This is a genomic window from Actinotignum timonense (assembly GCF_900155575.1).
Lineage (GTDB): Bacteria > Actinomycetota > Actinomycetes > Actinomycetales > Actinomycetaceae > Actinotignum > Actinotignum timonense.
Genome location: NZ_LT706966.1, coordinates 1051492 through 1109162, shown reverse-complemented (window position 1 = coordinate 1109162; position 57671 = coordinate 1051492). Strand labels below are relative to the sequence as shown.

General features: G+C 60.0%; 56 protein-coding genes and 2 tRNA genes (1 of these 58 running past the window's edge). 24 read left to right on the top strand and 34 right to left on the bottom strand.

From position 1 onward, the window contains the following. The 7 genes from CZ322_RS04625 to CZ322_RS04595 all read right to left on the bottom strand — a co-directional run. On the bottom strand, positions 1-825 hold the 5' portion of the coding sequence (locus CZ322_RS04625; RefSeq protein WP_087070411.1) for a prealbumin-like fold domain-containing protein. It extends 1452 nt beyond the left edge of the window; only the first 825 of its 2277 coding nucleotides appear in the window; the start codon lies at positions 823-825; the stop codon falls past the left edge of the window. Positions 826-982: 157 nt separating this feature from the next. Next, positions 983-1267: a DNA cytosine methyltransferase gene (locus CZ322_RS10420; RefSeq protein ID WP_200807172.1), complete on the bottom strand. Its 285-nt coding sequence runs from the start codon at positions 1265-1267 to the stop codon at positions 983-985. A 104-nt stretch (positions 1268-1371) separates the two neighbouring features. Then, positions 1372-1584 carry a hypothetical protein gene (locus CZ322_RS10110; RefSeq protein ID WP_200807171.1) on the bottom strand — a complete coding sequence of 71 codons (213 nt, stop codon included), beginning with the start codon at positions 1582-1584 and terminating at the stop codon, positions 1372-1374. A gap of 14 nt (positions 1585-1598) precedes the next feature. Next, entirely contained in the window at positions 1599-1874 is a 276-nt protein-coding gene (locus tag CZ322_RS10105; protein WP_200807170.1) for a DNA cytosine methyltransferase, read from the bottom strand. Between the two features lie 782 nt (positions 1875-2656). Continuing rightward, positions 2657-2732, bottom strand: a tRNA-Ala gene (locus CZ322_RS04605). 147 nt (positions 2733-2879) lie between these two features. Beyond that, on the bottom strand, positions 2880-4361 hold the full coding sequence (locus tag CZ322_RS04600; protein WP_234984463.1) for a DUF6667 domain-containing protein: 1482 nt from the start codon (positions 4359-4361) through the stop codon (positions 2880-2882). 128 nt (positions 4362-4489) lie between these two features. Next, positions 4490-5716: a molybdopterin molybdotransferase MoeA gene (locus CZ322_RS04595; RefSeq protein ID WP_087070407.1), complete on the bottom strand. Its 1227-nt coding sequence runs from the start codon at positions 5714-5716 to the stop codon at positions 4490-4492. Between the two features lie 161 nt (positions 5717-5877). Between CZ322_RS04595 and CZ322_RS04590 the strand changes: the two genes are divergently transcribed. From CZ322_RS04590 to mscL, 4 genes are all read left to right on the top strand, one after another. Beyond that, positions 5878-6513: a 5-formyltetrahydrofolate cyclo-ligase gene (locus CZ322_RS04590; protein WP_087070406.1), complete on the top strand. Its 636-nt coding sequence runs from the start codon at positions 5878-5880 to the stop codon at positions 6511-6513. Positions 6514-6620: 107 nt separating this feature from the next. Then, positions 6621-6830: an FmdB family zinc ribbon protein gene (locus CZ322_RS10330; protein WP_081689984.1), complete on the top strand. Its 210-nt coding sequence runs from the start codon at positions 6621-6623 to the stop codon at positions 6828-6830. Between the two features lie 108 nt (positions 6831-6938). After that, positions 6939-7571: an SAF domain-containing protein gene (locus CZ322_RS04580; RefSeq protein WP_087070405.1), complete on the top strand. Its 633-nt coding sequence runs from the start codon at positions 6939-6941 to the stop codon at positions 7569-7571. A gap of 50 nt (positions 7572-7621) precedes the next feature. Further along, complete coding sequence (gene mscL / locus CZ322_RS04575) at positions 7622-8005, top strand: large conductance mechanosensitive channel protein MscL (protein WP_026428418.1); 384 nt, start codon at positions 7622-7624, stop codon at positions 8003-8005. A 133-nt stretch (positions 8006-8138) separates the two neighbouring features. On the opposite strand, the gene CZ322_RS04570 is transcribed toward mscL, so the two are convergent. The 6 genes from CZ322_RS04570 to CZ322_RS04545 all read right to left on the bottom strand — a co-directional run bounded on the left by CZ322_RS04570 (position 8139) and on the right by CZ322_RS04545 (position 17586). Then, positions 8139-8540 carry a hypothetical protein gene (locus CZ322_RS04570; RefSeq protein WP_087070404.1) on the bottom strand — a complete coding sequence of 134 codons (402 nt, stop codon included), beginning with the start codon at positions 8538-8540 and terminating at the stop codon, positions 8139-8141. A 10-nt stretch (positions 8541-8550) separates the two neighbouring features. Beyond that, on the bottom strand, positions 8551-13308 hold the full coding sequence (locus tag CZ322_RS04565) for a hypothetical protein (protein WP_087070403.1): 4758 nt from the start codon (positions 13306-13308) through the stop codon (positions 8551-8553). A gap of 69 nt (positions 13309-13377) precedes the next feature. Next, positions 13378-14382 carry a PIG-L deacetylase family protein gene (locus CZ322_RS04560; protein ID WP_087070402.1) on the bottom strand — a complete coding sequence of 335 codons (1005 nt, stop codon included), beginning with the start codon at positions 14380-14382 and terminating at the stop codon, positions 13378-13380. After that, a complete protein-coding gene (locus CZ322_RS04555) occupies positions 14379-15707 on the bottom strand; it encodes a glycosyltransferase (RefSeq protein ID WP_087070401.1) in 1329 nt (442 codons plus the stop codon). Before CZ322_RS04555 ends, CZ322_RS04560 begins: the two co-directional genes overlap by 4 nt. 45 nt (positions 15708-15752) lie before the next feature. Continuing rightward, complete coding sequence (locus CZ322_RS04550) at positions 15753-16301, bottom strand: RloB family protein (RefSeq protein WP_087070400.1); 549 nt, start codon at positions 16299-16301, stop codon at positions 15753-15755. Beyond that, positions 16294-17586, bottom strand: coding sequence for an AAA family ATPase (locus CZ322_RS04545; protein ID WP_159454998.1), 1293 nt, complete (start codon positions 17584-17586; stop codon positions 16294-16296). Before CZ322_RS04545 ends, CZ322_RS04550 begins: the two co-directional genes overlap by 8 nt. A gap of 456 nt (positions 17587-18042) precedes the next feature. On the opposite strand from CZ322_RS04545, the gene CZ322_RS04540 reads away from it, so the two are divergent. The 9 genes from CZ322_RS04540 to CZ322_RS04500 are packed head-to-tail and all read left to right on the top strand — an operon-like array spanning position 18043 to position 22655. Continuing rightward, entirely contained in the window at positions 18043-18885 is an 843-nt protein-coding gene (locus CZ322_RS04540) for a tyrosine-type recombinase/integrase (protein ID WP_087070398.1), read from the top strand. After that, positions 18882-19727 (top strand): ParA family protein, encoded by an 846-nt coding sequence (locus tag CZ322_RS04535; RefSeq protein WP_087070397.1) that lies wholly within the window; start codon positions 18882-18884, stop codon positions 19725-19727. The genes CZ322_RS04540 and CZ322_RS04535 overlap by 4 nt, the downstream gene beginning before the upstream one ends. Beyond that, positions 19724-20128, top strand: a complete 405-nt coding sequence (locus CZ322_RS04530) for a class I SAM-dependent methyltransferase (RefSeq protein WP_087070396.1) — start codon at positions 19724-19726, stop codon at positions 20126-20128. Before CZ322_RS04535 ends, CZ322_RS04530 begins: the two co-directional genes overlap by 4 nt. After that, positions 20128-20475, top strand: a complete 348-nt coding sequence (locus tag CZ322_RS04525) for a hypothetical protein (protein WP_087070395.1) — start codon at positions 20128-20130, stop codon at positions 20473-20475. The genes CZ322_RS04530 and CZ322_RS04525 overlap by 1 nt, the downstream gene beginning before the upstream one ends. Positions 20476-20502: 27 nt before the next feature. Further along, positions 20503-21042, top strand: a complete 540-nt coding sequence (locus CZ322_RS04520; protein WP_087070394.1) for a hypothetical protein — start codon at positions 20503-20505, stop codon at positions 21040-21042. Further along, the gene (locus CZ322_RS04515) at positions 21043-21411 is read left to right on the top strand and encodes a hypothetical protein (protein WP_087070393.1); all 369 of its coding nucleotides are present in this window, start codon (positions 21043-21045) and stop codon (positions 21409-21411) included. After that, positions 21408-21635 (top strand): hypothetical protein, encoded by a 228-nt coding sequence (locus CZ322_RS04510; protein WP_143231850.1) that lies wholly within the window; start codon positions 21408-21410, stop codon positions 21633-21635. Before CZ322_RS04515 ends, CZ322_RS04510 begins: the two co-directional genes overlap by 4 nt. After that, positions 21628-21834, top strand: a complete 207-nt coding sequence (locus CZ322_RS04505; RefSeq protein ID WP_087070391.1) for a hypothetical protein — start codon at positions 21628-21630, stop codon at positions 21832-21834. The genes CZ322_RS04510 and CZ322_RS04505 overlap by 8 nt, the downstream gene beginning before the upstream one ends. Then, a complete protein-coding gene (locus tag CZ322_RS04500; protein ID WP_087070390.1) occupies positions 21831-22655 on the top strand; it encodes a hypothetical protein in 825 nt (274 codons plus the stop codon). Before CZ322_RS04505 ends, CZ322_RS04500 begins: the two co-directional genes overlap by 4 nt. Before the next feature lie 105 nt (positions 22656-22760). Here the strand turns inward: CZ322_RS04500 and CZ322_RS04495 are convergent, their stop codons facing one another. Continuing rightward, the gene (locus CZ322_RS04495) at positions 22761-23840 is read right to left on the bottom strand and encodes a RelA/SpoT domain-containing protein (protein ID WP_087070389.1); all 1080 of its coding nucleotides are present in this window, start codon (positions 23838-23840) and stop codon (positions 22761-22763) included. A 44-nt stretch (positions 23841-23884) separates the two neighbouring features. Here CZ322_RS04495 and CZ322_RS04490 point away from each other — a divergent pair, with 44 nt between their 5' ends. The 4 genes from CZ322_RS04490 to CZ322_RS04480 all read left to right on the top strand — a co-directional run bounded on the left by CZ322_RS04490 (position 23885) and on the right by CZ322_RS04480 (position 30795). Further along, positions 23885-24340, top strand: coding sequence for a Panacea domain-containing protein (locus CZ322_RS04490; protein WP_087070388.1), 456 nt, complete (start codon positions 23885-23887; stop codon positions 24338-24340). A 239-nt stretch (positions 24341-24579) separates the two neighbouring features. Continuing rightward, a complete protein-coding gene (locus CZ322_RS04485; protein WP_087070387.1) occupies positions 24580-24762 on the top strand; it encodes a hypothetical protein in 183 nt (60 codons plus the stop codon). Positions 24763-25159: 397 nt separating this feature from the next. Next, positions 25160-25807: a hypothetical protein gene (locus CZ322_RS09995; RefSeq protein ID WP_159454997.1), complete on the top strand. Its 648-nt coding sequence runs from the start codon at positions 25160-25162 to the stop codon at positions 25805-25807. Beyond that, positions 25762-30795, top strand: a complete 5034-nt coding sequence (locus CZ322_RS04480) for a helicase-related protein (protein WP_159454996.1) — start codon at positions 25762-25764, stop codon at positions 30793-30795. The genes CZ322_RS09995 and CZ322_RS04480 overlap by 46 nt, the downstream gene beginning before the upstream one ends. A gap of 66 nt (positions 30796-30861) precedes the next feature. On the opposite strand, the gene CZ322_RS04475 is transcribed toward CZ322_RS04480, so the two are convergent. After that, entirely contained in the window at positions 30862-31254 is a 393-nt protein-coding gene (locus CZ322_RS04475) for a hypothetical protein (RefSeq protein WP_143231849.1), read from the bottom strand. Between the two features lie 548 nt (positions 31255-31802). On the opposite strand from CZ322_RS04475, the gene CZ322_RS10415 reads away from it, so the two are divergent. From CZ322_RS10415 to CZ322_RS04445, 6 genes are read left to right on the top strand one after another with little or no spacing between them, the layout of a single operon-like run. Continuing rightward, complete coding sequence (locus CZ322_RS10415; protein WP_087070384.1) at positions 31803-32228, top strand: MobC family plasmid mobilization relaxosome protein; 426 nt, start codon at positions 31803-31805, stop codon at positions 32226-32228. After that, positions 32185-33588: a relaxase/mobilization nuclease domain-containing protein gene (locus tag CZ322_RS04465; RefSeq protein ID WP_159454994.1), complete on the top strand. Its 1404-nt coding sequence runs from the start codon at positions 32185-32187 to the stop codon at positions 33586-33588. The genes CZ322_RS10415 and CZ322_RS04465 overlap by 44 nt, the downstream gene beginning before the upstream one ends. A 5-nt stretch (positions 33589-33593) precedes the next feature. Further along, the gene (locus CZ322_RS04460; RefSeq protein WP_159454993.1) at positions 33594-34382 is read left to right on the top strand and encodes a PcfB family protein; all 789 of its coding nucleotides are present in this window, start codon (positions 33594-33596) and stop codon (positions 34380-34382) included. 6 nt (positions 34383-34388) lie between these two features. Then, complete coding sequence (locus CZ322_RS04455) at positions 34389-34661, top strand: hypothetical protein (RefSeq protein ID WP_087070381.1); 273 nt, start codon at positions 34389-34391, stop codon at positions 34659-34661. Then, positions 34658-35089: a hypothetical protein gene (locus tag CZ322_RS04450; RefSeq protein ID WP_087070380.1), complete on the top strand. Its 432-nt coding sequence runs from the start codon at positions 34658-34660 to the stop codon at positions 35087-35089. The genes CZ322_RS04455 and CZ322_RS04450 overlap by 4 nt, the downstream gene beginning before the upstream one ends. Next, on the top strand, positions 35086-36771 hold the full coding sequence (locus CZ322_RS04445; RefSeq protein ID WP_087070379.1) for a VirD4-like conjugal transfer protein, CD1115 family: 1686 nt from the start codon (positions 35086-35088) through the stop codon (positions 36769-36771). Before CZ322_RS04450 ends, CZ322_RS04445 begins: the two co-directional genes overlap by 4 nt. A 19-nt stretch (positions 36772-36790) precedes the next feature. Here the strand turns inward: CZ322_RS04445 and CZ322_RS04440 are convergent, their stop codons facing one another. The 14 genes from CZ322_RS04440 to CZ322_RS04380 all read right to left on the bottom strand — a co-directional run bounded on the left by CZ322_RS04440 (position 36791) and on the right by CZ322_RS04380 (position 52298). After that, entirely contained in the window at positions 36791-37627 is an 837-nt protein-coding gene (locus tag CZ322_RS04440) for a hypothetical protein (protein ID WP_087070378.1), read from the bottom strand. Between the two features lie 15 nt (positions 37628-37642). After that, positions 37643-39166, bottom strand: coding sequence for a CHAP domain-containing protein (locus tag CZ322_RS04435; protein ID WP_087070377.1), 1524 nt, complete (start codon positions 39164-39166; stop codon positions 37643-37645). Further along, positions 39163-40227 (bottom strand): RCC1 domain-containing protein, encoded by a 1065-nt coding sequence (locus CZ322_RS04430; RefSeq protein ID WP_087070376.1) that lies wholly within the window; start codon positions 40225-40227, stop codon positions 39163-39165. Before CZ322_RS04430 ends, CZ322_RS04435 begins: the two co-directional genes overlap by 4 nt. Before the next feature lie 2 nt (positions 40228-40229). Then, positions 40230-42518: a VirB4-like conjugal transfer ATPase, CD1110 family gene (locus CZ322_RS04425; RefSeq protein WP_234984462.1), complete on the bottom strand. Its 2289-nt coding sequence runs from the start codon at positions 42516-42518 to the stop codon at positions 40230-40232. A gap of 52 nt (positions 42519-42570) precedes the next feature. Next, entirely contained in the window at positions 42571-42972 is a 402-nt protein-coding gene (locus CZ322_RS04420) for a PrgI family protein (RefSeq protein ID WP_087070375.1), read from the bottom strand. Between the two features lie 2 nt (positions 42973-42974). Further along, positions 42975-43175 (bottom strand): hypothetical protein, encoded by a 201-nt coding sequence (locus tag CZ322_RS04415; protein ID WP_087070374.1) that lies wholly within the window; start codon positions 43173-43175, stop codon positions 42975-42977. Positions 43176-43221: 46 nt separating this feature from the next. After that, the gene (locus CZ322_RS10100) at positions 43222-43899 is read right to left on the bottom strand and encodes a superantigen-like protein SSL4 (RefSeq protein WP_200807169.1); all 678 of its coding nucleotides are present in this window, start codon (positions 43897-43899) and stop codon (positions 43222-43224) included. A 188-nt stretch (positions 43900-44087) separates the two neighbouring features. Continuing rightward, positions 44088-47051: a VaFE repeat-containing surface-anchored protein gene (locus CZ322_RS04410; RefSeq protein ID WP_234984461.1), complete on the bottom strand. Its 2964-nt coding sequence runs from the start codon at positions 47049-47051 to the stop codon at positions 44088-44090. 208 nt (positions 47052-47259) lie between these two features. Further along, complete coding sequence (locus CZ322_RS04405) at positions 47260-48279, bottom strand: hypothetical protein (protein ID WP_087070372.1); 1020 nt, start codon at positions 48277-48279, stop codon at positions 47260-47262. Between the two features lie 66 nt (positions 48280-48345). Then, positions 48346-49134 carry a hypothetical protein gene (locus CZ322_RS04400; protein WP_087070371.1) on the bottom strand — a complete coding sequence of 263 codons (789 nt, stop codon included), beginning with the start codon at positions 49132-49134 and terminating at the stop codon, positions 48346-48348. Positions 49135-49160: 26 nt separating this feature from the next. Beyond that, positions 49161-50453 carry a hypothetical protein gene (locus CZ322_RS04395; protein ID WP_143231848.1) on the bottom strand — a complete coding sequence of 431 codons (1293 nt, stop codon included), beginning with the start codon at positions 50451-50453 and terminating at the stop codon, positions 49161-49163. A 258-nt stretch (positions 50454-50711) separates the two neighbouring features. Next, positions 50712-51449, bottom strand: a complete 738-nt coding sequence (locus CZ322_RS04390; RefSeq protein WP_087070369.1) for a hypothetical protein — start codon at positions 51447-51449, stop codon at positions 50712-50714. Then, positions 51449-52024 carry a hypothetical protein gene (locus CZ322_RS04385; protein WP_087070368.1) on the bottom strand — a complete coding sequence of 192 codons (576 nt, stop codon included), beginning with the start codon at positions 52022-52024 and terminating at the stop codon, positions 51449-51451. Before CZ322_RS04385 ends, CZ322_RS04390 begins: the two co-directional genes overlap by 1 nt. Positions 52025-52037: 13 nt before the next feature. Then, entirely contained in the window at positions 52038-52298 is a 261-nt protein-coding gene (locus tag CZ322_RS04380; protein WP_087070367.1) for a hypothetical protein, read from the bottom strand. A gap of 84 nt (positions 52299-52382) precedes the next feature. Here CZ322_RS04380 and CZ322_RS10410 point away from each other — a divergent pair, with 84 nt between their 5' ends. Further along, the gene (locus tag CZ322_RS10410; RefSeq protein WP_143231901.1) at positions 52383-52760 is read left to right on the top strand and encodes a DUF739 family protein; all 378 of its coding nucleotides are present in this window, start codon (positions 52383-52385) and stop codon (positions 52758-52760) included. On the opposite strand, the gene CZ322_RS04375 is transcribed toward CZ322_RS10410, so the two are convergent. The 5 genes from CZ322_RS04375 to CZ322_RS04355 form a co-directional block, all read right to left on the bottom strand. Beyond that, positions 52722-52793, bottom strand: a tRNA-Arg gene (locus CZ322_RS04375). The genes CZ322_RS10410 and CZ322_RS04375 overlap by 39 nt on opposite strands. 104 nt (positions 52794-52897) lie before the next feature. Further along, complete coding sequence (locus CZ322_RS04370) at positions 52898-53809, bottom strand: universal stress protein (RefSeq protein ID WP_087070366.1); 912 nt, start codon at positions 53807-53809, stop codon at positions 52898-52900. A gap of 128 nt (positions 53810-53937) precedes the next feature. Then, complete coding sequence (locus CZ322_RS04365; RefSeq protein ID WP_159454991.1) at positions 53938-54672, bottom strand: C40 family peptidase; 735 nt, start codon at positions 54670-54672, stop codon at positions 53938-53940. A 412-nt stretch (positions 54673-55084) separates the two neighbouring features. Then, entirely contained in the window at positions 55085-55789 is a 705-nt protein-coding gene (locus tag CZ322_RS04360; protein ID WP_026428424.1) for a metal-dependent transcriptional regulator, read from the bottom strand. Next, entirely contained in the window at positions 55782-57407 is a 1626-nt protein-coding gene (locus tag CZ322_RS04355) for an MFS transporter (RefSeq protein WP_234984460.1), read from the bottom strand. The genes CZ322_RS04360 and CZ322_RS04355 overlap by 8 nt, the downstream gene beginning before the upstream one ends. Between the last annotated feature and the right edge of the window lie 264 nt (positions 57408-57671).

Below are 57671 nucleotides of genomic sequence, written 5' to 3'. Positions count from 1 at the left end.
AGCCAAGAAGGAATCTTTACCTCCCTGAGTTTTTTCGTCGTAAACGGCAACATTCCCGTGAAGAGCCATATTCACATCGGGCGTGTCGTAAATGATAAATTCATTATTCGGCCGCAACCTGGTACCAACTTGGATCTCAGAGTAGATATACGATTTATCGCCATCTACTTTCGAAGCACCCGTCTTCTCCAAAGAAGCCATATCCGGGAGTTTGACAACAGGCTTCTTTACCCGATAGGTAACCTGCTTCCCCGTCGACTTGCCGTCGACTGTAATGTCGTAAGCGACATCAACGTGGGTAACATCTGGGTTTTCCTCAAAATACGTGTCACGTACGCCTTTATCAACGTAGAACGGCATCTCAATTTGGGAAGTAACAAAATCTTCACTCACGTCAGTGAAAGTAAAGACTCCAATATGCCCAGCTTCAGTAGCCACATCAGCGAGTTTGGCACCGGTGACAGAATCTGTAATTTGAGTGACTGAATTGAAGTTGCCACTTATGCGCAACAAGTCCAAAGCGGGATCAATCGGGGTCAAACCAACCTTCAGGACATCCCCCGCATTAACAGTTGGATGCGCACCTTTCTTAGCCAACTTGAACTTGAGAGTTCCCGCCCATCCCGTAGTCGCGCTAACTTCAGTGGTGGTTCCGATATGAGAATTCACGGTTAAGTTGGAGTTGCGGTTCATCCCGATGGAAGACTGATCAACCAATCCGGAAATGTCATTCGCGGCTAAGGCCGTAGGAATAGCAATACCCGCCAATACAATCGCACCGGAAATCAAGGATGCGAAAAGCCCCCAAAGTTTGCGGTGTTTCATACGCTCTCCCGTCTCAGGGCATCCCCCTATGGACACCCTTAACGAATCAATCGAATACGATAATGATAATTTCATTTATAGTATTCACTAAGATAAATACTTATCCATTTTGCAACATAATAACCGTGACATCCCCTCCGTTTCAATACACCAATCCCTAACTTTGAACTCTGTTACGTTGCGGGATAACGCGTTCTGTAAGCCCGAAGTGGGCGTGGGCTTCGGTCGCGGTGAAAGAGAGCAATGCTTCATTGCCGAGTGGAGTGAATTCACCGCGGGTCGGCGTTATGTTATCGGCCTTGAGTAGCTCTGCGGCTACCGCGCGGCCAAGCATGACAGGAACGGAGTTTCCGATTTCTCTGAAGCCGTTCCACTTGGTTATGTGGAATCTGAACCAATCCGGGTAGCCGTGCAAACGTGCTGCTTCCCGTACTGTAATCACCCGAGGATGGACGGGGTCGAGCGTAATTCCTCAGATCTTGTGTGACACCACGCAGGATTGCCGCGTAGGGGCTTGGTTCCGAGTATTCAACGCTCTCCACCGAATCACTGGGCAGCAAACTCCTCAAAAGTATCTGCGTCGGGTAGAACTGCGAGAGCGTCGCTGACGCTGGGCCCCAGCGGGAGCAGGTTCCCTTCCGGAAGTGAACCATTGATACGGCGTGGTGTATACCGCGGACTCGGGTAGCTGGGGCGCGAGCGCAATTCCAGGACTAAACGGACAAATTCCTTGAGGAGGGAATTACGTTCATCATCCAAAGAGCGTTTGCCTATCAGTGAAATCCCTTGCAGGGTGGACCTCCCGCTACGAGGTGAATCTCTTGGTCCTGAATATTCGATTCGGAGCGGATCATTGCGCCGCTGACCTTACGCACGTCCACGCAGAATGTTTTGCCGTAGGGGAAATTAAATTCGTGGATGGCAGCGTGGATCGGATCGTACTCAACGGCCGCGGCAACGTCATACCCGGCTTGCTCCAGACCTAGGGAAAGTCCGCCGGCTCCCGAAAAGAGATCCACAGCAATGGGGCGACGACTGTTCTGTGACATGCTCGAAGCTTATTGGTGGCCAACGACAGAATTTTGGAGCAGAAGGAAGCCTCCATGAGCGTCTCCGTCCATGATATCCTGGCCATCGAAGACCCCGGAACGATCCCTAGCCTCGGCTAAATCGCCGGGGTTATGGCTTTCCAGGATCCGCGCATACGTCAAAATAGGACTCATAGACCGGGTTAGGAGGCGAAATGATTCAATCGCCACCGAGAAAAATCGGAAGAGGGCTAACAGTATCCCTAAGCGTCGTCGTTGCGTTATGTGGCTGTTCGAGCAGCGAAGCCACTTCACACTCGGAAAAGATAATAAACTGGACAAAGTACGAAGTCACAAATTCACACGAGCTGACCTTTACCGCTATCACGGGCGACCCCAAATGTTTCAAGTTACGTACCGTCGTCAAGGAAACTAATGGACGCATTGAGGTGGCAGTCATCGAGGGAACACCGCCGAATGCTCCGCAACACTGCACGGCTGTGGGGAGGGTCGAAAAGCTCATTGTTAAAACTGAAGCTCCAGCGCTAGATCTGGATGTCCGCGCTTTACCAGCAGAAGAAGTCCAGTTAAATCCCTGACTCCCCAAAAGCGGAATATTCCTCTACGGCAAGTACTGGCTCACATCCCAAGTTTTCTATGATCCAGGGTGGTATAGTCAGCCGTTAAAGACCCCGGAACGATCCCTAGCTTCGGCTAAATCGCCGGGGTTTCGTCTACCCTTTTCTCGTGAGGTCTGCAAGCCGCATGCGAAATGGATGTGTGTGGGTATTTACCAGCCAGAATGGTGGAGCTAAGGGGATTCGAACCCCTGACCTTCTCATTGCGAACGAGACGCGCTACCAACTGCGCCATAGCCCCAAAGACCTGATTAGTTTAGCACCCGAACGGCCCGGAATGAAATTTCGGGGAGTGGTTCCCATTACACCACTCCCCGATCTTCCTTTTCAGTTAGTACCCGCGCCGCAGTAGCTCAGCAGTCAGCCAGACCGATCCAGCCAGCCAAAGCTACGCGCGGCGCTTGCGCAGCAGCTCGTCCAGAGCCGCCCCACCTGCAAGACCATCATGCGCAGGTGCAGCTGCCTGTGCGGGAGGCAATGCGGCTTCGGCCATCGATGCCGGCGTTGCTTGGCCAGCAGGCGCTGTCACAGCGGCTGCCTGCCCCACCGCAGCCTGAGCGGTACCTTGCGGAGCAGCTTGACCCGCCGGCACTGTGGAAGCCGCCGCACCTTGCGCCACAGCATCCACGAAAGTCACCCGCTCGCCAATCTCCTTGGGGCGGTAGGGCACCGGAGCTACCGGGGCTTCAGGAGCCTGGTAGGGCGCTACCGTGCGCTGTTGAATCTGCGGCTTGAGCGTATAGCTGGACAGCTGGCGGCGCGGAACCGCTCCGGCCACGAAACGCTTGGGAAGTTTCTCCGCTTGTTCGCGTTGCGAACCGGCGATAGGAGCGAAATCTTCCGCGGCGATAATCCCTTGTTCAAGGGTCACCGAAATGCCGGAACGGCGCTTAGGCGCCCGCGCCCCCGCGTTCCGGCTCCGTGCTTTTCCCGGGTTCACCCCGGCTTCATATTCATCGGCGTTCGCGGCCTGAGCATCGCGAGCTTCACCAGCGCCACCGTCACGAGCATCGCCAGCAGCTTCAGCTTCACCTTCACCAGCTGCATCTGCGCCGCCGGTGGCCGCGGAGGCAGCCGTCGGCGTGGTAGCCGCGCTCCCACTCCCCGCGCTCGCGCTCGCCGCACTCCGGCTGAGATCAGCACTCCGCCCCAGATCCGCGCTGCGGCTCGCATCGGCCGTCAGCGCCCCGAGGTCATCGCTTCCCAGGGCCGCGCTGGCCGCGCTCAAAGCCGAATGGGCGGAAGCCGCCGAGACCGCCGAACGCCCGGGGCGCGGGCGAGCCGGGCGGCGCGAATGGCGCTGCGCCCCGCGGGTCTTCCGGATACCAAGTTCCTCGGTGAGCTCGGCAATATCCTCGCGGTCCCGAGCGGTTGCTTTCCCCATTTCACTGAGGAGGTAGCCGAAGCCCGCCCCGTACAGCACCCCGATGCCCACAGCAACGTAGAAAATCCAACGGGGCATCGTCGCCGTAAAAGCAAGAGCGCCGAGCACCACAATGAGCAAGCCTAAAGCGCCCGCAACCACAAAACCGCGCTGGCGGTTCGCCGCGCGTTGGGAAATACGTGCTTTACGGCGCGCGCGTTCCCGCGCCAGGGTGCGCACATTACGCCCCGCGCTGGGTGGAAGAATATCGCGTTCGTCGTTCTCTGCCATGATGACCTCCGGCTTCCGGAAAAAAATGGCCCCGGTTGGCCCGCCAGTTTCCACGCCCGCCGTTCCGTCCGGCAGCGCGAGGGTGCGTAGCTGGGGTGAATAGCGTTCGTCGATGCGCACATCAGCGAGGATGACGCGCCGCCGATACACACCAGGGATGACATAGACCATGAGCAGCACAACTACTGCCATCAACGCGTATCCCTGGAATCCCACACAGCCACTTTAACCAATCGCGGGGCGCTCAGGCAGGGACGCGCCGTTACTTTCGTAGAGAGAATAACAACGGTGTGATTCGTGGGACGAATGGGGTTGTTGAGCAGGGCTATCCCTTCAAGCTAGGCTTACCCGTTGAGAATCATGCACTCCAATTCGTCGCCGATTCCCACGCTTTCCTTATCCGCGGGAACCACCGCTAGCCCATTCGATTTCGCGAAATTCGCCAGCGAGAGCAGCTCCACATCCCCCACCGGGTCAAATTCGTAGCCGGCGCGCGGATCGCCGTACACCTGCACCCGCACGTAATCCTGCACGCCCGGCCGGGAGAGCAGCCCGCGCACCGCCCGAGCCCGGATGGAGCGCGGGGTCACGTGCTTGTAGCCGGCCATTTTCCGCAGCGAGGGGCGCACAAATACCTCGAAGCACACCAGCGCGGCCACCGGGTTGCCCGGCAGGCAGAACATGAGTGCCGAATTTGCGCCGTCGCCCCCGATGGTACCCACCCCGACGTGCCGGCCCGGATTCATAGCGACGGCGTCGAACCGCATCGAACCGAGCGGAGACAGGACCTCCTTGAGGGTATCTCCACCCCCGTAACTCAAACCGCCGGTGGTGAGGATAACGTCGGCGCGCAGCAGCTGGTCCTCCAAAGACTCGCGCAAGAGATGCCGGTCATCGGAAACCGCCGGTACGCGGTACGCAACCGCCCCGGCGTTACGTACCGCGGTGGCAAGCGCGTGCGAATTCGCGTCGTAAATCTTTCCGTTACCCAAAGCTTTTCCGGGCGCCACCAGTTCATCGCCCACAGACATCACGACGACGCGCGGCGCCGGCCGCACCCGCACCCGGTCGCGCCCGGCCGCCGCCAGCAAGGCAATATGGCGCGCCCCAATACGGGTGCCTTCCTCCAGAATCGTGGTGCCGGCCCGCAGGTCCTCACCCTGCGCGCGCACATTCTCCCCGGGGGCCACGCGCGCCGTAATATCCACCTGCGCTTCCCCGTGATCCGTATCGATAAGGGGAACAACGGCGTCCGCGCCCGTGGGCATCCGCGCCCCGGAAGCAATGCGGGCCGCCGCGCCGGGAGTGTGGGCGATGCGGTCGGTGGTGACGGCGAAAATATCATCGGTCACCGGGAAATGCGCCGGACGGGCAGGCTCGGCACCGAAAGTTTCGTCCGCGCGCACCGCGTACCCATCCAGGGCCGCCAGGTCGGTGTGAGGAACATCAACAGTCGCGACAACGTTTTCGGCAAGAATACAGCCCATCGCGTCGGCAAGCTCCACATCGAGAGCCTCCAAAGGCTGGGCGACCTTTAAGAATTCATCGAGTTGCTCGGCTACTGTTTTCACGTATTCCTCCTCGGTACACAGCACAGCGTACCGGTTTGGGGGCCTGCCGGCGCTCACGCCGCGCGCACGGGCCTTGTTATTAGAGCACGACGGGCCTTGGCTCCGAGCCACAAGGGCCTTACTCCTAGCGGGCATCCAGCACCTCGTGCCACACTGGTGCCATGACCGACCACACCCTATCTCTTCCTGATGTCTCCGCGATGGCGGTGCCGGAAGCCAAACAGGCCTTGCGCGCAACGGTGCGCGCGGCTCGGGCTAAGCGCACGCCCGCCGCCCGGGAGGAAGCCGAAGCCCGCTGGGTCACCACCGTGCTGGATTTCCTCGGCACCGCCACCACGGTTGCCGGCTATATTTCCGTCAACAACGAACCGGGTACCCGGGCGCTATGCGATGCCATTGTGGCCAGCGGGCGCACCCTCCTTGTGCCCAAGCTCGGCCCCGGGCTCACCCGCCAGTGGGCGCGCTACACCGGCGCGGAAAATCTTACCGACCAGGCACCCGGCCGCCCGCCCGCACCCCGGGGCGAAGCCCTCGATTCCATGGTGTTGCGCGAGGTCGACGCCGCTTTTATCCCCGCGCTGCTCGTCAATCACGACGGCGTGCGCCTGGGCCAGGGCGGAGGCTGGTATGACCGCGTGCTCAAGCAGCTCGATAGCGCCACCCCGGTCGGCGCCCTGATTTGGCCCGAAGAATACGTGCACACGCCCCTCCCCCACGATGAGATGGACGTGCCGGTGCGTTACGTTCTGCTCCCCGAAACCGTGGTGGACCTGGGCGGACATTCTCCCCTGCACTAGGGTTGCGGGCGACTTTCCCGAGGGCACGTGTCACGCGCTAGAATAATGCGCCGTACGGCTTGTGCCGGCCGCCCCTCGGCTCGGCCACCGGCCCGGAAAGGAAGAACGTGCCTACCTACAGTTACCGTTGTGACAATTGCGGTCACCATTTTGATGCGCACCAGTCGATGACAGCCGCCGCCCTGGTCACGTGCCCGGAGTGCGGGAAAGACGCATTGCGGAAGGTAATGGCAGGGATTAGCGCAATCGTGTTCAAGGGCTCGGGTTTCTACCACAATGACTCGCGTTCCTCGGGTGGGAGCTCCACGCAAAACTAAGTACGACGACGCCGCTCGGTTTATCCCCAGCTTCGCGAAACGCTGCCGGTATCCACAGGCGGGCCTAGTTCTGGTTTGCGGCTGAGCATTCCTCGCTAGCCTCAAGCTATGACTGGTATCCACACGCGGCTGTGGCGGGCACGCCACCTGCTGCTGGCCGGGGTTGCCCTCCTGGCTTTTTTCACTATTCTTCAGGCAATTGAGCGCCGCTACCCGGAAACCGGGCAAGTGCTGGTCGCGCGCCGCAATCTAGCGGCCGGGCATGTGCTGAGCGGGCGTGATGTGGAGGCGCGCACCGTGGCCCGGGATCTCATTCCGGAAAATGCGCTTTCTTCGGAAGCTGAGGCCAGCGGGCAACGCTTGGCCGCCAATATTCCGGCCGGGTATCCCCTGGCCCGCGGGGTGTTGCTCTCCCAAGAATTCTTACGCGATCCGCCCGCCGGGCACGTGGTGGTGGCGGTGCGGGTGGCTTCCGATGGGACCGGGAGTTTTATTGAGCCGGGTAATTTTATTGGCTTATATGCTCCGGCCCCAGAACACAGCACGGAGGCCGGAGCGGTCCGCGTGGTGGAACGAGCCGCGGTGGTGGGGATCGGTGAAGAGGAAAAGAACGCCGGCATGCTCTCCGAGGGTGTCACATATCGAGTGCTCTACCTGGTTGTTCGCGAAAAAGACGCTAATCTTATCGTGGGCTATGCTGCCGCGGATTCTTTGCGGGCAGTGCTGGTAGCCCCTCCATAGTTTCTGCCACCGGGGTGGTCCCGGTGGCGCTCCGCGCGAAAGGATGGAAGGTGCTCGCGGGTTTCAAGAAATTCATTATGCAGGGTAACGTCATGGACCTCGCCGTCGGTGTTATCGTCGGCGCGGCTTTCTCAGCCGTGGTGAAGTCCCTGACGGACCATATTCTCATGCCGCTTATCGCCGCAATTTTCGGGCAGCCGAATTTTGACGGTAATTTTGTGTGGCACCTGGGTGGGGGCGAAATCCAATTCGGGAGCTTCCTCACCGCGGTGGTCAATTTCTTCATCGTGGCTTTCGCGCTGTACTTCTTCCTGGTACTCCCCATGAATAAGATGCGTGAACGCCACGCCAAGCCGGCCGCGGAGGCCCCGGAAGATCCCCAGCTCATCCTCCTCAAGGAGATCCGTGATGAGCTGCGTGCCAAGCGCGACTAATCTGCGCGATTGATGTGCCCGACTAATCGGCGCGACTCACCGCTCGAATACGTGCGGTTCTGAACTCGCGCGGTTCTGAGCGGGTGCGGGGCTTCGCTGTTTTCCGGAGTCCGCTACCGCTCAGAGCTTGCATTTAGAGCTTGCCGAAGTGGGGCGGGCGCTCGTCAAGAATGCTCTGTTCGTGAGCGGTGCGCGCCACGATATCCCGCATGCGAATATCACGTGCGGATACGGCCGCGTCCCGGGGTGCCACGGTAGTGGCCCCCAGGGCGTTCTTTTTTAACGCGGATTTTTTGGTGGGCGTATCCGGGTGCGGTAGGGTCGCTCCCCCGTCCCCGCGCGCGAGGCGCTGGAGGGCTTCGGCGGCATCCTTGAGTTCGCCACTTTCCACCCGCCGGGCATCTACCTCGGAGAGGCGCACCACCGCCCGGTGGACGCGTGCTGCCTGCTGAGCACCATCCCCCTGGCCGCTATCTGCCACCTGGCTGTTATCTACCACCCGGTGGGTGCGTGCGGAATGTGCCTTGCTCGCCACGGCCGCGCGCCTAATCCTGGGCCAGGCCGGAGCGGCGCACCACGTTACCGAGCACCGCATCGGCCTGGGCCAGGCCGGAGCGGCGCACCACATTACCGAGCACCGCATCGGCCTGGGGCCCGCGGCGGCGAATATCAAGTTCGCTCCGCAGTTCTTCCACCAGCTGTTCCGAGCTACGAGCCACCCCATCGGAGGCAATCCAGGCCACCATGTCATCAAGCTGATCATCCGAGTAGGCGGCCAGCGGCAGGCCCGGCCGCACCGCGGGTTTCTTCCCTCGGGCTCGCCGCGATGCTTCCGGATCCGGCGCGGAAGTTCCGGCCTGTGCACTGCCGGCCGCGTTACCCGGGGCCGGAGTGTGCGTACTCGAAGTGTTATCCGCGCCGGCTTCGCCCTGCTGAGCTTCCGCGCCTTCCGTGCTTTCCGCGTCAGCAACGCCCGGCATTCCGGCGCCCGGCACGCCCGCGGCACCCGATGCACCCGACGCGCCAGCGTCCCCAGCAGCACCCGCCGCAGCAACATCCGCTTCATCCACCGCATCCGCGACGTCCGCCCCAAATGCGGGGGTGTCTTCGGCCCGGTGGCGCGCGGCGGCCTCATCGCGGCGCACCACCCGCACGAGCGCTTCAATACGGTCCGCCTCAGATTCCGGATCAAGGAAAATCGACGAGGAGAAGGTTTGGACCACCTTCCAGCCCAAATCCTCGAGCATCTCGACCCGGTAGCGGTCCCGGCGGCGCAGCGATGGTTCGGCAACGTAATCGGCGTCGTCGGTCAGAACAGCCACCCGCCAATCGCCTTCGTGTTCGGCAACAACCAGGGGGATGCGCAAGCCGGCGTCGTAGCCGTAGTAGAGGGCGGTGAAAAGCCCGCGCCCGCGCAGGCGCGCGGCCAGGTCGAAGAGCAGCGGGCTGGCCTTGGCCACGTCCTCGTCCGCACCGATGAGTAGTTCTTCCCGGGCGGCCGTCTCCAGCAGGGTGGCTAGGAGCCGGGGGGCCGCCCCGGAAAGATCATCCACCCCGATATCGCCGGGGCCCAGGGAAGAAATGACACTCATATAGCGGCTGGGAACCAGGAGTGCCTCGCTCAGGTAGCGCGCGCCTTCCGCTTCGGTAAGCGGGCCGAAAGTATGAAGCACCCGGCCGTGGACCGTCTTGCCGAAGCCCACCGAGAAAATAACCCGGTCGCGCCGCAGCCCGCTCGCACCGGTAATATCCACCACCGGCACCAGGCTGGACGCGGATTCGCCCGCCTCGGCCAGGGCCGGGCTATTCGCGATGGTGCGTTCCACCGCCGCCCGCACATGCACGGCATGCAAACGCGAAATCGTAATAACCGCGAGGGATTCTTCCGGGCGGGTGAGGAGGTGATCCACCACCGCATCCACCACCGCGTCCACTTCCGCGCTGGGGGCTTCCACCATCCCGGTATTCGGGGAGGGGACCCCGCGCCCGTCCACCACCTGCAGGCGGTCCGCCCGGCGCACCCGCCCTGCCGGAGCGGCGCGGTCGGCGTCGTCGTACCCGAGGGTGCGCAAGCAGGCGAGGGCAAGATCATCGTGATGCGCACGGAACGTGGGAAGTTCGCACACCGGAAGCGCATCGGCCAGGGCCGCGAGTGCGCTATCCGCGCCCGCCCGCGCCACGTCACCGAGGACGACGAGCTGCGAGCCGCGCGCCATGAGGGCGACCACCGCGGCGAGCGGAATATCCTCGATACCGTCCAGAATCACCACATCCGCCCAGGGCAGGGTGGGGATGAGCTCCGGGACCAGAGCCGGGGGCACCACCCATACGGGGCGGGCCGCCTGGACCAGCGCGGTTGCTGAAGCGGCCACGTCGGCCAGCGCGCTCACGCCGGCGCGGGCCAGGTAGCGGTCCACCGCCACGGTTTCTTCGCGCTGCTTGCGGGCCACCGATTGCATATGGGTGATCGCGGCGCGCAGCACCGGCCCGGGCAGGCTCTCCACGTGTTCGCGATCCAGGTCCCGCACCGTGTGTACGAGCATGGCCAGCTGTTGCGGCCCGGCCTGGGCCAGCACGGTATTCCGGGCGATGAGCTGCTCGAACACAGAGTTGGTGTAGGCCAGGTCGAGTTCGGCGGCCACCGCTTCCCCGCTCACTTCGCGGCGGGCCATATCGCGGGCGAAATCTCCCAGGCCGCTGTCCTCAAGGTCGTGGAGCAGGTCGATGCGGCGCGGCTGGGAATCAAGCACCCGGCGCTGGGAGACCAGGGTGCGCACCAGGGCCAGCACGTTTTCGATGGGTTCGCGGCGCAGGCCGGCACGGTGCGGGAGGAATTCTTCGAGTTCACGCACCTGCCCGTCCACTTCCGCGGCGGTGGCCCGGATCATCGTCATGCCCTCGGGGAGGGTGGGCCAATCGCTTTCCGCGCTGTAGCGGCGCCAAATATCGCGCTGGCGCGCCACTTCGCTCAGGGCCGCGTGCATATCCGCCACCCGGATCCCGGGGCGCACAAAATCGCGGGCCTGCTTGGTCAGGGCGCGGCGCTGGGCACGTTTCATGCTTTCGCCGTGCTCGGCGCGCCATTCATCGCTCGCGGTGGCGATCACCATATCGGCAACTGAGCGCTCATACACGGCGGGTTTGAAGACCTCGAGGGTATCGGCGATCCCTTCGAGCATCTTGATTTGTTCCATCCACTGAGCCAGGGTCTTCGGGCGGGCCAGGCCGGTCTCCCCGGCCACCCGCTGGGATTGCTCCATAACCAGGGGAAGGGTTTCGGTGGCCATGCGGGTCACGGTGGAGAAGGCGCGGGCGGCGTCGTCCTCCGTGCGCACCTGCGCGCGCAACCATTCCGAATTCCCGCCCCCGCTAAAAGCCCCGGCGCGGCTCGCCTCCGCGAGCCGTTCGAGCACCGCCTCGCGATCCTCACGTACCCGGGCCGCGGCGGTGGCATCCAGGCGCACCTTCGTGGCCGGGCCCTGGGGCTGGGCGGCGAGCTCAGCCAAATGCTCAAGCACGTCATATACCGAGGTATTCCACACCGGATCGACGGCGTGCAGGGCGTTCACGTAGCCGCGCAGGCTGCGGCGCGCCGCCTTGAGATCGCGGCGCACGGCCAGGGTGCGTTCTTCGTCGATCTGCGGGAACTTTTGGCGCAGGCCCTGGCGCAGCCGCAAAGCCGCGCCGTTAATATCAGAAAGATCAATGAGTAGTTCACCTACGCCGAGCTCAGCGGCCCGCGCGGTCACCGCAGCGCGCCGCGCCCGGGTGCCGGGAATATAGAGGACGGAGCGGCTGGATGCGGCTGCGTCCGCGGCAATCGCGACCAGGGTGGTCACGTCCGCGCTTCCCGGCGGGGTATCGATCACGACGTCGCGGCCAGTTGCCACGGCTTCCACCGCGGCAAGTTCAGCCACATCCAAATCGCCCACCCCGCGTTCGCCTTCGGGGGCCCGGTCACGTTTTTCGGCCGGCGGGAGCGGGGCGCTGGTGAGCTGGTGGGTTCCGCGATCCCCGGCAATCGCCGCGAGCACCCCGGAACGAATCATGACCGGGCGCAGCAGCTCCGCGTCGGTAATCGCGCGCGCGGCCGGATCGGCAAACATGCCCAGCAGCACCTGCGGGCGGTAGGAAGCCCCGGGCAGGTAGAGATGCGATAGACGCCGCACCCGGGTAATAAGTTCATCTTCGGTGGCCCGCTCCACCCGGGTGAGCTGGGCCAATTCGCGCACCGGGGCGCCGTGCTGGCGCAGTGCGCTCACAATATCCGGATTGACGGACAGGGCCGGGGTGGTTTGGATAAGGGCATCGGTGCCTACATCCTCCACCTGCAGCAGGCGGTACACAATCGGCACGCTAACTTCGCGCACCTGCCGGGTTTCTTCGCTGTTTTGAGTGGCGGCTTGCGCGGTGCTTTGCCCGGCAGCTTCCGAGGCGGCTTGGGTGGCGGGTTGCTCGAGCGACTCCTCGAATCCGGCCGACCCCTCCCCGAGGGCTGCCTCTGCACCGTTCGAGCCAGAACCGCCGGCCGCCGCGTGAACAGCGGCTTCCTCCGCGTAGGCCCGCATCGCTTCCGGGTCGAGCTTGAGTTCGCCGGTGTCCTCATAGCCGGGCTCCAGCTCATCACTGGGCCGGCGCGGCGGGAGCTCCGTCCACGTCAGATTGCCGCTGGCCAGCTGAATCGGGGCGTACCCGTATTCTTCCGCGGCGCGCGCCACCTGGTCCCGCAGGGTACGCCAGGTAGCGAGGGCCTCCTGCTGGCTGCGCTCCTCCCGAATAAGCGAGGTGAGGCGGGTGGGCGCCCCGGAAGAAAACTGTGCTCCCCCGGTCGGGTGCGGATGGGTGAGATCAATACATACCCGCGCGGCCAGATTCTCCGCCGCGCGCTCGGCCCGCGCGGCCAGCTCCTCCTGCCAGGCCGCATAGGCCCGCGACACGAGCTCTTCGCGCTGCGGGGCGGGTAGCGGCGCGGGATGGTCCTCCGCTTCCGCTCCACTACTGTCACTTTCAGTTCCGTGTTGCACAGCTGCGGTTTCCGAGGCACCGTGCGGTGCGACGCCGCTAGCGCCGGCCTGCGGTGCCTGCTGAGCTGGAGTGGCGGAATGTCCGGCGGCTTCCGCGCTGGCGGCGGACTCGGCAGGGGCCGGGGCCGGTGAGGAAGCGACGGGCGTATCCTGCCCGGGTTCCGCGGGGTCACGGTCGCCCGCGGGCAGCGCGGCGGCCTCGGGAACCGCGGCGGTATCACGAGAAAGAGATTCACGAGCCGAATGCCGGCGAGATGAGCGTCTGAAGAGAGGAGTCACAACCTTAACGCTACTCAGGTCCGGCGTAAAAGTCCCTATGCGCGCCGCAATAAGCCAAAAATTACGCCCTTATTCCGCCACCGGCGTGGAAGACTGGGGCATGCTAGCGGCACGCGCGGAAGAATCCACAGCGGGGAACGACGGCGCCCACTCGGCCGGGCACAATCCCGGCCAGAGCGGAAGCTCCTGGAGCTGGCCGCCCACGTGCCGGATAAGCAGCTGCGGGGCGGGTTCGGAGTCGGGCGCAGGGCCCAGTGCCGGGGCGCCGGCTCCCGCGGCGCCAATAACCGGCAAGCCGGCAAGCCCAGGATCCGCACGATCAACTACGGTCAGCTGGGAGGCATAGCAGCGCAGCGCCGCCACCACGGTGGCTTCATGAGCCCGGGCGTTGCGGTAGCACCATCCGGCCTGCCCGGGAGTGGATGCCAGCTCGAGTACCGGAATTCCGCTCACCCGGCCTAGGGCGCGAGCCAGGTGATGCACCCGGACGTGGTCGGGGTGGCCGTAGCTTGCTGCGGCGTCGTACCCAATAATGACGGTGGGCCGCACGTGCGCGAGGAGTGCCCGCGCATCTGCGATTTCTTCGCTCAGGTCCGCGCGGGAAAAGGCGCGCGGTCCGGCGCTGGGCGCGGGGCCGGCGACCCCGGGTGCGATCCAGGCCATCCCGGAATCGCGGTAGCGGCGCGGCGCGGCGCCGGGTGCGAGGGCGGGCACGGTGCCGAGCCAGAAGCCGTCCGTAACCCCGAGGATGGCGCGCGCTCGAGTGATTTCCGCTTCGCGCCGGGCAACGAGTTCGGCCTCCCCCGCCCCGGCGGGCAGGGTCCCGGGAACCGCTTCGCCTTCTTCGCCGCGGGTGCACGTGAGGATGCTGACGCGATGCCCGGCGGCGGTGAGGAGCGCAGTGAGGCCGCCGGCTTGGATCGCTTCGTCGTCCGGGTGGGCGTGGAGGAAAAGGGTGCGGGCGAAGAGCGGGTCGCCGGGGTCCCAGGTGTAGTGGATCGCGTTGGTGCCCGCGCGGGTCTGACTGCTGGTGCGCGCGTCAGTGTGCGCGTTGGTTCCGCCGGCGGTGCTCATGCGTTCCTCCCGAGTGTGCGGTAGGCGGCGGCGTAATCGCGCGCGACCGCGTCCCAGGTGCGCGATTCGGCGAAGGCGCGCCCCGCGGCGCCGTGCCGAGCCCGCAAATCCGGATCGTCCAGGTAGGCCCGCACCGCGCCGGCCCATTCGCGCGGCTCGCGGCTGCGGCACAGGGTGCCCGTCACGCCGCCGTGCACCGATTCGGGAATCCCGGAGGAATCCCAGGCCACCACAGGGGTGCCGCAAGCGGCAGCTTCCACGTTGATAATCCCAAAAGTTTCCGAGAAAGAGGGGTTGAGGAGGAGCTGCGCGTGGGCGAGGAAGGCCGCGAGGCCGGTGCGTGGGAGCGGCCCGATGCAGCGGACGTCACTTTCCATTCCGGTTTCTGTTACGACGGCGCGCAAGTGGTCCTCGTAGCCGGCGAAGTCATCGGAGGCCGCCCCGGCAATAACGAGGAGCGGGCGGGTGCCGGCGGGCAGCTCCGCGAGCGCGCGAATCGCTAAATCCGGGGCTTTCAGGGGTTGGAGGCGGGCGGCGAAGAAAACGTAGTCCCTCCCTCCGGTCACCTCGGTGACGCAGTCGGGCGCGGCATCGCGCGTGGCACCGGGAGCAGCGGCCGGTGAGGCGGCAACGACTCCGCCAGCGCGGGCCGGGTGGAACATCTCAATATCCACGCCCGGATGCGCGATCTCGACCGGGCAGGGCGGGGTGCCGTAGCGCTGCGCGATCATCTCTTTTTCCGCTTGGGATACCGCAATAATGAGGTCTGATTCGCGCACGCAGCGCGCCTCGCCGGGCACCCGCCCGGAGGATTCCGCGGGTTCGCCGTCGGCAAGATTTTGGCCTTCCCGCGCAGCTACCGAATGGAAAGACTGCACGTGAGGGCGCCCGGTTTCCTGGGCGACGGGCAGGCAGGCCACGCCCGCGAACCAGTGGTGGGAGTGGATAAGATCGACGCCGCTGCCGTGCTCGGCCATCCACCGGCGAAATTCCACTGTGAAAGGGGCGATGAGGCCATCGGTGTGGCTTTTCGCCACGGGGTGGCGCGGGCCAGCCGGTAAGAAGAATGCACGTACGCCCGGCATGACCTCATGCATATAGGGTTGGCCGGGTTCGCTGGCGCGGGTGACCAGATCGACCCGGTGCCCGGCGCGGGCGAGGGCCTGGGCGGTATTGGTCACCACCACGTTGAGGCCGCCGGCATCGGCGGATCCGGGAGTGGCCAGTGGGGAGGTATGCACCGAGGTCATAGCGATATGGAGCGGGGCAGGCGCGCCGTCGTTCCTATCCGGTTCCTGTGCGTGGTGCGTATTTCCCAAGGTCATTCCCCCAGCCTACCCGGGAATTACGCCCCAAAGGTACATGCGCTTTTACGTGGAGGCGAGGATGCTCAACAGTTCCCCGACTCGACTCGATGGATTCAGCCCTACCTCTCCGTTCTGTTTGTCCGCACTTTTCGCTCTCTCGTAGGCATCTCGCCACGACCCAACCGGAAAAGTGCTAGGTACGCTCTTACCATCAAGGTGGGGAACGAGCTTCTTCTCAAGCTCACCTGGGCGTACGTGTGCGAAATGATCCGCAATATGCCACCACAACCAGATCTCGAAACAAGGATTCGAGACGAAAACTTCGAAACCTTCTTCTTGAGCTTCCTTCACGACAGCCTGCAGCGTTGGATGCTGGTCCGTATCCATGACAAGACAAATATGCTGATACTTTCCCGAGTGCCCGGCGATGGAGATAGCCTTATCTAATACTCGCCTAGGTTCACCTCCACCGGACACAATTTTGAGAGTAACTGCCCGATTGTCACGTATCAGCTGCTGGAACAAACCGAAGTACTCGACCTCCGTTACTGAGCCTTCGGTAACAATCAGGTAGCTCTCACGCAGACGCCGTTGGGGACGTTTTCTAACCATCACCGTGACCGCCGATCATTTTCCGGAACAGCCAGGGTTCAAGTAACGGCGTAGCGCCTAAACGGCCCGACATATACAAGCTGGCCATATCAGTGCCAGGCTTCACGTCAGGGAAATCGGCCACGGAGAAAAGATCAGTAGCACCCTCATTATTTTTTTCCGTCAGCCATACCTGTCCCGGCATCAAGTCGGTACCAGATTCGTGCGAGAGGAAATAAGGGTTATGGCTCGTGAAAATGATCTGACCACCATTGGTATTCAGCTCTGGATCCTGGAAAGCAGCAATGAGCTCAGTTGCCAACATGGGATGCAAACTCGCGTCAATCTCATCCACGCATACAACTTTTCCCGTACGCAAAGCTTCGACAGCTAAACTCCCTAACGCGAGCCAGGATGTGGTACCGAGGGATTCTTGTTCAGCGGCGAAGGTGATTGAATCCTTCGCACCCTTATGGGAAAAACGCAGAGCTAAAGCGAATTGTTTAACTAGTTCAGCCGTGATTTCCTCATCCTGGTGTTCCTCGGGAATCAGCTTCTTGAACATATCCAGTAATTCGGGCGGGAATTCCCTCGACTCAACACTAATATCGTCAATCCCCACATCAGCGACCTTTGCCAAGCTGGCATAGAGCCGCCGCTTGGCAATATTTTTAGAAAGGTCGCTGGTGAGCTTATGAACCTGCAGATCATAATCGGAGTTACCTACGCGATACATGAGTAATTCTCTGCCGATTGTGCGTGCGAGGTCGGCTAAAACCTTGGCACCAAGAACAGCGGCGCGCGAAAGAACCAGCTCACGGGGTGAAACCTCATTGATCTTCCCCACCCGCGTGGGGTGAACCTTATGCCCGCGCACGTCCCGATCAATAAGCGTTGTGGCGCGAGTCGAGTAATAGGCCCGTAATTCTTCGCGAACAATCGCTCTCTCATTGAGCGTGAAGCTATAGACGTAGCGAATACCATCCGTCACGAAATCAATCCACAACGAGGTATCCGCGTTCCGTTTCTCCGGGTCCAGTGCAAAAGGAGGCACGGGCAACTTATCGGCACTAGCCCAGGAGCGTGCGGAATTGTAAACAGCGTCTCGAATGAAGTTAAGTGCCTCCAGCACGGTGCTCTTGCCCGAAGCGTTGGCACCGTAAATCGCGGCGCATGGCCATACGTGCTCACGCCACAATTCACCTTCGGGTGGAATGTTATGCCGCAACGAAGGGCGGAGGAGGGACAGCTCCCATTCATCACGCAAACTTCTAAAGTTAGCGCCGCCAACACCGAGGAGTATCATAAAGACCATTCTAGTGTCGAAATACGTGCAAATACAGAATCAATATGCATTTTGCGTATTTTCAGACATGAAATGCCCAGCGAAACTGTTTCATAGTTCAATCGCAGAGTGGGGCTATAAGCCGCAGAGTGAACTGCTGCCGGTAGCCGACCTGAAAACACGAAAATTCCCGCGTCACAGGCAGACCTATGACGCGGGACATCCCACTGTGCCCCCGAAAGGATTCGAACCTTCGACCTACCGCTTACTTCACGGTTTTAACGATCAGCACAGTAGTAATTCTCACGCATCTTCTATCGCGTAAATTTTTTCGCTAAATGCCAGCGAGTCCGGCAACTAACCACCAGCCAGCAAGTCCGGCAACTGACTAACTGCCAGCCAGTACGGCAATAAAAACACCCCTCACCTGCACAGTCGCAAAGACCACGGGGAACCGCTGGCTTTTACAGTTTCACCATGAATCAAGAAAACGCGCAAATCTGCGCCAAATGGGAGACCGCGATGACCGCCCAAAACCTCAGCAAAAACACCATCAAAGAACGCATCCGCACCGTCACCGCGTTCGGACGCGACATGGAAGTCAACGTCCTCGACGCCACCACCGACACCATCCTCGAATGGATCGCCAAAAAGCCCACAGCCCACACCAAATGGAGCTACTTCCGCTCCCTCAAAGCCTTCTACGTATGGCTACACAACATGGAAATCCGAATCAAAAACCCTTTGACCAATGTCCCCTCCCCGAAATGCCCCAAATGCAAACCCCGCCCCGTAGCCGACGCACACATCACGCGAGTGCTCTCCGGGCATCTCCACAAGCGCACCCGGGCCATGATCTTGCTCGCCGCTTTCGCCGGCCTTCGCATTCATGAGATCGCGAAAATACACGGCTCAGACTACGACCCGGAAACCGGGCAGCTCACAATTATTGGCAAAGGCCAGCAAATGGCAATTGTCCCGCTCCACCCAGCACTCCAAGAATTCTTCGCCGGCATGCCCCGTGACGGGTGGTGGTTCCCCTCCTACAAATACCCCGACGAGCACCTCAAAAGCCGCTCCGTCGGCCGAACCATCTCAGACACTTTTGAGCGCCACGGAATCAACATGACCGCCCACCAGTTGCGGCACTCCTTCGGCACTGACCTTGTCGCCAACGGCGTGGACATCCGAATCGTCCAGACCTTGATGCGCCACGAAAGCATCCAATCCACCGTTATATACGTGGCCGTTAGTGACACCCAACAACGCCAGGCACTCACAACCCTAAACGTCCCACAACCCGAAAAGGAGCAAGCATGATCATCGCGACCTGTAACCAAAAAGGCGGCGTCGGTAAAACGACCATCGCCACCAACCTCGCACACCGCATCGCCCGCACCTCCAGTGCTCGCGTGCTGCTGGTGGATGCCGATCCACAAGGGAGCGCGACGACGACGCTTGGCGTCGAAGTAGATGCCGACACGCTCACGCTCAATGACGTGCTCGCCGCGGTGGTCGCCGGCGCACCACCCGAAACCGCACGCCAAGCAATACTGGAAGTGCCTGGCTGGGGTATTGATCTCCTCCCCGCCGATAGAGCTTTGTGGGATCGGGAAAACGACACCACTTTGGGCCGGGAATATAGGCTCAAGGCAATCCTCGCGCCCCTAAGCGATGTCTACGACGTGACCGTGGTGGACTGCCCGCCCTCGCTGGGGATGTTGACGACCGGGGCGCTCGTCGCCGCAGACACCGCGTTGATCGTGACCACAGCGCGGGAAACCGCCTGCGATGGCGTCGCCGAGATGATCACAACCATCGCCACTATTAAATCTCTATATAACCCGGCTCTTGAGCTTGCGGGCATTCTCGTGAACTCCTACCAGCAAGGACGCCTCGACACGAAACGGTGGTTGACCGAGCTAGAAGCCACCTACGGCGACTACCTGCTCGCTCGGTATATGCCGATGAGGGAAGCATTCCCCCACACCGCAACCAACCACACACCCATCGGCGACGCCGACGCGCTGATTGAGGAAGCATTCAAGACCCTACAAACTTCTCTCGCCGGCAACGCCAGCACTCGGGCACCCGCCGGACTTGCCAGCGGTGCCGAACCCGCCAGCACGGCCAGCCATGACGACACGGAGGCTTGCTCATGAAACCCGCCCTCGACCTCACCTGCGGCGCGCGCATGATGTGGGTAAACAAGCACGACGAGCGCGTCATCTACTGCGACATTCGGGCCGAGACCCACCAGCTTTGCGACGGGCGCACCCTCACAATCAACCCCGACCAAAAGGAAGATTTCCGCAACCTTACGTTCCCCGATGAGTCGTTCTATCTGGTTGTCTTCGACCCACCCCACCTCAACCACCTAGGACACACATCCTGGTTGGCGAAGAAATACGGGCACCTCGCACCCTCCTGGGAAGACGACATCAGGGCCGGATTCGAGCAAGCCTTCCGCGTCCTACGCCCAGGCGGCGTCGCACGGGTCGTCAAGCACTTAGACAAGATCAAAAACGCTTACGAAACAGCCATGGGAACGGAAGAACAGTAATGAAAAAGCCAGACACAAGCGCATTAAAGACGCTCAAGAAAGCACCCATCACCAACCCAGTCGTCGCTGCCAGCACCGAGACACCCGCCGTACCAGCCGGCAACGCCAGCAATGCCGGCAACACGACACCCGCCAGCACGTCAAGCAAACGCGGGGTAGAGAAAGTGAAAATCACCCTCCGCCTACCCCGCGAAACCGCCGACATCATCCGCGGAGCATGGCTCGCCGACGTCGCCACCGGCAACAGAATCTCCCTATCCGAATGGGCAACCACCATCATCACCGACCACATCAACCCGAACGTGACACCCGTCCCGGCAGGTGCCACCCCTAAAGGAATCATCTAACCCACAACCCCAAGATTGGAGACACCCATGTATTTCCTCAACCCAACCTCCCAACTGACCACCCAGGATGTGCGTCAAGCGGTACGTAATCTCGTCATCGACACCGGCCTTGCTGAGATCGAGAAGCACGGCATCCCCGATAGTGCCCACGATGTTGAGGACACGACCGGGAAACTCGCACACGACGCCGACACAGTTTTCGATGCCTGGGTATCCAGCATCATCGAGGCCACCCGCCGACACCTCGCCAACGAAATCACCGAAACCCTCGCGAGCGGAAACCACAAGCGGATGAAGCAAGCCGAACGTTACAGCTCGGAATACAAGGAATGCCTAGCACGGGCAGAAACGGCCCTCGAATGCGATAACCAAGAACTCGCCGACGAAGCACGCTGTGACGCTACACAAGCCTGGGGTAAGCACATGTACCACAAGGCTCAAGCCCTCCTTTGCATCGAGCATTGCTGCCGGATCAGCGACCTCCGGCACTTCACCCCCACTCTCGATGACGTGGAAAAAGAAGACAACCCGATCATCGTCGTCACAGACACGGACGGAGACGAATAAATGACCCCCACACCAGAGCAGATTATCGCGGCCACCCGCGAACACTTCGCAAAACAAATGCTTGATCTTCTTTTCCGTATGGGACGGGAATATGACCGGGAAGCCAGCGCTGCTTATGAAAGCCACTCTGAGGCTTGCAGGGAAGCTGAATATGCCCACGAACACGGTCTTTCAGAGCTTGAATATGACGCCTGGGGAAGATCACGCGACGCATACACACGCTACGAGCACGCGCGGGGCATGGATCACGCGTGCGGGAAACACCGGATCTATATTCGGGAATTCCTGGACAAGGTTCCTACTCTGGCCGAAATCGGTATCCCAGATGCACGGCCGGCCGAAGAATGCTCCGGAGGGGCGAAGAAATGATGCAAGAAGAAAACCTTGCCAGCCATGCCGGCAACGAGACACCCGCCGGCAATGCCAGCAACGCCGGCGCAGCCGTACCCGCCAGCAACGCGGGCATGGATCGCAATGCGGGCTGGAACATGCTCACCAGCTTCATGAACCGCATGAAAGAAAAAGAACAAAACGGCACCTGGCAAAGCTACCGAAACACCAACGCCGACGACGAGGAGGAAGAGGATGGGTAACAACATTTACCCCGGAATCAAAACCGCCTACTGCTACACCTGCAAGAAACCCTTGCACTACCTCGGCATCGCCGCACACCGCGCCCTCCATCACCGCGACCGCGGTATCGACTGCACCATCCGCTACACCCACGGCGATGTCTACACCTGGAAATACTCCCAACCCAAAAACCAACAAACAGAAAAGGAAGCCTCATGAGCATGAACACCGGCCCCCTGGACGAGGGCACCATCATTTTCAAGAAAATCAGCGAAGACGAAATCGGCATCACCGGCGTCGACCTCACCCCCGGCAGCCAGGCCGCTGTCACAACCAAAAACGGCGATACTGTCACTGTCTTGGTTGGTGAGATCATCGACGAACACCAAGGAATCCGCACCGCAACATTCGAGTGGATCGAAGAAGACCCCACCGAGGGCCTCGAGCCAGGCCAAGCAATCTACCGCAAAGACCAACACCTCGGCCAATACATTATTGTCGGGCGAGACCTCACAGAGGGCGCTACCGCAACCGTGATCACCAAAAACGGCACACGCCATGAGGTAACAGTGGGGGAAATCCAAGCCGACGACGGCACCGTCCAATCCGCGCTCTACAAGCGTAACTACCCTCCCATCCCGGACGGGCAAGCAATCTACCGGCACAATCCCGACACCGACGAATACTTCATCGAAGGCCCCGGCCTCGAAGAAGGCAAAGACGTCACCGTGACAACGAAGACCGGGAAAACACATACCGTCACGGTCGATGACGTCATCGCCGTCACGGAGGAAGGCACCGTGCTTGCCACCTATATCAAACACAAGCCAAGCGATGCGGAGCTAACCAAGGGCGGGCGGTGTATCTTCCGAGAAATCGACGGAACCTGGTTCGTCATCGGCCAAAACCTCACCATCGGGCAAAACGCACGAGTATCAACCCGCAAAGGCACCCAGACCGTGAAGATCACGGCGATCACGAAAGAAGAAGAAGGGATCCAGACTGCTCGCTACACGTGGCCGAAAAAGAAGAAAAAATAAGCACCCATAAACACAAGACTCCCAGCCCTAGCGTTGTATCTAGCGTTAGGGCTGGGAGTTTTTACGTGCATGACACGGCTCTGGGCATCCTCGCTCCGGTATATCCTATGCCTGCCTACAGCGGCCAAGGTTGTCAATGAAATCGCTTAGGTTTGTTGAGTAATTAGGGAACGCGGCATGTAGGTACTCGGTGCTTGTGGCGTAGACGAGTACCGTGTCGCGTCGCCCGGAAAACACGTCTTCTTCTTCGTTCTGGTTATACCAATCAATAGCCTGGCTAATGTCACTGCTCGAGAAAGGCGAAGCGTACAAAACCTGTTCTTCTCGGTCATATTCGAGAAGATAAAGGTTAGGGCCAAGAGCGCCAAAAGCCTTCCCGATGCTCTGGAAAGTTGCATCTGTTGCATCTACAAGGTCACCGCAAATCTGCTTGGAGCACTTCAAAGCATCAAGTTCGCGTTTGAGCGCTTCCCGACCATTGGGAACATTAGATGCTAGCGGGCGGTCTTCCTCAAGAGCGAAAAGGGCCGAGGCCAGCTGGAAAAATCGCCTTATATCTTCGTAGGAAGCTCGCGATCCTGCCAGTTTTTCAGGGCTCTTGTAATCCTGGCCGTATATCGCGCTTGCTGCTTCGACTCCCGTTGCCCACGAGTGCTGGAGTCTCGTCCTGATCTGGATTTCCACTCGAGAAGGTAATGGTTCACCAGGTACGACGACGATTATGTGGCATGAGCGGTAGCCACTGTCTTGTGGGCAAGCAATATAGTCTTTGACCCCGCGGGATTTTTTCACATCCAAGCGGCGCCGCACTTCCTCCACGACAAGGTCTACTTGCTCGCAGGTTTCCACGATAAGCCGGCACCCGCCTATGTCGTCCATGGAGCCGAGTTTGAGGTTGGTGTTCTTGCGTGAGAGTTTCTTGAGAATCGAGCTGATTCGCTTCAATCGGAAAGTCACGAGCGAGTGCGGGATAAGTGTGGATATTTGTTGTAGTTCCTCAAACACAGTACGTGTAGGCTCTATTTGCATGGCACGCCATGCTTGCACGAGTCGGAAGTATTCCTGAATCTCCTCGTCTTCTCCCACGCGAGCAAGGTCTCCACCGTGTGCGACGTACGCCTGCGCTAAGGCTTTTCCGGCTTTGTTAGCTTCACCCCTGGATATAGGCCGCACACTGTCTTGCATGGTAGAATCATAGCAATTACGGATATGAGGCAAAAGGAGGCGAGATGGCTAAAATTGAAGATGTAGCAGCGCAGATTCTTGAGCGTTGCGGGCGTATGACCACCATGAAATTGCAAAAGCTTACGTTCTATTGCCAGGCCGCATATCTCGCTCAAACGGGATCTCCTATTTTTGAAGAAGATTTTCGTGCCTGGGTGAACGGCCCGGTTTCTCCGGAGTTATTCAGCAAGCACCGCGGTAAGTTCTTCATTTACCCCGGCGAGCTAACCAGTCAAGCCGGCACACTATCCGCTGACGCACTGGCCGTTATTGACGGCGTTTGCGATGAACTCGGTGACTTGACCGCGAATGCTTTGGTCGAAAAGACTCACGGTGAGCAGCCGTGGCTTGATGCCCGGCAAGGCTGTGACCCACAGTCCCACTCCCAGGAGATCATCTCCAAAGAGTCAATCAAGGCTTACTACCGTACACATCCAGTCGTCGAATCCTTGCTGGTTTAGCGCTCATACTCGGTTGAGGGGGGCAGCGCTCTGCTGCCCCCCTTCAACTTTGTGGGGCGCTGCCCCACACCCCGCCAGGGGCACCCGTGCCCCCAGACCCCCCACGGGCCGGCCTTGCCCCGCAGGGGCAGGCCGATAAAAAACACCACCCAATACGATCACCACACAAGAACCCACCCTAAGAAAATGAAGCACGCCGCGACTCCCACACGCCCCACCCACCGTGGCATCATGGAAATATGGATATGAGCATGTTCGCGGGCCTTAAAGACACCGGCCCAAAAGACGTACACTTTAACTGTCCGGGCCTCCTTGCCAAGAAGCTGCAAATCCTTGCAGTCATCAAGGAAACAACCCTGACCGCCCTGATTGTTACTGCCCTGGAAAACTACCTCGAAGAGATAGAAAACCAAGAACAGTAACTGTTGAGGCTGGCTGGTAATGGAAGCAGCCCACCTCACACACTGGGCGACCATATTGGATGGCCGCGAGCTGGAGAACGCGCGACTTAGAAGCCCGGCCCTCCAATAATTTTTCCTTTTGTTTTGAGCCGACCCCTTGAGGCACAAAAATGGCGCCACCCCTTGGGTGGCGCCACCCCTATTTAATCCACCCCCTCATCCTCAAGGACAACAATGGACAACAGCCCGAAAAACACTTCCACACCAAAACAAGCGTATGGAGATATGGATATACCGCCATATGGAGGGTATTCTGGGAACCGGAAAGCCAGTAAAAGGCGCAAGGTGACGCCTGCGCCTAGCCAGCTTGCTTTTGACTTAGACGCTCTCATGGGGCTAACACAAGAAAGGAACAACGATGTTGATCGACCCGAGGGACGCCGGCGAACCACTCCAGACGAGGGAAGTGTGGAGGCGCTGGGCGCTAAACAATCCGAGCGAGTGGGACGTGGCCCGCAAATTCTTCCTCGAGATGGAGACGTATCTACCCCCGAACTACTACCCGAACGCCGAGGTAGAGACGTGGGAACTCTTCCCACTGGATTGGGACTGGATAGGAGTGGACGTGCCTTACGAGTTTCTGACCGATCAGGAGAATTACGAGGAGCTGTACGTCCCGCGGATGAAGGAAACCTTGACCGAGGCACTACTGCGAGTATTCCGGCGCGGTCTGGTGGTGCGGATCGAGGGATTGACGATGACCTTGGACGATTTGATCAGGGAAGGCTTCTGGATCGAGTCCTACCAAGTGGCACACGTCCCCCTGGAGAAAGTGACGGGGAAGCCGAGATCGGGCGAACCGGCGCTCTTCCATCTGGCCTGGCAGGCAATGGAGGATACGGGCAAGATGCGAGGGGAGATCATCGACATGTTCACCTCGATGCAGTCGATGAAATCAACCCCGGATCGCAAGTGTCCGGCCTGGGTGGCCCAGTGGCAAGCCCAGAACCCGCCAATCGAATGGGAGAACCCGACAACGCCCTCCGAGATCGAGGAGTGCTGGTAGACCCACCTCATCTACGCACGCGGCCACAAGATACGATCACGGGCGTGCGTGCCCGCGTGTCCGCTAATATTCGGGCGCTCGAGCTAGCCGAGCAGGGCGGGCTAACCGAGCGTGACCTCGAGCAGGTCGCGCTCTTTAGTGGGTGGGGTGGTCTTGGAGAAGTCTTCGACGAAACCAAAACACAGTGGAGCGCCGCACGCGCCCGCCTCCACGATCTTCTCGGGCAGGAGGGCTATAAGGCTGCGCGGCGAAGCGTCGTCAATGCCCACTACACGCACATTGAATATGTCACGGCTATTTGGGATGCACTCAAAGGTGCCGGCGTTGAAAGCGGTGCGGGACTCGAGCCGGGGTGTGGTATCGGGCATTTCATCGCCCACGCACCCAACAACCTCACCATGACCGGCATCGAGCTTGACAGCACGGCTGCACGCCTGGCCCAGCTCCTCGCTCCCAGCGACACCATCCGCCCTGAAGGCTTCGAAACTACCACGCTCCCGCCTGTTTTTGATGTGGCGGTAGGTAACGTGCCCTTCGCTGACGTCGCACTATTCGACCCGGCCCATAACCCGGGCCGGCACTCGATGCACAACCACTTCATCATCAAATCCTTGGATCTGCTCAAGCCTGGCGGGTATGCGGCGCTCATCACCTCCACCTACACCCTAGACGCAAAAAACCCGGCTGCACGCCGCGACCTGTATGAGCGCGCAGACCTAGTTGCCGCTATACGTTTACCTAATGGTGCTCACAGTGAGGCTGCCGGAACAAGCGTTGCTAGCGACCTGTTGATCTTCCGCAAACGCACCCCAGGCGATACCCCGCAAGAGTTCACGTGGGAACACACCCACCCCGTGCGCCTACCCCGTAAAGACGGAAGTACTGCGACGTTTGCGCTCAATAACTATTTCCTTGACCACCCGGCCAATCTTCTTGGCGAGCTTGAAGCCGGGAGCGGGATGGGTGGGCGCGACGTGCTCACTGTACAACAAGGTAAGAAGACGCCCGCCGACGTCGCTAGTGATCTCAGTGCTGCTCTCACCCGCGTATTTACTGATCTGCCCGAGCGTCTTGCATATAGCCCGCAGGTTATTGAGATCGACGCCGAAACGCTCTCCGCCCCGCTCGAGGAGGGCATGGTTGCTGGTTCTTTGCGTCCCACTCCTCAAGGCATGGAACGCCTCGCCGCTAGCGGGGAGTGGGAGAGCGTGCGCCTAGCGAAGAAATACGTAACAGAGACCCACCGCTTATATGAGCTGTTCACGCTTGTCTCTAGGCTTGTTAGCGCCGAAGAAACCGCCCCGGCCGCCGACGTCGGACTCGAGGTACTACGCACCCAAACCCGCACCGCCTATGAAACCTATGTGGCAGAATATGGCGCACTGAATCGGAATACGAAAAGCATCCGAATAGATAAAAACGGCGAAGAAGTCTTGCGGGTGACCTACCCGCAAGCCGTCCGAGTCTTGAAGAAAGACCCCCGCCACGCGTTACTGTTTGCTCTCGAGAAATGGGATGACGAGACAGAGCGCGCCACCCCCGCCGATATTCTCTCCTCGCGCCAGCTTTATGCGCCCTATACGCCTAAAGGCGCACAAACGACCCGCGAAGCGCTTGCGATGAGCCTGGAGCAAACCGGCGGTATCGACCTGCCCTACATGCACTACCTCCTAGGCTTCCGAGAAGAAGTTATTGGCGGTCAGCTCATCGAGGAGGGCCTAGCATTCCTCGACCCCGAAACCGGCGCTCTTACCCGCGCCCCCGAATATCTCTCGGGCAACGTACGTGAAAAACTTGCCGCGGCGCGCTCTGCTACTCAAACCGACCCCCAATACGCGCCAAATGTTGAGGCGTTGGAGAAAGTCATGCCTGAGCCTATTGACTTCACCGACATCACCCCGAGTATTGGAGCGAGCTGGATCCCGATCCGCGACTATCAGCAATTCCTGCGCGAACTGCTTGATGACGGCCGCCCGAGCCTCACGCTCACGAAGGACGGCGCATACTCCGTGAACTTGAGTGGTGCCCAGTCCCGCTCTTATGAGCAAGAAACACGGTGGGGTACAACAAGCATGCGGGCCTCTGACATCTTCACCAAGCTTTTGAACGCGAACACTATTGAGGTCACATATACCGATCCCGATAACAAAAACCGGAAACTAGTGGATATGGCGGCCACGGCCGCGGCCGTGGCGAAAGGCAAAGAAATCGAAGACCACTTCAAAGAATGGGTCTTCGCTGACGCCACCCGCACCGAGCGCCTCGTCCAAATCTACAACGAGCGCTTCAACTCGCTAGTGGGCCGCGATTACACCGACATCGGTAGTGGCCTCACCCTACCCGGTCTGTCTTCCTCAATCCAGCTTTATGACCACCAAAAAACCGCTATCGCCCGCATGCTCTATGAACCCACGTGCGGGCTATTCCACGAGGTCGGAGCCGGGAAAACCCTGGCAATGGTCTGCGCGGTCATGGAACAACACCGACTCGGACTCGTCACCAAACCCCTCGTCGTCGTCCCGAACCATTTGGTGGGCCAATTCAGGAGCGAATGGCTAGCCGCCTACCCGGCCGCACGCCTGCTCACGCTCGAGAGTGAAGACATCTCCAAGGCCAATAAGGCTGAGTTTTTCGCCCGCGCAAGGATGGGTAATTGGGATGCGATCATCTGCTCCCACTATGCCTTCGGCCAGCTCCCCCTGGGTAAAGAAACCATCAAAGTCTACGAGCAGACCAAGCTCGACGAGACCCGTGCCCGTATTGCTTTCGAAGCCGCTCAATCCGGCGATGTCTCTATCTCGAAGCTGGAGAGCAAAATGCTTGAGAGCGAAGCGTCAATTAAGCGCGAGATCAACGACGCGGCCAGCCAGCACGATGATTCTCTGCTCTCGTTTGAGTCTCTCGGCGTCGACTATCTCGTCGTCGACGAAGCCCACGCCTACAAAAACCTGCCCGTCAAAGGCGCGGAGAAATTCGCGGGCCTGCTTGGCGGCACGTCTTCGCGTGCCCTCGACCTCGACATGATAATCAGCTACCTACGCTCCCAGGGAAGAGAGCGTATTTGTACGCTCGCAACCGCCACCCCGGTAGCGAACTCGATGGGCGAGATGTGGGTGATGATGCACTACCTACGCCCCGACATCTTGGCCGGTGCTGGCGTCGGGGACTTCACTGCCTGGGCGCGCCAGTTCGCCTCCGCCTCCACTGCGGTGGAAATGAACGCGGGCGGGGGCTATGTCGTCAAACAACGCTTCACAACCTTCAGTAACTTGCCGGAGCTGCTCTCGATGTGGCAGACGTTTGCCGACGTCAAGCTCACTAGCGAACTCGGCCTCAATCTTCCCGAGATTAAAACCCGTAGTGATGGGGAGCGGCGCGCCGAGACCCTGGAGATTGATTTGGGCGGCCCGATGGAAGAATTTCGGGAGCGCTTGGAGGAACGCGAAACCGCGATCAAAGCCGGCATGGTCAGCCCAACAGAAGACAACTATTTGTGCCTCACGAATGATGGGATCACGTTTGCGACCGACTACCGCCTGTTCACCGACAAGAACATCTCAGCGCTCAACGGCGTCGACACCGAGACTATTACCCACCAGAAAGTCGATGTGGTGGCTGACAATGTCTGCCGGGTGTGGAACGAGAACAAAGACAACGAGTATCTGGATGAGACCGGGGAAGTCTCGCCCACGCGCGGGGCCTTGCAGATTGTTTTCTGCGATAAAGGCACCCCAAAAACAGACGGCAGCTTCGACATGTACCACGAACTCAAGCGGCTCTTGGTCGAGAAAGGCGTGCCAGAGAGTGCTGTAGCCTTCGTTCATGAAGCGAAAAACACGCTTGAGCGCGACGCGCTCTACAAGCGCGCCCGCTCCGGCTCCATCCAAATATTAATTGGTTCGACCGAAAAACTCGGCACCGGTGCCAACATCCAAACCCGGGCGGTGGCTATCCATCATGTTGATGTGCCCTGGCGGCCGGCTGATCATATTCAAAGGAATGGGCGGGTCTTCCGCCAGAAAAACCAAAACAGTGAGGTCGCCGAATACCGCTACTGCACCCTGAAAAGTCTGGATACCATGAAGTGGCAGACCTTGGAGCGGAAAGCCGCGTTTATTGGCCAGGTCATGACCGGGAAATATACGGGCCGCACCATCGAAGATCTCGCCGAACGCCAGATGTCGTATGCGGAAACGAAAGCTATCGCCTCCGGAGACCAAATGCTCATGCGGTCGGTTGATTTGAAAAACCAGATCCAAGGCTTGAAGAATGAGCGGGCTGCTTGGCGCACAAAAAACGCCAACATCAGCTCAAACTTAAGGCTCTTAGGAACCACGGGTATGTTCCTGGATCGCTACGGTGAAGCACTCACTCGCATCCAAGAAACCCTCGCAAACCCGGCCACCCCGGTTATCAAGTTTGACGAACAGATCGTTACGGAGCGGAAAGCCGCCGCGGCGCGCCTCAATGATGCTCTGAGCGCGCTGCCAAGCTATATTTTCCGCACGGCCAGCTCGCGCGGGGGCGGGGCTATCTCGTGGAATCCGGTCTATAGCCTGCCTAAAATCGAGATCAACGGCGTAAAAATAGCGTTCGGTATCACGACATCATATTTAGGTAACGGGCACGGCCTTGTCGCCGTGCCGGCAGCGTTTGCTCAGCAGCTTGAATACTATCGGCGCTATTTTCCCGATAAAAGCGGCCTAGATATCTCGGTGGAGGTGCAGTTCAAAGGAACCACCATCCCGCGCCTGGACTACCACTATTTCGTTCGGCTGGAGAACATGATCGGCAAACTCGATGGTTTGCCTGAGAAGATGAAAGAATACCAAGCCAATATCGAACACGAAAAAATGCGCTACGGGAGCGAAACGGAGGAGCGCTGGTCAGGTGAGTCTAAACTTGCCACGCTGGAGGCAGAACTCAAAGAAATCACGGCCAGCCTGCGCGATGGTAAACGCAGCCAGCAGCAAACAATAAACCTATAAAAAGCAAGCCAAACGAGGCCCGTACCGCGCACATCGCGCGGTACGGGCCTTACCTTATAACTTCCGTTAGTCTTGCTGGAAGTGTTCACTCGAGCCGGTATTTTCACCCGCGCATCTATCGGCACGGTCGCACTGCCCTGCGGTATCCTCGCCGCTAATAGAGTCATTTTCCGTTTCAGTTTCACCGCCCGTGCCGGCGTTTTCCGTGCCCGCATTGCGGTATTTTTTGAGCAAAAGGCGGCGCTCATTATTATCAAGCGCGAACGCTTGCACGATCTGTTTGACCGGCAAACCTGACTCAACTAGTGCGCCGCGTAAGTCCACGAGCGTTGCTCGCAGCTCGCGCAATTCACCCAGCCTTTTCTCGAAATCCGAGACCGCACCGATGCGCTTTTCAAGCTTTGCGTAATCCGGAGCGATCAGCGGGCTGTCTTTCAAGGCCGCTATTTTCTTCCTCACCACAACCACCACTTCAATACCTGTCGGTGTGGCGTAAGTTCCCGAAACAAAATACTACCACCCACCACTCTTCCATCCCACGCGCCCCGCGCGCCCACCACCAACGCCACCACGTTTACCGCCGGAGTGCGTGTCATTTTTGTGACAAAAAATGAACCCACCCACCACCAAAAACGCTACCCGTCTACGTGCGCTGCCGGCGCTGGACTGCACCACTTTTCCGTCCATCCCACACCACAAAATAATGCTATAATGGCACGGCAGGCGCGCCACAATCATCTGACCGTCCAGGCTGCGTGTGGACATGAAATGTCCACACGCCATGCCACGCTTTGCGTGGCGCCAAGCTTCGCTTGGCTAGCGGAATACACGCCGCGGGCGTGCATCTTTCCCGCTGGCCAGGCCGGCTACCCCGTGAAAAACTTTTCACGGGGCGAGGAACAAAAGCCGCCCCTACGGGCCGTGACTTTAGTCCTAGCCGACCGGCTTAGCAAGCTTAGCATTTGAGGATACAACTGCGCTTGCCCGCCGCCGCGGGTTGATATAGTATGGGGACACCCAAACCCGTTAAGGAGGAAAGCGTGGAAGGCGCGCCATCCTCCGGGAGGAAGCGCCGTCTAGAGAAGCATCTCTATTTCGACGCTGAAGAATGGATGCGGGTGGAGGCGCGGATGCGCTCCCTGGGCCACACTAACTTTTCTGCGTTCACGCGCACATTATTGCTCGGCCGGCCGATACCAACGAGGCCAGACCGAGGCGCACAAGCGGAAGCACTCCTGAGAGAGCTGAACAGGCTAGGCGTGAACCTCAACCAAATCGCACGCAACGTGAACTCTGCTCATGTGGCGTCTTTTGAGCAGGTTGAGGCAGCCAGAAAACTCATGGAACAAAGCAGAACGCTTATAGAAAGATTCACCTCTGGAGGCGGCCGTGGCGGTGACGAAACTGACCCAGATCAAGACGACGCTGGGTAAGGCAGTGGACTATGTATGCCAGGCATACAAGACCAACGGGCATCTTCTTGTTTCTTCGAATGCGGGCCTGTCGTGGGTGCCTGAAGATATCACGAAAGGCTTCATGGCCACCCACGCCGAGGCATCGTTCCATAAGAGTGTTGGCCGGCCTGGGAGCGTTCTCGCCCACCACCTCATTCAATCTTTCAAGCCCGGAGAAGTAGATGCCAACGAGGCACACGACATCGGAATGGAATTGATTCACGAGCTGTTAGGAGACGCTCATGATTACGTAGTGGCAACGCATGTGGATAAAGACCACATCCACAACCACATCTTGTTTAATCCCGTCAATCGGGATACCTGGAAGCGCTGGCGGTGTCCGAAGACCCGTGTCTATGACATCCGCGAGCTATCCGACAAACTATGCCGTCAGCACGGTCTGTCAGTCATCAAGAACAGGCGCGGACACGGACGCGATAACAACATCGGTGACCTTTATGCCCAAGCGCGTGGCGACTCGCGTAAAGACGATCTGCGGCGCCTCATCGACGCCGCCATTAGCGAGACCGCTACCTGGGAGGGATTCCAAACCGAACTCGTCGCGCGCGGTATCAAAATGGAAACCAAAGGCCAACACGTCCTCTTCACGCTCCCTGGCACAAAACGCTCTATCCGCGGAGCAAAGCTCGGCGCACCCTACACCCCAGCCGCGCTACGCGCGCGCCTGGGGCGCACCCAGGTCTTCGAATACGTCGCCCAAAAACACCTCATCGACCACCGCGAGAACGGCACCATTGAGGTACTCCTTCCCGGCACCCGCGGCAGTCTCGCACTCGTACTCCCCGCCTCCGCTATCTCTGATAGCGGAGGCACATACCGGCTCTACATCGACGCCGGTGCCGAGCTAACCATCATCAACACGAAAGACTTTTCGTTCCACACCCAGATCACCCCACGGCAGCTCTATACGTTTTTCACTCTCCCCGTGAACGCACCCCCAGCTTTGATTGCGGGGAAGATACCGCGCGGGAAAACACCGGCCCAGCGCGCCTACTTCGCCGCCATCGACAACGAATGCGAGAAGCTACGAGCACGGGCAGACACGGTGAACCTGACGGCCCGCGCAGTTCGCATGGGCACAAGCGAGCTAGTCGACTACCGCGATGAGCTTCGCCTTGAGCGCGATAACCTGATCGAGAAAAACGCCTCCCTCGTTATCGAACGCCAAAGCATTCTCGATGAAGGGAAGTCGAGTGAGGTGGTTGATCGGAAGATCGATCGCACTACCACCCGCATCCAGGCTCTCGAGACCGCACTCAAACGAATCGACCAACGCACCCAAACCCAAACCAGGATCCAAGGAAAGGAACTCTCATGAGTATTATGGGCGGCGAACAAATCGCCAACACGGTTACCGCAACGCTTCTCCAAGCCGGCCTAAAAATCACCGGCTACTTCCTCACCGGCTCACTCCAAGCCGTTCGACTGACCGCCCAAGGCGGCCTAAAGCACATCGCCAAACTGAAAGGCGTTGCGCCAAGTCAGCGCGAACACGGGCGCATGACCATCAAAACGCTCCAGCGTAAAGGTGGGGATCTCCACTCGGCCGAGATCACCCCGGAAAACCTTGCCGCTCTCAAAAAATACTTGAGACGAGCCGGTGTGGATTTCGCGCTCGAGCGCGCTGGTGAAGGCTACTTTGTCCACTTCCAAGGAAGCGATGTGGCGCTCATGCAACACGCCTTGGCCCGCATCGAAGCCGACCTCACCCCCACGCGGCAACAGGCTAGCCAGAGCAAGCCGGGCACCGAAAAAGACACACCTGAGAAGATAGCATCCAAGAAAGAGGGGCAAGCACCAGAAGACGGTACACCAGAAGCAGACGCTCCCGCGCAAACCGGCGACGTCACCCAGCCTGGTGCCACCACCCCGAACGCCGACGCCGCCGCTCTGTCTGCCTCGGAAAGCCAGACACCCCAGGCACCGGCGACGTCGGAGACACTGCCGACGTCAGGGGCCGCGCCGGGAAAGAAGCCGGTCACGAAAGAAAAACTCCAGACCCGCAGTGATGTGGCTCGTGCTATCGAGAAGAAAGCCCGAGCCAAAAAAGCCGCACTCAACGGGCGTCCGCCTGTGCCTGCCCAGGTGGTCTCGAAAAAGATGGGCCGGTAGAATCCCGTGGATATTTTCTGTGCCGGCACTATCGCCAACACTCCACAATGGAACCTCGAACACACCTCCTTGCGGTTCATTATCGAAACCCAGGCTGCTATCAAAACCACCGTGATAGCTAGTGGCCGCCTCGCCCGCTACCTCGGTGAAGAACTCGCTTTGCAGCGCGGCACCCAGGTACTTGCATACGGAGTAATCGAGCAAGGCGACGACGGCGGCATCTTCCTCGCCCCCTATTCGCTTGCCCCTGACTTTTTCCCGGACTGGAGTACGCCATGACCGGCTCTTTCACGCTTATAACAGCCGAGCCAGCAGAGCGCGCCCTCGCCCAGCTCCTACGCGGTCACGCTCCCTTGACCGCGCTCACGCTAGCCGAGGCCCCCACTCATCCCGATGTCGCCCGCCTATTGCCAGCCAATGTGGAGGCGCTCGTGTATAGCGAGCCTGGCTTGTGTTTGATCGACACAGACATCGACCCACACGCCGTTTTCAACAACCTCACCCGCCTACGCACACCAACGACCGATGTCGGTGACGCCGATGGTGTGGGTGCCTCTGACGTCGCGACGTCACCACTCGCATCTACCGCACCCACACTAGACCTTGCCGACACCCAGGAAATCCCGCGGGTTTCTTTCACTTATGAGGGCCGGGCTGATATTGCGGCTGTGATCGAGACCCGCGCGAAAAAGAAAGCACACCAATGACCTACATCCTCACCATTCTCGGCCTCCTCCTCGCATTCTGGACAGGAAACAAGGTCTGTTTCCAGGTACGCAGCGACATCGAAGCCGGCCTGCCACTCACGGATATTCTCGACCGCTTCTACCTTGATCTCCTTGAGCGGCCTTTCCATATCTCTTTTCATGAGATCGACGCCGCCGCCGGTCTGCTTCTAGCGGCCACAATCGCCCTAACCGCCCTCTACCGCAAGACCATGAAAGGCACCCGACGGGACGGCGCCGAGCACGGCTCCGCGCGCTTCGCCACCCAAGCCGCGATCCGCCCCTACCGCGACAAAACCTATACAAGCAACCTCTTGTTTACTCGCACGGAGCGCTTGTCCCTGGATGGTCGGAAAACCCAACGCAATCTCAACGCCCTCGTTGTTGGCGGATCCGGATCAGGTAAATCCCGCTACTACGTTTTACCCAACCTCGCGCAATTCAATACCTCGTTCGCGGTCACTGACCCGAAAGGCGAACTCTATGCCCAAACCCACGCCGCACTCACAGCCCACGGCTACCAAGTACGGTGCTTCAACCTCGTCGACTTCAACCGCTCCGCCACCTTCAATCCACTCTCCTACTTCAAAGACACCCGCGGTGAAATCGACATCAGCATCCTGGTCGAAAACTTCATCTCGAATACCACCGGGCGGCGGCCCGCCACCTCAAGTGACTTCTGGGAAAAAGCAGAACGCGCACTCCTCACCGCCCTCGTCGCCTACATCTACTACACGAAAGGCAACACCGGCACACTCATCGACGTCGTTGATCTGCTCGCGCAAATGCAAGCATTCGAAAAAGACGACGAGAGCAAGTCCGATGTCGATCTACTCTTCGAAGCAACCAGCGAGCTAATCCAGGAAGCCGAAATCGCACGCCAAGACCCCACCCAAGACATTTTCTCCCCTCAGGCTCTCGGCGCGATCGACGGGCTCCGCTTCGCCGCCTCCCAATACAACACTTACCTACAGGGCGCGGGAGAAACTAAAAAATCAGTGATTATCTCCCTCGGAGTGAGGTGTGCACCCCTCCACATGGCACCCATGCGCGCCTTACTTTCGGCCGACACTCTCCACCTCGAGCGCATCGGGCAAGAGAAAACCGCGTTATTTTTGATCATCCCCGACACCCACGCCGCCTTCAACTTCCTCGCATCCATTTTCTTCGAGCAACTCTTCGAAACCAACATCTACATCGCCGACCACGAAGATTCACGCCGGTTGCCTGTCCAACTCCAGGTGTTTATGGACGAATTCGCAAACATCGGACGTATCCCCTCCTTTGAGCGGAAAATCGCTGTCATGCGCTCCCGTGCCATATCCGTATCCGTGATCATCCAGAACATGGCACAAGGCAAAGCACTCTACAAGGAAGACTGGGACACCATCGTCGGCAACTGCGACTCAATCCTCTTCCTCGGCGGACAAGAACGCTCCACCACCGAATACTTCTCGAAAATGCTCGGCAAACAAACCATCACCACGACCGATATTTCCGAAAGCCGGGGCAGGAACGGGAACTGGACACGCGGCCACAAACGCCTGGGCCGTGAACTCATGACCCCGGATGAGATCGCCCACATGCCGACCGACAAGTGTCTGTATTTCTTGCGCGGTCTCGCCCCGTTCTACTCGAAAAAGCTCGAAGCACCCTCCATCTAAATCCATTCATCAATAATCACTATCCTTCTCCGAGGAATGCTTTAGCCATGCGCGAGGAACCGAAAAGCAGGGTGAGGAAGAAGACCGGCGCGGCCAGCAGCCCCGGAAGATTCGCGGTCAATGTAGAGAGCATGTTATCCCCCGTCAAACTATTCACGTCCACCATCTCCACTTGGAAATACGAGTAAATCGTGATGCACAAGATGATGACCACGCCATGCAAGACCGCACCCGCATAGCGGCGCAAATATCCCACGCCGATGCTTTTCGTCTCCGGATGCGAGAGGAAAACCAGGGGAAGGGTTGCGGCCGCACTCAAAATATAGATCTCGGCGAAACGCAACAACACGATGATTTTCACGCCAATGGAGGCGACGATGGAGAGCAGCCACGGCAAGAAAAGCACGAGCATAAGGCCCGCCTTGTCGGCTAAGCCTAGGTCGTCTACCGCTGTTTTCACCGACGCCGGAAGATCACCCCCGGCAACCGTGTCCGGGCTTTGCGCTACTACTCCGGCGGTGATTTTCTCACCCGCCTCATTAATCGAGGAAAGAATGAGATCGACGTTTCCTATTGCGATCAATATCAACGCGGCTTTCAGCAACGCGAGAGCGATCTGCTGGGTGCCGCTCTTGCTGTCTCCCTCATAACGGGTAGAAAGCCTAGCTAGCTCGAGCACGAGAATAATCGCGAGAATAGTCGCCGCCACAGGCTTTACCGCAACAGAATTGAGGCTCGTGCAAAACTCAAAAGCGCTCTGGTTGTAGGAGGCGATGTCTGTTTTCAGGTCATCGACCCCGCCCGCAAAGCTACCGCCGAAAATCGCGGTGAGCATCGCCAAAATAATCCCAGCCACAACTAGCCCTCCCTGTTAGTTTTCGCTCATGCGGATCACAACCGGAGGCTCTTCCCCGCACCACGAATCCGGGCCGACCGTTGTCCCCATTTTTTCGTTCCACGCGGCAACATTCCGGCCATCCCCTAGCGAGATAGCCACATGCCCGGGCCAATAGAGAATGTCTCCTGGCTTGGCTTGGCTATAGGGCACTCGCCGCCCATACGACAACACGCCCGTCGTGTCGAAGTAGTTGATGGTCACCCCGTGCTGGCGATATACCCAGGCAACGAAACCGATACAGTCCCAACCGCTCGGGGATTGTCCCCCGTGTACATAAGGCACGCCCTGATAGGCGAGAGCCGTATCCAGAACGGCGCTCGACCCGCCGGGCACCCGAACTATTTCGCCACTCGCTGCCCTCCGGCCCAGGTCTGGGTTGCGGCGCACAGTGATACGCCCGTCATCCAGGAACTTCTGGAAGTCAGTGTGGGTGAAGCGCTCGAGGTAGTAGGCGGCGTTACCGTAATTCTCCGTGAGGAGGGTGCCGTCGGTGTTTGCGGCCGCATACGCCACGTGTCCGGCCGGGTGGTCATGCCCAGCCACCCCAGACTTGAAAGAGACAATATCACCGGTTTTGACGTCTTTTGCGTTGTTGATGACGGGCCAGCCCGGCAAATTAGCGGTATCTCCCCACTGGGAGCCGTTCCCACCGGCAGGGGTTAGGTCACCATGCCGGTAGACCCATCTGCCGGGGCCGCCACCCATATCCCGGTTCACCCGCCAATACACAAAATCCGTGCAATTCCCGAAATAGTAGAGCGTCTCCGTGTTTACGGTGTTGAACACCTCGGTAGCATTACCAGCCGAGTCCCTAACTTTATCGCGCCAGGGGTAGTCGTCTTGGATCGGGAACGCGACCTCCGGCAACTCATCATCGACCACTAAATTCACTATCCAGTTGGGGATGAACGAGACAATCGCGATGATCATGATGGAGGCCACCAGCCCCGCTATCAAGACCGGAGAGGCAGCGATCATGGATACGCCGGAGGCAATGGCAGCCGCGATTTTCACGGCCACCACCCGCCCAGCATTCAATGCCCGGGCAGCGAGGCGTGGCCGATACCCACCCCGCAAGGCAGCCCTGCCAGCCCGCTGGGCCTGCCGACTGCCCGGTGTCGCACGCCTCAGTCCGGGTACGACACTCGACCCGGAACGCCCACTCGACGCCGACCTCACCGGCGACATCGCCGGTACGGTCGCGGCGCGGCGAGCCGTAAGACGAGAGACACGCGAGGTGCGCGGGACGTGCCCGCGCAGTACCGGAATATGCTGACGTGCTTTATTCCAGGTTTTACGTCCCACTGTACGGCCGGCGATGGAGAAAGCCGTACCGACTTGCTCATCGACTTCTCCACCCTCGAAGCTGCGTAGCTCACGCACATCCCCCACAAGCCGCCCAGCCTTACCCACCAAGTGAGAGTCTCGGCGAGTGTGGATATTCGCGGCTTTTTTACTGGAAGTGTCGCGGATATTCATCGACGCAAGCACGCTCACAGCCCGCTCTTCTCTGTCACGCCCACAATCCCAGCCGGGTCATTTGTGAGTGCTTGTTTGTCGTTCGACCCCCAACACCACGCCCGCCCGGCATCATTTCTCGCGCAGGTGGTGAACCGCGAAGCCACCAGCCCCGTCGGATTTGCGCCTTCCGGGAGCGTGACTTGGCGGGCCAAGCTCGCTTTATCACCTTGGGCACCGCCCCCGAGTTGTCCGTTGTAGTCCGTACCCCAACACCACACCCCGGTGTTCGTGAGGGCGCAGGCGTGAGCATCCCCCACCGCAAGGTCTTTGACCTCGAGGGATTCGAGTCCCGAGACCGCCGCCGGTGCTTGGGTGTCGGAGGGTTGCTGGCCGGCTTGGCTCCACCTGTTATCACCCCAACACACCGCGCCTTGGCCGCTGCTCGCGCAGGTGGTGTCCCCACCCGCCGCCAAGATTTTCACGTCCGCGTCGAACGTGTGGGAGGCGTTCTGGCCATGGTCGCCTACGCCAATACACGAAACATCCTTGCCGCGGGCTATGCACATGTGTGCCTTGCCGGTGGCTTCCAAGACACCCTCTGCAGGCGGCGCGGTGGTGGCTTCCGGTGTCGCAGGCACTATCGACGCCGCCGGTGTTGGTGGCGCTGACTGCGCGGCGTCGTCGGCGGTTGGGTTTTTCATGACCCACAAAGCCGCGACCATGAGCGCGAGGCATACGAGAGCGGCCCCGAGAGTGAGGTTGCGAGCCAAATTCCCGCGGCCGGGTAGGCCGCTACCAGCCCGCGTACGACGCCGCCGCCTACCGTCTACCCCCTGCGGGCCGGCCTGACCACCCGCTAGCGGGGCTACCGGCGACGCCGGTAGCCCCACCTCAGGTGCCACCTGAGCCATTGTTTGTGGTGGCGCTGGTACCTCACCGGCACGCCCGACTCCGACCACCCGCGCGAAGTTCGCCCAGGCAGCAAGCTCGGGATAAGCACTCGGATGCGTCGCGATGTCTTCGAGCACGCCTGGCACGCCGCCTTGCGTGGTGGCAATAATATAAAGCGCATCCGCCCCAACAGTTTGATCAATCATTATCAGGCCGCCTTGTCTTCGAATTTCGTGGAAAACAACTCATACAACCGGCTACTGGCTGGCATCGTGTTATCGAAAGGCACCAACACCCCACCCAGGCGAAGCAAGCCTTTACCTGGGGCTTGGTTCGTGAAAAACGCCGCCTGCTCACCCGACAACTTGAGCAAATCCGCTAACGCGGCGCCGTCGGTTGCCTGCTGGTTAAGCAAAAATAGGCCGTCGGAATTGGAGAGCATGAGCCGCGCGGCCTTATTCGCCAGCAACTCCTCGATATTCTGGGTGATACCCGTCATCGAGGCACCCCACTTACGCACCCGCTTATACATCGCCTCAAAATAAGAGGCGGCATGAGGATTCGAAAAAAGCGTATGGAATTCATCCACATACACCCACGTGCGTATGCCGCGGGCACGGTTCGTTTTGATCCGCCCCCAAATCTCCTCCAGGACAACCATCATCCCGAACGTCTGCACGTCACGAGAAAGATCAGCGGTGTCGAAGACCGTGACCCGGTTGCTGCGATCAATGGAGGTGGCGCGAGCGAACCCAGACGCACTCCCGCTGGCGTAGAGTTCAAGGCCGCGGGCAAGCTCGCGGCCCTCACCGTCAGTTTCGCGTGAGAGCGCGTCATATAAATCCGTGAGAGTCGGCGGCGTCGCGCCGTCAGTATTCAAATAGTCCCGGTAAAGCCGGGCCACGCACCGGTCGATAATCGACCGCTCAGAAGCCGACAGACCGCCCTCCCCGCCCAGCAGCACCTCGAGCAGGGAAAGCGCGACCCCGCACTTCTCCTGAATACTCTCCCCGCCCGCGCCCTTGTCTACCTCGAGCGGGTTGATCGAGTCCGGTGAGCTAGACGATACAATCACCCGGTTCGCACCCATCACCGAAGCGAGTGGCACGTATTCGCGGTCAGGGTCAATAATAAGCAGCTCATCGGTGGGACGCCGCAAGAAAGTTTGTAGCATCGAGAACTTCGCGAACTGGCTTTTACCCGAGCCGGTGGTGCCGAGAACGAAGCCGTTGGCGTTCATGCCCCGCCGCCGATCCGCCACGATCAAGTTTTTCGAGCGCGCATTAACCCCGTAAAAATCGCCGCCCTCTTCCATCAGCTCCGCGGTTGTGAACGGCACCATGACCGCTAGCGCGCCGGTCGTGAGGGTACGAAACACCGGCAACCGACACACGCCCAGTGGCAAGGTCGCCCCGAGGCCGTCGAGCTGCATATACCGCAACGTCTCCAGGTTGCACGAGTGCTTCGCGGCCAGGGTTTTCACGCGCTCAACCCGCCCCGCAAGCTCCCCCTCCGTGTCTGCCCCGACAGCGATCACTATCGTGGTGCGGAAGAGTTTTTCATTCGAGCGTTCAAGCTGCGTGCGTAGTTCGGTTGCTTCCTCAAAAGATGCCTGCAACTCATGCGGCATCAGATCACTCGACAACCCTTGCTTGAGGAGGCGGCGTTGCTCATTACCCCGCTGAATATCCATCCCCGCAATCTGAGCCTTAACCAAGTCGAGACCCTTCTTTTGCGAGAGCGGGTCAATATGAATACTTACTGCCATATCCAGGGGCAAATCGGCCAGTTCGGCGAGCAACTGGTCGGAAATAAAGGCCGGGAAATCCCGCAAAACGAGCAACTGCCAAAGCCGCCCACCCGCGTCCACATGATCACGCCCAACATCCAGCGAGAGAGGCACCACCACGTCTTTCGTCGTGAGATTGCTGGCCAGGAGCTGAGCATAATCAAAACGAGGAGCACCGGGCCGCAAAAAATACGTGATGAGTGCCAGGCGTTCGGCTCCATCCAGTTGGCGGGCCTGACAACCCTCAATCTCCCGAAGAGCAGCACTAGCGGTCGTGACCATGCGTGAAAGCGTGGTCTTAGCCTCCTCCACACCCTCCGCCTCGATAGTGAGGGTCACGTATTTACGCGAAACGCAATTATTACGACCCGTGGCCAGGCGGGAGGCGATCAAGCTGTTATATTCACTACGCCAATCGTCTACCCCGTCCCCACGCATAGCAAGGGCCACCCCACGCGCCAGCACTTCCTTATCCAAGACCTGGTTGATCAACTGGATCTGCACATGCGTCCCCGCCAAATGCGAGTTGAGGAAACGTGCGTATTTCTCAATCACACCCTCCTGTACCTCGCTTGGCGCGAGAGAATAATTCACATCCGAAAGTTCAAGCGTCACCGAATAAATGTTGCCGCCAAGCCAGGCCAGCCCGCTCTGGGTGAGTGCCTCGTAAGGTATTTTTGCTTGCACACTCCCCGGAGCAGCCGACATACCGGTAGCGCTCTTCGCGCTGCGCGACCGGCGACGCCGCCGCCCGTGTGTGTTAGTTGTTTGTTTCGAAGGAGACGTACTCCCGACGAAGACGCCCGGAACGGCCGCGTCTTGCTGTTGTTGTGTTCTTTTGCCCATCACTAAACCCCACATCTGTTATTTGGTGGTAGAGGTAGCGGCGCCGCCCGAACCGGTACTCCCACGCATAACCGATATATTTCTCGGCTGGAATACCCATCGGGCGCCACCACCCAAACATCGCCGCCGGAACCATCACCGCGAACACGATCAAAATTCCGAGATCGTCAAGACCGGCCCGGTAGCAGCCCCAATAAGCAAGGCCAGCTACCGGGAGGGCAATGCTCAACGCCCCGAGCTGACGCCAAGAGAACCCAAAGAGAACTTTGGGCTGGTAGGCCGTCACCTCGCGGTAAACATGAACCTCAAAAGCCATGGCTATATTGCGATGGATTTGAAGAGCTGGGCGGCAGCCACAATCATGACCCCACCAAGCGCCTGCCACATCCCGGTTTGGGTTTGCTGACCATCATGGCTACGCAACCCACCAGCCAGCGTGATCACGCCCCAAATAGCCCAAATACCACCGCCTGCGGTGGCGAATTTAGTGAAGAGATCGAGAAGTTCATTCAATTCCATGGTCTATTTCTTCCTTTCAAAAACGAAAGCCTGATTTCAAGGGTGGTTATGCGGCGTGCTTCGCCACATACCCCCGCCGGCGTGTAGCAGCGATGCATAGGCCGCCGGCCGTGATCGCCGCTAAAGCCAGATAAGCGCTCGACGCCGAAGCGGCCCCGGAGTCCGCAAGCCGTTGAGACGCCGCGTACTTACCCGAATACGAACCCGTCGAGCGCGCAGCGGCGCGATACACCCGGCCCTCACCCTCACTCGCCTCATAAGAAGAAGAGGAGTCCGCGCCCGGTGCTTCATCCTCGACGCTCGGCAAAGTATCGCTACCCGCGTCAGGCGAGGGAACACCCGGCTCCGGTTCAGGCTCCGGCTCCGGTTCAGGTTCAGGTGCGGGTTCAGGCTCGGGGCTGGGCGGCACCGGAGCCGGCTCGTCCCCCGGCGTGGGAGGTGCAGGAGGCTCCGGCACGGGTGCCGGCTCGTCCCCCGGTTGGGGCGGCTCGGGCACATCCGGCACCGCAGGGCTGTCGTCTCCTGGCGTAGGTGGGGTATCCCCCACATCCGCCGGTTCCGCCGCTCGAACGGAGGCCGTTCCCGGAGTCTCCGCGAGAGTCACAGCCGTCGTGTCCGTTACCGCTGCGGGAGCGGTCTCCGCCGTTGTTTCTACAGCGTTGGCTGCCGGCAGGGCAAGGAAAGCCAACGTAGATACAGCAATAGCAGTCGTTGTTTTCTTCATTTTTACCTCACAAAACACTTCGTTTTCATGGCCGAGATTTGTTCGAGAAAAGATAGAAGAGGGGGCTGGGCTAGCCAGCAATAGCTGGCCCAGCCCCCGATTACCCATGTGCGCGCCTCGACCATGGAAAACACGCGCACACGGGAGCACTTATCCACCCCGAGCTAGCTCGGGGTGTGCCTGGTTGGTTAGGCGCGCTTGCGACGCACGAGCCACGCGCCACCAACAACTAGACCCGCAGCCGCGAGGGCTGCGAGGGTGATGCTGGCGCCGGTGCGGATCAGCGAGGGCGGAGCCGGCGGCGTCGGAGGCGTACCCACCGTTACCGTCTGCTCGGAGTCCTTCAAATCGTGATGAACCGAAACGGTCTTGCCGTCTTGGGTGACGGTCTCGAAGACCACGACTTTCTTGCCGGCGAGCTTGCTGGCATCGAAAGTGATGTCGATCGAGGCGCAGTCATTCGCCGCCGCCGGAATAAACTTGCGTGTAACTGTTACGGGCTTGCCCGAAGCGTCGAGCAAGGCGTCGCCGTTATCCAACATCAACGCCGCCGTGATTTCATACTCGGTGCCTGGTACGAGGGTGCCGGCGACGTCGCACACCCGGTCGGTGATTACGACGTTAGGCACCGGCGCGATGGTCTTGTCGCCATCGCTCTTATCGGTTGCGGTGGTCTGGAGCTTCGAGAACGTGACTGTTTGGTTCTCGTCGTTGATGTCCGTATGTACGGCGATTTCGCGGCCGTCTTGCGTCAGGCGCTCGAAAGCCACGGTCTGCTTACCCGCAAACAGCGAACCGTCCACCACAAACTTCACGGTGGCGGTGCCGTTCGGCGTCTCCGGCACGAAAGTCGCCTGCGAAGTCACCTTGTCGCCATTCGCGTCCACGAGCGGCTTGCCGGTGGCTTTATCCATGAGGGTGCCGGAAAGCTCGTATTCCTTACCGGGCGTCAGGTTCTGGTAAGAGACCGTATCCACCAGCTCCACCTTGGCGGTATTCGGCGCGACGTGCGTGTTCTCGTGCGTGAGAGTCGTGTGAATCGCCGGCTCAGGAGTAATAGTGAACTGCTCGGTCACGTCCTCCACCGAGGTTGTGAGGGGTTGGACGCGGTCATCACCAGCAAACGACGAAACGAAAACATAGGTTCCGGGCAGGTTTTTACCGTTCGCGTCTTGCTTCACCAACCACGAGGTCTCACCAACGCTCGGATAGAAGCCATTACGCGCGGGAATCGTGACCGTCTCGCCGATCTTTTCCGCCTTAGCGCGGTTGGCTTCCGTCACTTCTAGGCCGTGGGGGAAGAAGAGCACTTCATGCTCAATAGTTGCGGTGTCGGGCTTGAATCCCATACCACCCTGGAAACTCGGGTGGTTCTTGGGCATTCCGGTCACCCAGACATCATCGACGAGGTACGTGCCGCTCTTCGTGTCACGGATAGAGAGCGTCGAGTCGATCTTGGCGGGGTAACGCACGGAGGTGGTCTCGTCCGGGAGTCCGAACTGGTCGGCCCACCCGGCCTTAATCCACTTCGCGGAATCGGCGGGCTGGTCTTCAGCCTTGACTTCCCAAACCCACGTGACGAACCCGGCCTTTACTGTGGGCTGTGAGAGCGTGGCTTTAAGCGAGCCGGGGCCGTTCGCTACGACGGTGACGGACTCAATCAATTCCGCGCTGGAAGGCACCGTGTCCGTGGTGGTCGGGAGTTCTACCGGCGAGACGTAATACGCGGAAGCGCGGTAGGTCACCGGCACGTACGTGCCCTCGTCAAATGATGTGCCAGGCGCAACGATGCGTGTCCACTCGCCATCCCGGTAGGCCGGGTCGGCCTTGGCATCGAACGTATCGGACAGCACGGTGCCCTTGTCGATCACCTTAGAATCGGCAACGTTTGAGGTACCGAGCGGCCTAAAGTCGAAATTCTCCGACGTGGTTTCCGCCTCCAGGCCGAACGAGTCGCTCCAATTCTGGTGAACATACTGGCTGTTTCCGCCTTGCTTGGCCTTATTAACCGACCAAACCCAGCTCACGTAGCCGCGCTTCGGGGTAGTCAGCTTCGCTTCTAGCTTCTGACTCTCACCCGTCGCGGTCACATCCACGCTACCGAGGACTTCGGCGTCTGCCGGGATGGTGGTGCTGGTGGTGGGCTTTTCACGGCCCGCCCAATAAGCAGTCGCCGTATAAACAACCGGAACCGGCTGGTCGTTTACCTGCGTCCACTTACCGTCACCATAGCTTTTATCGACCGACGTCGTTAGAGTGTCGCTAATCGTCCCGTCGAGGTTAATCTCCTGGCTGGTGGCTTGGCTGGTGCCGGTGGGTTGAAAGTCAAAAATTACACGCCACGACGGACCCGGAACTGTAACCGTCTCCGGGTCAGAAGCGAGATCACGATTACCAGTAGTGATCATGTCTTGAATCGACCCGTCCGAACCGTACTTTGTCAGAGTCCGCCGACCGGAAGTTGCTGCTTGCATCGAATAGGACACATCACCGTTTCCCGTGGCAGTCCACGTCAGGGTGATCGGTTCCGCAGCCGAAGTCCCTGCCCAGGAGTTCGTGCCAGTAGCGTCAAAGACGGCAGGGCCGGAAAGTTGCAAAAAGACTGGAATGCCCGCGACTGGAACTCCGTTGCCATTCGTGACGACGATTCCGTGAATATTACCGGTGCGTTGGCCATCGCCTTCCACCTGGCCGCCTTCGTAGCCGACGGCGGCACTGTTACGGGCCTCGGCAACGTACTGTAATGCGCGTGCCCACACGTCCGGTTGCTGGGTTTGCGCTGCACCGGCGATTTCATGAGCCACGCTGGCCGTGTTCTCAAAGTTCGCGTGCATGAGCAAACCGAGCGCCGCCAAATTCACGTTATCCGTGGTATTGCCCTGGTATTTATTCAAAAGCCAGGCGGCCTGCGGCGTCGTCAAAGCCAGTTCCGGCACATGCTGCGCCGAGTCAGTGAGGGTCGCAATCGAGGTCAGGTCGTTCGGGCCCGGGTCGGCTTTCTTGCCATCAATGCACCATTGAGGGGATGCATCAATAGCCGTCCCGCCGATCTGCGGAGTCTGATTAATGTGCGGGCCAAGCCGCAACGCACCAGAACGGTTGATACCGACGAGATCGATACCGCGCCCGACCGTCGAGTCATAAGCCGCCATGGCACTCCCGCCAAGCAAGCTCGAAATTATCAGAGTAAATACCGCAAGGAGCGCGGCAAGCGTCCGGCCACCTGGCCGGGCATGTGTGGTCGCTGCCATAATAGGTAACGAGTCCTTTCTATATCGAAATGTTTAAGGTCATTGCGAAAAACTGGAGGGATTCACCGGCTCGGTGCTTGCGCCAACAAGCACCGAGCCACCTTTACTTTTACGGACAGGGGACAAACCACGAGTTGCCGTTGGTATCACCCTCGCTGCAAACAGGGGGGCCGTCCATAGTCCATCCGCTGTCTACCCATCCACCATTGTCAGCAGGTGCAGGCTCAGGAGCTGCGGGAGCAGGCGCGGCTGGGGCCGGAGCCGCCGCAGGAGCAGGCGCCTCATAACCTGTGTCGTCGCTCCCCCACGAAGACGACGAAGACGCTGAAGAGCCAGCCGAGGAAGCGGCCTGTTCGGGCTGCACGGCTTGGTCAGGCAGTGCGACCGTCCCGATAGCGGCGCGGGTTTTCTTCATCGCGTCCTCCAAGTCATGGATCTGGAAACCCAGCGCCGCGACGCGTTCTTGAACCTCACGCCACCGCATCTCACCGTGCTTATCTCGCACCCGAGCGCATTCTTCCTCTAGGCCGTCTGCTTTCTGGTTCATCGAGGTGATAATCCCACCATCAGCAACCTTCCCAGTCGCCTCACCAGCGAGCTGACGCGCTTCGCCCAAGACCTTCTCACACCGCTTCAAGACCGAGGTGCCATCCTCGCCCTTACCAGTCACATACCGAGTGACTTTCTTAGAGAATGCCTCATCGAGTTCGGCCATCTTGGTTTCGAGTTCGCTACCCCACCCGCGCAACACGCTCACACGCTCGGAAATAGCGGTCGCAGCCGCGCGTGCCTCCTTAGCACCAAGAGTCTCGGCCTTGCGAGCATCTACAGGCTTGGCCAGCTCGCCCTCAATCGAGGCACGCAACTCCAGCGCCCTAAAACAGCTCTCGGGGTTACCCCCGTCGTTCGAGCACTGGACAGGCTGGAAATCAACCGTCTTAATTTGCTCCTCCAGGGAGGTCTTCAATTCCGCATACTCGGCGCTTGCTTTGGTGTAGTCCGCGCGGGCATCCTTGGTGGCCGATACCCCACGCAAATACACGCCGATACCGACAATGAGTGCGATAGCGATAATTCCTATACCGGCAAGCACATACGCCTTCCGGTTCTTGATTCGGGTGATGTCCATGGTCTGGTTCTTCCTCGTAATTTGTTTCTTCTCTTGTCTCTAATGGTGCCTTACCGTTACGACACTTTAAACACCCCGAAGCGTGCTTATTCGCTCGCGTATCGCCCGGAGGTTTTCCTGCCCGCCAACCTGGGAACCCACGCCACGCTTCGTGTCTGGTGGCTGGCGGGCAGGAAGACTAAACACCACCGGCGAGGCCGCGCCCGGCTTTTCTTCTGGAGCCGGCACGTGACCACCAACCGGTGTTGGTGGTTGTTTGGTGCCGCGTGGCTGCTTGGATGCGATATGCCGGATCCGATAAATCACCAGACCCACTGGATTCTTCGCGGCCGACGGGAATGGGTTGTTATTCAAAGCGTTGTAGATTGCGCGTTTCGTCCAGCCGTGATCGAGTGCTTCCTCGAGATATCCTGTGGCACGCTCACGACCCACCCCTTTCAGCAGGTTCGCTAGCGGTGCGGGTACACACTCATCCACCACATCAACACCCGCGGGGATTTCGCGGCGTTCCCGACGCTCACGCACCATCCCCCGGCCCGTGCCGGTTGTGCTTGCGGTATCTGCCGGCGCGGCTGCTGTGGCTTGCGTTGGAGGGGTTGTCATGGGAGTATCCGAGATCACCACCCGGCCATCCGCGCCCCTGTAACGGTAGCCGGCCGCTTCCAGCTCCGAGAGTGCTTTGCGGGTGCGGGCCTCACTCAACCCACGGCCAGCCAGTGCCCGATAACCCGCCGAAGCATTCTCACCCAGCCCCAGGCAGTAAACCGCCAACGCGAGAGCATCAAACGAAAGCCGCTCATCTTCCAGCAACGCCTTGGGCACGCCCACAACACTGCGCTCAACGTGTGTGTCCATAACAACCTCCTCTCTAAAAATCAGAATTACTTGGCTACCGTTTGGGGTAGTTCAGCCAAGATCATTTGCCGCCACGCCCGAGACAACCTCGGGTCATCCCGAATCCGAGCCTCAAACACCCCCGCCCCGTCAGGCGCAACACTCTGCGCCTCGGTGAGCAGGCCGGTGAGTTCGTCCATCGAATACCCCCGCGCCGCCCGCTGGTTGGTTACTGGCTGGCAGGCCGCGATCTGGCGAATCCGATACGCCACTAACGCGCCCGCGTTTCGGGTGTCCCCCGGCAGTGGGTTCGAGTTCAACACCCGGTAAACCTGAGCTGCCGACCAGCCCGCATCTAGCGCGGCCCGCAAATCACGAGCCACAGCCTCTAGGCGTGATGGAGCAATAAACCCGGCCAGGCGCTCGGGAACACACGAAGCCACCACAACCGCATCCCCCGCCGAGTCCCCCGGAGTGTCCTGCACCTGTGGCACCCTTGAGTCCGGCCCGGCAGGTGCTGGCGTGTGGGTAGCCACGACAGTGGCACCCACCACGCCCGGCTGTCCGTTTGGGTCGCCATCCACACCAACCACACCCAGCCCAGAATCATCTGCTGGCGTTTCAGGCCGGGTTGGTTGGTTGGATTTAATCCCTTCTGAGCGTAGTGAAGAAGGGTATTGGTTTAAGGGGTACCGCTCACCGACGGACGATAACCGGCACCCCGGAGAACAACCACCTGTGGATAACCCACCGTCGCTAACAGGCTCCCCCGAGGTAGCGTTTTGTTTTTGGCGGTTTTCCACCATTTCGCTCCGAGGTACCGGAACCGGCACCCCGGACGGCTCGCTTGTGGATAACCCTGGATTGTCGCTATCTTGCGTTTCAGCGCCGGGAGTATCCTCCACATCCGACGACACCAAGATCGGGTGGCCGTCCGCGTCCAGCCGGATCGCTTCCTCACCATCAGCGCGTGCCGATACACACGCCACCACATCACCGCGAACCGAGTCAGGCACTTCAAGGAATGCTTCCTCAAGGCTGATCGGCTCACTAGAAAGCACGGTGACCGTCGCGAACTTGCCACGCCCACCAGCAACCCGGAACCGATACCGCAGCCCGGCAACCTCGAGTTCTTTGAGCGCGGTCGCCACTGCGCGCCGGCCGAGTCCGAAATGCCCGCTCATAGAGTCGCGAGTCTTCGGAGCATGAGGTGGCATCGAGAGCATGTAGACGAACAGGCCGAGCGTGGGAGCGGAAAGCCGCACACCCCACACGACGTCATTCGTCATCCACGTACCGCCCCGATTCTTCCGGGTAACAAACAAGTCACTACTCGCCACGGGTGCTCACCTCCCCTTCGAGTTGAAGAAGAATAGGGCTGGCTGACCCTCTAGGAGTAACAAGAGCCAGCCAGCCCGCGCGCAATGGGAAGCGCGCCCACCCCACCAACTCACGCATAATAGAAGCAGCAAACCAACTATCAGCGTCGATGGAAGGGAAGAATCGATGGAACTGCCAGGACTTACCCAAGCGAGCATCCAAAGACCAGTACCTCCGGGCTGGTCTCGTTAGCCGGCCTGGTGGCCGCGTGTTAGTTGTTAGCGCCATGAGAGCAGACCCCCGACCCGGATGTATTGCTCGTCTTCGCGCGTGCGCATGGAAAACCCGGCAAGCTCTATCGCACGCTCGGTTACAGGCACGAAACCATGCTCATCACACTCTCCGCCAAGCGGCGCGATATGAACCGCGCACATCAGCCCGTCTGGGTACTCGGGCGTGCGATAGCACGGCCAGCCCGTAATAAGAAGACCGATCATGTAGGCTGCCGAAAGCAGCCCGTAGGCGAGCACCCACTCAAGAGGCGGATTACCTACCTTGAACACTTCCGGGTCTTTCCGCACCCGAATTCCGCCAGCAAGCACCAGCCCTGGCACGGCGCTGTATGCTCGGGTTATCGCGGTGAAAGCCGTGGTATCCAGGAGTTTTTGCAATACGGCCTTCTCGTCTAGGTCGCCATGCAATTCACAGCCCATATCCACGGCAAGACCAATGCACGTCGCCCGATAAGAGACACCCGGCCTGCCATACAAAGCAGTAACAGCGCTCTCGGTAATACCGGTTAGTGTTTGGAAGTAGCGTAGGCGCCGCCCGTAAAATTCCTCGACTTTAGCGCGAGCTTGCTCGCGCCAGGACTCTTCGGAGAAATTCCAGTGCCGGAAACTCAACACAGGCGGGATCTCGGCTTCCCAATCGGCTACATGCAAACCCTCAATAACCACCAGGTCAAAATCCGATCCCAGCTCGGGCAACACCACTTTCTTCTTTTTACGCGGCATCAGAGGACACCTTTCTCGTGTGCCTCACGAATCCACTCATAGACAAGCTTGGCCGGATAAGCAGACTCACGAATCGCGTCGCTTGAGAAAAACTGTGGGGAGGTGAGAGCTTTAACCTGGGAAACCTCGAAAGCCGGAGCATAGGCGAAGTAGTACTCGACCTTGTGAACGCTCCACACGTGCGGCACGAGGAACTCGAGAAGTGCGTCCGCGTCATCTACGGGCACGATACGGTCAATCCACTCACCATCGGCTTGCGTGAAATAACGCATTTCCAACACCGCCCACCGAGGGGCAACCGCAACCTTTTCCGGGGCAATGTCGGGTCGGTAGCCAAGCTCTATACGCCCGTCTTTCATACGCGGGTAAAACGATTTGACGACATTGACGTAGTCCTGTTCGTCAAATTCCCACACGTCGACAATCTGACCTATCAAGCCAGCATCAAGCGCCACATAAAACCGGATATCGTCCATCGGCTCACCCGTCGCGGGATTAACAAGACCTGACGGCACTATCAGACCAACATCAAGAACATAAACCCCACTCGTAATATCCTCAGGCTTAGAAGTCATCGCCGTTCCCCTTTTACCCGAAAATTTCCAACTGGCCGGCGATCACGCCAGACTCTGACGCGTCGGCTCGCTGCGCAACGTTGCGGTCATGGTGATTTTCGTGATCAATAGGAGTGATGATCTCGCCGACCGCTTCGGGGAGGAAAACAATTCGGCCGCTCGCAAGCTGGCGAGCGTTATTGATATGCCCCGCCCGCGCCCATCTCAAAAGGGTGCGCGAGGAAACAGCACCCCCAATGCGAGAAGAAAGTTCCCTCGCCGACAAGAAGTTCATGAACGTATCTCCGTTTCACGTAATATCACTCGTGACAAGTAAAGCACACACACATTATTGCCACAAGCACACATCTTGCACGTCATGACACTATGCGCTACTGTTGGACACATGGAGACAATTGGAACTGGTGGGTTCGATAACGCAAATACCGCCATTGGTAGCGTTTTGAACCAGTACCTATTTGAATGCGATATTACGAAGACACACTTTGCCCAGGTGTTGAACGCAAACAAGTCCGTACTGTCACGGAAACTTCGCGGCCGAGTAACGTGGTCTGCGACCGAAATCGCCACAGCCGCTGCGTTCCTTGGCCTTGAGCCGAACGACATCATGCCGACAATGCAGATTGATGGTGGAAAGGTGTATTGGCAGCCGGCCCCTTACAAGCCGGGGTACGCGCGCCCGCGCACCGATCTACTGTGCCCCCGAAAGGATTCGAACCTTCGACCTACCGCTTAGGAGGCGGTCGCTCTTCCCCTGAGCTACGAGGGCGGGCCCACCGCCGACCGTTCATCCGAACGACGGTAGGAATAAGATAACCGTTCCAGGTTACTCTGCGTGGCACCGTGGGCGCCACTTACCGATTACAGGCCCAGCTACCGCGCCGAAGGATCGGGCACATCCCAGGGCACATTGGTATCCGGAACGTGGAGGTTCTTGGTGGCGTGGGTTGGCACCACGAGCACCGGCGATTGGGTGCCGAGGAGCAGCGTGTGGCTAGTGGAGCCAAAGAGCAGTCCGGTAATTCCGCCGCGGCCGCGCGCCCCCACGACCACCAGGTCCACGGAGCTTGAGAATTCCGCCATGATTTCTGCCGCGGAGCCTTCCACCGCGTAGCAGCGCACCTGCACGGTTTCATCCCCGCGCAGCACTTCGGCCACGGTTTCTTCCAGGCCCAGGCGGGTGTCATCCAGAATTTCGCGGGTCATATCCCCGCCGGGAAGTAGGCCGCCCCCGGCGCGTGTCACCGACACCGCGTTAATTGCGGAGACCTGCGCGCCCCAGCGCCCGGCCATCCGCACCGCCAAATTAAGTGCGTATTTCGATTCCTGCGAGCCGTCCACTCCCACCACAATGTGGCGGATCGGCAGGCGCCGCGAATGCTGGAGCGGCACCACGGCAACCGGGCAGTACGCCTTGGAAACAATCGCGCCGGCCACTACGCCCAGCTGGTCAATATCCGCGGTATCCGCCCCGGAATACCCGACCACCAGCCGCGAAGCGGTTTTGGATTCTGCCAGGAGCAGCTCGACCGGATCCCCGGGCAGCGCCACCGCGGTGGCTTCCAAGCCCGCCAGGCCGGCCACGCCCTCCTGGGCGAGCGCCTCCCGCGCGATACTCATGGCGCTCTCATAGGAGCCGCGCGGATCGGGGCCTTCCTGGTAGCAGGTGAGGGCCCGCAGAGTGGCATTGCGACTCACGGCCACGTGCGCACCCCACACAAGTGCTGCGCGCGATTCAGGGGAGCCATCCACCCCAACGACCACGGAATTCTCATGCTGGTACATCGTTACCTCCGTTGCCCATTCTCCCACGGGCCCGCCCCGGGGTGGAACCGTGCGTAAAATACGAACGCCGCCGGGAGCTCCGACGGCGTTCGCACATAATTCTTCTCCAACCTCGCGGCAGGCGCGCTTTAGGAAACGCGGATCACGATGGGGGTATCACCGCACCACGAATCCGGACCCACGCGGGTACCCATGCTCGGGTTCCACGCCGCCACATTCTGGCCGTTGCCCAGCGAGATCGCCACGTGGCCGGGCCAGTAGAGGATATCACCGGGCTGGGCTTCCGCGTAGGAAACCTGGCGGCCCACCGAGAGCACCGAAGTGGTGTACCCGCCGATGGCAACACCGTGCTGGGCGTAGACCCAGCGCACGAAGCCGATGCAATCCCAACCGGAGGGGGTGGTGCCAGCCCATACATAGGGCGAGCCCACGCCGCTGAGGGCGGTATCAAGAACGGAGGAGCCGATAGCGCTGGGCGCGGCTTCTACTTCCACGCCAATGCCCGCGGCTGCGGGAGCGGCATCGTTATCAGAGGAGGCGGTGGCGGTTTCAGCCGCGGCGGTGGTGGCGCTGGCGGCCGGGGCAGCTACTTCAATAGCCGGAGCTGCGGATTGAATGTTGATCTGTTCGATCTTCCATTCCGAGGTGGCGCTCGTGGTGCCGGCGATGCCAGCGGCAACGTCCTGCGCGTGCGGGTTGGACAGCGCCGCCTTGGCGGGCGCCGCCGCGGTATCAGCCGCCGCATTCGGAACGATCAGTGCTGCTGCGCCGCCCACAACGAGAGCTGCGGTGAGACCACGTACTGCGGGGTTCGCCAGGTTATGAGCCTGCGACCGCATATCAAGAGCGTGGCGTCCGGTCATGGGATGATCTCCTACAAAACTTTCCTGCGCGCCCCGAGGGGCACTTTCGGTACGTCCATTAGCGTAACGATTAGGCAACGAATTGTCACGTTTATGTAACAAGTGGCACAGGAGGGCCGTTATCATCCCAAAACGGCGAACTCCCGGCCTTTCCTCCGCTTTTTTCGCGTGATATCAGGCTTTTCCCAGTACCCGTTTATAACGTTTTGATATACTTTTTCGCGGCTTACACCACGCTGAGGTGACGAACTGTGGTGGAGACCACGGGAACGACGACGCCGCACTACCGCTCCGCCAGGCGGGGAACCCGGCTTTCATCGCCACCTGAGACAGGCCGGGCGCCCAGGACTCACCGCTGCCACCCGGCCGTCACCACCGCCACTTGAGGCGCACCGCCTCCAGCCCGGCCGCCTCAGGCGTGCACGAGGAGGTGTTTGCGAATCCAGTCAGTCAGGGGAAGAACTCCGCTTGCCCCGTGGGCGAGGATATCGCCGTCGTCCTCAACACTGATAGTCACCGCAGCATCGGGTTTAATGCCGGCCGCGGCCATGGCTTCGAGGAGGTCGTCGTCGGTTTGCACCACTTCGCCGATGCGCGCAATGGTGACTTTCCCACCGTTCGGGTTGCGTTCCAGGTAATCCGCCACGGCGAGTAGGCCGGTGCGCGCGGCAATATCCGCGCCGGGACCCATGGAATTTTCCGCGGGAATCGGATTGCCGAAAGGATCGTGGCTGAGTTCGTAGCCCTGCTCGCCCAGCACGTGGGAAATGCGTTCTTCCAGTTCGCGGGACATCACATGCTCCCAGCGGCAGGCTTCGGCATGCACGTGCTCCCAGGGCATCCCGAGCACGTGGAGAAGGAAGCATTCGGCTACCCGATGTTTGCGCATCACGCTGGTGGCGATGCGCCGGCCTTCGTCGGTGAGCACGATGGCACGGTCGGTATCCAGGTACATCATGCCGTCGCGTTCCAGGCGCGCCACGGTTTCCGAGACGGTGGGTTTAGATTGGCTCAGGCGCTCCACGAGCCGGGCGCGCAGCGGGACGATTCCTTCTTCTTCGAGTTCGTAGACCGCTTTGAGGTACATCTCGCGGGTATCAACAAGGTCATCACTCATCGCGCGTCTCCTTCGTCTCTGCGGCGGGGGCGGCATCCGGGTGCCCGCCCGCATCCGGTTCCTCATGCGTATCTTGCCATTCTAAGCTGCCCGCGCGCTGCGGGGAATGCCCAGTTTCCGAGCCGCGAGCTACGCTCTCGCCCGGCGCGCTTTCGTTCGGTTCCGTTTCCTGCACCGCGGCGGCCGATGCCTCACTCGACCGCAGCTCGCTATCGTGCGCTTCGTCCTCCGGTTCGAAAAGATCGGCTTCGACTTCGTCGTGGTCCTCCGCGGTGAAGCTTTGCCCGCTATCCGTCTGCCCGGTGCGATTGGCCCGCAGCTGCGCTTCGCGCTCCTCATTTTCGTGTTCGAGCGGCCCGAGAATCTCCAGCTGGAAGGGGTGGCGCACCCGGTAATGCACTTCCACATCCCATTTGCGCCGGCCCCACAGGTAGGCACCCACGGTGGCCACCAGGCAGCCAATCGCGCCGATGCCCACACCCCAGCGTGCCCCGGCCGCCCCGGAAATACCGCCAACCACCAGCGAACCGATCGGGGTCACGCCCTGGTTAACCGTCTGGTAGAGGGAGACCACGCGCCCGCGCATCTGCGGAGAAGTAGACATCTGCACCGCTGCATTGGCGGCGGTGAGCATGATGAGCATGAAGAAACCGACCGGCACCAGGGTGAGGGTGTAGATCAGCAGGTTCGGGGCCAGCGCATTGGCGGTCACCGCAATACCCATGGCCACGCCCGCTCCCACCACGGAACGCACCCGCGGTTGTTTGGTGCGCCGCGCGCCCACTACGGCACCGGATAGCGAACCCACTGCCACCATGGAGGAAACAATGCCGAATTGGGTGGAGTCGGCGTGGAATTCCATGGTGGACATGGACACCGTGGTGAGCGGGGTATTCATGGCCAGGCAGGACACCACACCCACCACCGCGAAAATCACGAGGAGGTCGGAACGGTTGCCCACGTAGCGCAGGCCGTCAATCGTTCCCTGAATCGCGGAAACTTTCTTTTCCGGCCGCGGCGCCGGGTGGAATTCCTCCGGGCGCATGAGGGCCAGCGCAATAAGGGTGGCCCCGAACATGATGCCGTTAATAATGAAGACCCAGCCGGTGCCGATCACCCCGATAAGCAAACCGCCCAGCGCCGGCCCGATGAGGCGCGCAATATTAAAGGACATGGAGTTCAGGCCCACGGCGTTGGGTAGCCAGCGCGGGGGCACCAATTCGGAAATAAAAACGAGGCGCGGCGGATTATCGAAGGATTGAATCACCCCGATGGCCAGAGCGAACAGGCAAACCACCAGCACATTCGCCCAGCCCAGCAGCACCAGCACGCCCAGGGCCACCGCGGTGAGCAGCATCCCGAATTGGGTGAGGACCACCATTTTGCGTTTATCGAGGCGGTCAGCGAGCGCGCCGGCCAGCGGCATAATAAAAGGAATGGGGACGAATTGCAGCGCCGTCACAATACCCACGGCAAAAGCATCATTATTGGTCAGGTCGCTCATAACGAGCCAGTTCTGGGCGGTGCGTTGCATCCACCCGCCGGTATTGGCGACCAACGAGGCAGCGAACCAAATAGCGTAGTTACGGTATTTCAAACTGGCGAATGTACGCCCCACTAAATCCTGCCCCCTGCGGAAAAATCCGATAACTATAGCGGCCGACGGGCGCGGCGGGCTCGTAGCTGCGCTATCTGCGGTGAGTTTATCACGCACGGCCAGGCAAAGCTCGCCTTTGTCTCACCGGCGAAAATAGTACGACGACGCACGGCGGGCCCGCCCCGGGGAGGGGCGGGGGCCGGGGGGTGGTGGTCGGGAGCGCAAGGGGTTGGCCGGGCGGGGGGGGCGGGATTGGGGGGGGGGGGAGGAGGGGAACAAGAGAAC

Bases quoted from the DNA above. Each gene is read 5' to 3' on its own strand.
- CZ322_RS04410 (WP_234984461.1), bottom strand. From the start codon at position 47,051: ATGGCGGCTTATGACTCGACGGTCGGGCGCGGTATCGATCTCGTCGGT.
- CZ322_RS10105 (WP_200807170.1), bottom strand. From the start codon at position 1,874: ATGTCACAGAACAGTCGTCGCCCCATTGCTGTGGATCTCTTTTCGGGA.
- CZ322_RS04450 (WP_087070380.1), top strand. From the start codon at position 34,658: ATGACCGGCTCTTTCACGCTTATAACAGCCGAGCCAGCAGAGCGCGCC.
- CZ322_RS04535 (WP_087070397.1), top strand. From the start codon at position 18,882: ATGATCATCGCGACCTGTAACCAAAAAGGCGGCGTCGGTAAAACGACC.
- CZ322_RS04490 (WP_087070388.1), top strand. From the start codon at position 23,885: ATGGCTAAAATTGAAGATGTAGCAGCGCAGATTCTTGAGCGTTGCGGG.
- CZ322_RS04425 (WP_234984462.1), bottom strand. From the start codon at position 42,518: ATGTCGGCTGCTCCGGGGAGTGTGCAAGCAAAAATACCTTACGAGGCA.
- CZ322_RS04500 (WP_087070390.1), top strand. From the start codon at position 21,831: ATGAGCATGAACACCGGCCCCCTGGACGAGGGCACCATCATTTTCAAG.
- CZ322_RS10100 (WP_200807169.1), bottom strand. From the start codon at position 43,899: ATGAAGAAAACAACGACTGCTATTGCTGTATCTACGTTGGCTTTCCTT.
- CZ322_RS10410 (WP_143231901.1), top strand. From the start codon at position 52,383: ATGACACTATGCGCTACTGTTGGACACATGGAGACAATTGGAACTGGT.
- CZ322_RS04525 (WP_087070395.1), top strand. From the start codon at position 20,128: ATGAAAAAGCCAGACACAAGCGCATTAAAGACGCTCAAGAAAGCACCC.
- CZ322_RS04370 (WP_087070366.1), bottom strand. From the start codon at position 53,809: ATGTACCAGCATGAGAATTCCGTGGTCGTTGGGGTGGATGGCTCCCCT.
- CZ322_RS04380 (WP_087070367.1), bottom strand. From the start codon at position 52,298: ATGAACTTCTTGTCGGCGAGGGAACTTTCTTCTCGCATTGGGGGTGCT.
- CZ322_RS04420 (WP_087070375.1), bottom strand. From the start codon at position 42,972: ATGGCTTTTGAGGTTCATGTTTACCGCGAGGTGACGGCCTACCAGCCC.
- CZ322_RS04445 (WP_087070379.1), top strand. From the start codon at position 35,086: ATGACCTACATCCTCACCATTCTCGGCCTCCTCCTCGCATTCTGGACA.
- CZ322_RS09995 (WP_159454997.1), top strand. From the start codon at position 25,160: ATGTTGATCGACCCGAGGGACGCCGGCGAACCACTCCAGACGAGGGAA.
- CZ322_RS04560 (WP_087070402.1), bottom strand. From the start codon at position 14,382: ATGAGCACCGCCGGCGGAACCAACGCGCACACTGACGCGCGCACCAGC.
- CZ322_RS04510 (WP_143231850.1), top strand. From the start codon at position 21,408: ATGATGCAAGAAGAAAACCTTGCCAGCCATGCCGGCAACGAGACACCC.
- CZ322_RS04520 (WP_087070394.1), top strand. From the start codon at position 20,503: ATGTATTTCCTCAACCCAACCTCCCAACTGACCACCCAGGATGTGCGT.
- CZ322_RS04590 (WP_087070406.1), top strand. From the start codon at position 5,878: ATGACCGACCACACCCTATCTCTTCCTGATGTCTCCGCGATGGCGGTG.
- CZ322_RS04485 (WP_087070387.1), top strand. From the start codon at position 24,580: ATGGATATGAGCATGTTCGCGGGCCTTAAAGACACCGGCCCAAAAGAC.
- CZ322_RS04415 (WP_087070374.1), bottom strand. From the start codon at position 43,175: ATGGAATTGAATGAACTTCTCGATCTCTTCACTAAATTCGCCACCGCA.
- CZ322_RS10415 (WP_087070384.1), top strand. From the start codon at position 31,803: ATGGGGACACCCAAACCCGTTAAGGAGGAAAGCGTGGAAGGCGCGCCA.
- CZ322_RS04550 (WP_087070400.1), bottom strand. From the start codon at position 16,301: ATGGTTAGAAAACGTCCCCAACGGCGTCTGCGTGAGAGCTACCTGATT.
- CZ322_RS04515 (WP_087070393.1), top strand. From the start codon at position 21,043: ATGACCCCCACACCAGAGCAGATTATCGCGGCCACCCGCGAACACTTC.
- CZ322_RS04385 (WP_087070368.1), bottom strand. From the start codon at position 52,024: ATGACTTCTAAGCCTGAGGATATTACGAGTGGGGTTTATGTTCTTGAT.
- CZ322_RS04495 (WP_087070389.1), bottom strand. From the start codon at position 23,840: ATGCAAGACAGTGTGCGGCCTATATCCAGGGGTGAAGCTAACAAAGCC.
- CZ322_RS04545 (WP_159454998.1), bottom strand. From the start codon at position 17,586: ATGATACTCCTCGGTGTTGGCGGCGCTAACTTTAGAAGTTTGCGTGAT.
- CZ322_RS04480 (WP_159454996.1), top strand. From the start codon at position 25,762: ATGGGAGAACCCGACAACGCCCTCCGAGATCGAGGAGTGCTGGTAGAC.
- CZ322_RS04430 (WP_087070376.1), bottom strand. From the start codon at position 40,227: ATGATTGATCAAACTGTTGGGGCGGATGCGCTTTATATTATTGCCACC.
- CZ322_RS04530 (WP_087070396.1), top strand. From the start codon at position 19,724: ATGAAACCCGCCCTCGACCTCACCTGCGGCGCGCGCATGATGTGGGTA.
- CZ322_RS04360 (WP_026428424.1), bottom strand. From the start codon at position 55,789: ATGAGTGATGACCTTGTTGATACCCGCGAGATGTACCTCAAAGCGGTC.
- CZ322_RS04460 (WP_159454993.1), top strand. From the start codon at position 33,594: ATGGGCGGCGAACAAATCGCCAACACGGTTACCGCAACGCTTCTCCAA.
- CZ322_RS04390 (WP_087070369.1), bottom strand. From the start codon at position 51,449: ATGCCGCGTAAAAAGAAGAAAGTGGTGTTGCCCGAGCTGGGATCGGAT.
- CZ322_RS04400 (WP_087070371.1), bottom strand. From the start codon at position 49,134: ATGGACACACACGTTGAGCGCAGTGTTGTGGGCGTGCCCAAGGCGTTG.
- CZ322_RS04580 (WP_087070405.1), top strand. From the start codon at position 6,939: ATGACTGGTATCCACACGCGGCTGTGGCGGGCACGCCACCTGCTGCTG.
- CZ322_RS04365 (WP_159454991.1), bottom strand. From the start codon at position 54,672: ATGACCGGACGCCACGCTCTTGATATGCGGTCGCAGGCTCATAACCTG.
- CZ322_RS04540 (WP_087070398.1), top strand. From the start codon at position 18,043: ATGAATCAAGAAAACGCGCAAATCTGCGCCAAATGGGAGACCGCGATG.
- CZ322_RS04555 (WP_087070401.1), bottom strand. From the start codon at position 15,707: ATGACCTTGGGAAATACGCACCACGCACAGGAACCGGATAGGAACGAC.
- CZ322_RS04405 (WP_087070372.1), bottom strand. From the start codon at position 48,279: ATGGACATCACCCGAATCAAGAACCGGAAGGCGTATGTGCTTGCCGGT.
- CZ322_RS04505 (WP_087070391.1), top strand. From the start codon at position 21,628: ATGGGTAACAACATTTACCCCGGAATCAAAACCGCCTACTGCTACACC.